Origin of the sequence: uncultured Pseudoxanthomonas sp., assembly GCF_947498795.1 — a bacterium.
Classification (GTDB): Bacteria; Pseudomonadota; Gammaproteobacteria; order Xanthomonadales; family Xanthomonadaceae; genus Pseudoxanthomonas_A.
In genome coordinates this window covers 1-57,671 of record NZ_CANMLQ010000012.1, presented here as the reverse complement: position 1 = coordinate 57,671, position 57,671 = coordinate 1, and the positions used below count along the sequence as shown (strand labels likewise).

The window sequence follows — 57,671 nt, the reverse complement described above, 5'->3', positions numbered from 1 at the left end:
GAGCGAAGTGGCGCGCCTGCAACAGCACTATGGCAGCCACGGCTCCTTTGGCTCCTACAGCCAGAAGTTCCTGGCGGTGGGGCGCTTCAAGTTGGGAGTGCCTGGTGACGTCACGGACAACGACTGGAGCCTGGCCCAGCACATCAAAGCAGCCCAGATGGTCATGCGCCATCAGGCGCTGAGTGCGGATCTGGCCTTCGCTTGGGCTCAGGCACTGACCGATGAGGCGCGCTCCACTACGTGGGATGTTGTTCGGCCGGAGATCAAAACCCGGTTTGGCCAACTTTACGCACAGCGCTTCGGTCAGGGCCTGATCATCAAGCCGGGACGCTCCAAGCTCACCCTAAGCTATCGCTGGGCGGGTCCCGAAGTAGGCACCGAGACAATCCAGACCGACCTGCCGGACATCACCCGCAGCCAAGCACCCATGCGGCCCCTGATCGCGCTGGTTCAGCAGGCGATGGGCGAGTTGGAAGCATTGCGACGGGTGCGACGCAGTAAGAACGGCACGCCGATGGCCGAGCTGGCGGCCATGCCCGAACCGTTACGTGGCAACCAGGTCCCGCCGACGTTCCGCGCCTTGGTATCGGACCTGGACGCGGCGTTGGCCCAGCAGACCGTGGCCGTGATGGCGACCTCTCGCCTGACCCAAGGATGCGGAATGGGCGCACCGGAACGGCTGGGCAAGCGCGAGGCGACCTCGCTGATCCAAGCGTTGGAAGCCTTGGGGTTTGCGATCGAGCCTGACGTCCGCTTCCATGGCCCTTCGCCTACGCCCGATGGCCACGTGGTGGTATTCCGATTACCTAACCAGGCCGCGCGCACGCCCAGCGCCGCGTATGCGGCCGCCTTGTTGATGCTGCAGGCCGCGCTTGCCGTGGCCGGCCAAGGCAGCGAGATCAACCAGTCGGAGCTGGATGTGGCCGTCGCCGCGATCGAGCGGCAGTTTGCCTTGCCAGAGAGTGAGCAGCGACGCATCGAGGCGCACCTACGGTGGTTGCAGCTCAACCCGGTCACCTTGGCGCGTCTGGAGAATCGGGTGCGTCTGTTGCCAGCCAGCGAGCGCGAGGCGTTCGCAGGCGTGTTGCTGGAGATCGCCGCGGCTGATGGCCATGTCAGTCCGGCCGAAATACGGGTGATCGAGCGATTCTACCGCGCTCTGGAACTGGATCCGGCCCGAGTACCGGCCGATCTGCACCACGCCAGCGTCGGCGGACGTCCCAAGACTGCCGCAGGCGGTGGACTCAACGCCGATGTGATTGCCCAGAAGCTTGCCGAAACCGGCAGGGTGCAATCGGTGCTGGCGCAGATCTTTAATGAAGCCGAGTCCGCTGCCACGGCCGAGATAAGCTCCCCTACTCCATCAGTCACTCCAGCGAGCGTATCCGCAGCACCAGTAGAAGGTCCAAGTGACTCAATACCTGGGCTGGATGATGAGCATATGGCCTTGCTGGAGCGGGTACTGGAGGTGGCCGGCGACCAATGGTCTCGTGCCGACTTCGAAGCCGCCTGCGATGCATTGGGCTTGCTGCCCGATGGTGCGGCCGAAATGCTCAATGAAGCGGCGTTCTCCCTCGCCGGCGAACCGCTGCTGGAAGGAGACGACCCGCTGTACATGAACGATTACGTGCGCGATCAGCTCGCGCAAACCCTGTCCGACCAGAAGAAGCTACGCCTATGACAAGCGCTGTTCGAATTCCGCCTCGTGATCGCGATGCCGTGCTCCAAGCCCTGCGGGCTGGCGTGGTGCCGCGTCGTGGCCTGCAGTACATCCAGGTGGGTCGCGCCCGTGAAGTCGAGGCCCTGATCAAGGATATTGATCGCATCAATCAGGCCGGCAGCGCGATTCGCTTTGTGATCGGGGACTTTGGCGCTGGCAAGACCTTCTTCCTAAGCCTGGTGCGTGCGGTGGCGCTGGAGAAGGGTCTGGTCACGATGACCGCCGATCTCAATCCGGATCGTCGCTTGTATGGCAGCGGTGGCCAGGCGCGCTCGTTGTACAGCGAGCTGACCCGCAACATCGCCACCCGGACCAAGCCCGAAGGCGGCGCGATGGCGAGCGTGGTGGAGCGCTTCATCACCACAGCGTTGCAACAGGCCAAGAGCACGGGCGAAGCGGTGGAATCGATCATCCAGCAGCGGTTGCAGTCGCTGACCGAGTTGGTGGGTGGCTACGACTTCGCTCAAGTCATCGAGTGTTATTGGCGTGGCCACGACCAGGGTAACGAGCAACTCAAAGCCGATGCGGTGCGCTGGCTGCGCGGTGAGTTCACCACCAAGACCGATGCGCGCCAAGCGCTGGGGGTACGCACCATCATCGAAGATGACCAGGTCTATGATGGGGTCAAACTACTGGCGCGGTTCATTCGCTTGGCTGGGTATGGCGGCCTATTGGTATGTCTGGACGAACTGGTGAACCTGTACAAGCTGCCGCACGCCACGGCACGCAATACCAACTACGAGCAGATCCTCCGCATCCTCAACGATACCTTGCAGGGCAGCAGCGAGGGCGTGGGCTTTGTGTTCGGTGGAACACCAGAAACGCTGATGGATGCCCGTCGCGGCTTGTACAGTTACCAGGCACTTCAATCGCGTCTATCCGAGAATGCATTTGCCGCCCAGCAAGGGCTGCAGGATTTCGGCGGTCCGGTAATCCGGCTGGCCAACCTCACCCCGGAAGATCTGTACGTCCTGCTCACCAAGCTGCGACACCTGCACTCCAGCGGCGATGCAGCTCAGTACGCGCTGCCCGATGAGGCCCTGCCCGCCTTCCTGAGCCACTGCAATCAGCGTATCGGCGCTGCGTACTTCCAGACGCCGCGCAATACCGTCAGGGCCTTTCTCGATTTGCTCAGTGTCCTGGAGCAGCATGCGGACCTGGATTGGAACCATCTAATCGAAGAGCTGGATGTCAGTCAGGAGCTCAATACCGATCGCGACATCGAAGAGGACGGTACGGCTCCTGCTCCGGCTGCACTGCAGGCGGGAGCGGCCGATCCGGACGATGAGCTCTCATCGTTCCGGCTCTGAGATGGCCATCGACCCGTTCGAGCAGCTGCATCCAGGGATCCAACGCTGGGTGTGGCAACAAGGATGGCCGTCCTTGCGGCAGATCCAGGCGCAGGCCATTCCGCTCGTGCTGGGGAGACAGAGTGATGTGGTGATCTCGGCGCCAACCGCCGGGGGCAAGACCGAAGCCGCTTTTCTGCCGATCATGAGTGATCTGGCGCAGTTCGAAGGCCCAGGACTGCGCTGTCTGTGCGTGTCGCCGCTGCGCGCCCTGATCAACGATCAGACCCGTCGCCTCACCTCGATGGCCGAGGCGGTGGATCTGCGTGTGCAGCCTTGGCATGGCGATGTGTCAGCTGGACGCGCGAGCTTCTGGAAGCGACCGGCCAATATCCTGATCACCACCCCGGAAAGCTTGGAGGCTCTGCTGATGCGTCGTGGCGCGCAATTCGGCGGCTTGCTGGGCGAGCTTCGCTATCTGGTTGTCGACGAGTTGCACGCGTTCTTCGGCAGCGAACGCGGGGCCCAACTGCGCTCGCTGCTCCAGCGCGTGGAACGCCTAGTGCCCCATCCCCTGCCCCGTATTGCCTTGTCGGCCACCTTGGGAGAGCCGGCACACGCCGGCCACTTCTTGCGCTCACGGGGAGGATTTCCATGCCAGGTGCTGGCTACGGCCTCCGACGGCGGCGAGCTGCGCTTGCAGGTGCGCGCCATCCAGCAGCGACGAGCGCATGACGATGGCCCAATGCCCACCATGGAGGCCGCTGGAGATGCGGTAGAGAAGCTACTAGCCCAGATCGCACGCCAGCCCATGGATGAGCGGGTGCCGCTGCCGGCCCCACCTGAGACCTTTGAGGAACTGGAGGACAACGAGCAAGCACCAGCCGATCGCTACACGACCGCGCTGGATGAGATTGCGGACCACCTGTTCGAACGCCTGCGGGGTCAGAGTCATCTGGTGTTCGCTAATGCGCGTGCGCAGGTGGAGATCGTGGCCGACCAGCTGCGCGAGCGCGCTGAAGGTCGTGCGCTGCCAAATGAGTTTTTCCCCCATCACGGCGCCCTATCGCGCGAGCTGCGCCTGAGCGTGGAAGAACGGCTGCGGGATGGGAAACTGCCCACGAGCGCCGTGTGCACGTCCACGCTGGAAATGGGCGTGGACCTGGGTGACGTCGTATCGGTGGCCCAGATCGGCCCGGCGCCCTCAGTGGCGGCCCTGAAACAGCGCATTGGACGCTCCGGACGCCGCCCGGGTCAGCCGCAGATCCTGCGCCAGTATGTTGTCCTACCGCCACTGACCTCACGCAGTCATCCCGTGGACTGGCTGCGCCTGAGCCTGCTGCAAGCTATCGCGGCGATCGAGCTGATGCTGGCTGGGCGCTTCGAGCCTCCGATGCAGGACGACCTGCATCTGTCGACCCTGGTCCAGCAGATTCTGTCATACATCGCGCAAATCGGTGGCGGCTGTACGGCTGCCGAGCTGTTCCGGGAACTGTGCCAGCGCGGCGCATTCTCCAGCATCGATCAAGCCACGTTTGCCGAGGTGCTGAGATCTTTAGGGAGCGCGCAGCTCATCGAGCAGGTCAGTGATGGCAGCCTGCTCCCGGGTGCGGTAGGTGAGCGGCTCATTGAGCACTTCAGCTTCTATGCCACCTTCTTCACCCCTGAGGAGTACCAGCTGCTGTGCAATGGCAAGCGACTGGGCACAGTGCCGATCATTGAGCCACTCGTGCCGGGGCGTTTGATGCTGTTTGCCGGTCGACGCTGGCGCATCCTGGAGGTCGACACCCAGGCTCGTGTCGTCCTGCTGGCGCCCTCCAAGGGGGGCAAACCTCCCAGCTTTGGCGGCGGTCCGCTGGGCGTACACCGCATCGTGCACCAGCGCATGCGGCAGCTCCTTGAAGAGGCCTCCATACCGGTCTATCTGGACGCAGCGGCTCAGCAGGGATTGATGGACGCTCGCGAGGCCTACAGCTTGTTCGCGTTTGACCAGAGTCCTCTGATCGCCTCTGGGGATGCCGTCCATCTCGCGCATTGGGCGGGCCACCGGGTTGGCCTGACCATCGCATTGTGGTTGCAGTGGCTGGAGGTTGAGGTGGAGGTCGTCAACGTGGGGCCGTTCGTAGAGGTGATTGGGGTGGCCGAACAAGATGTGTCCCAGCTGATCGAGGTGGCCCTACAGCGGATACCAGCAGATGCGACGATCTTGGCGGCGCGGAAGGAAGGTTTGGAGCGGAACAAGTTCGACCAATTCCTGCAGCCTGAGCTACTTATCCGTGGCTATGCGGCTGCCGAACTGGACTTAGAGGGTGCGATTGCAGTGATGAAACAGTGGCACGGGGCACTGATTAAGTGATCGCCGTACTCCGCCTTAACGCCTGGTTCAAGCGCACATCTCGTACAGGTCGGCCCAGGTAGCTCACTGGGGTTGGTCATTCTGGTCTTGGGTTCTTCAAGGGCGAAGGGTTGTTATCGATCAGTTTAAGGAAGTGGATCAGTGGCATGCCAGACCAGTTGACTACCGTCCCCGTTCCGTCAACAAGCTCTCCTGATACTGTCGTTACTGAGCTTGCGGGCCCGGGATAGAGATATTTGGGGTCAATGAAAGCGACGTACTCCTCGCCCTCAAAGGTAACAATTTCGATCGCGCGAAGAATCGCTTTTCCGGCATCGACACATTCATCTTCACTGTTAGTAGTGGGAAAGAAAACGTACTTTGCGCCTACCTTCATTGACTGCGATGTTCGTGCACAGCTTCTCTTAAGCTCTCCGCGGACGGTTTGCTCGGCTAGAATTCCAAAGTAGAGCGAGCCATCTTTCCCTGTACGCCCGGAGACAACCCTCGCTATCACAACGTCTTCAGACGCACGCGCGGTGTGAACGGAAGAAAGTGCTGCTGGTGGCCTAATTGCGTCCGCAGAGAAGGCCGGGGCTACTGCGAGATGGCTCGATCCCAATCCGAGAAGCACGCTTGTAAGCATTATGTTTCTCATAGAACCCTCGATCGTACGCTGCTGAAAAGCTCTCTCCAACGCCGTGCAGCCTCAAGTCCCGCGGCTTCGGCGTTTGGATGATACAGATGGCCGCCTATTCCGATATCGATGCCGCGTGCATGGGCGGCTTCATGTCCCAGAGTGAATCGCCCCGGGTTCAGTAGACATCTCCAAGCCGTACATTACGGCAATCATGGAGGTGTGTATGAGCGGCAAGCGGTATTCGGATGAGTTCAAGGCCGAGGCGGCCAAGCAGGTGATCGATCAGGGGCGTTCGGTGCGAGAGGTGTCCACCCGGCTGGGAGTCAGCATCGACTCGCTGTATGCGTGGGTCAGGGAGCAGCGCAAGGTGCCGGCCGCGCGGCATGCGGATGTTTCGTTGGCGGCGGAGAACCGTCGCCTGCAGGCCGAGCTCAAGCGGGTGACCGAGGAGCGCGACATCCTAAAAAGGGCCGCCGCGTACTTTGCCAAGGGGTAAGGGCGAAGTACGCGTTCATGCAGGCGCATCTGGACCAGTTCCGCGTGGTAAGCATGTGTCGTGTGCTGGGCGTGCAGCGCAGCGGGTTTTACGCGTGGCAGCGCCGGCCGCAGAGCGATCGCCATCGCGAGGATCAACGTCTTCTGGGCATGATCAAGCAGGCATGGCTGGAGAGCGGTACGGTCTACGGCTACCGCAAGGTCACCGACGACTTGCGCGACCTGGGCGAGGCTTGTGGCAAGCATCGCGTAGCGCGGCTGATGAAGAAGGAAGGCTTGCAGGCGCAGGTGGGTTACGGGCGTCGTCCGCGGCCTCGTGGTGGCCGGGTCTCGACGGTCGCGCCGAACCACTTGGATCGGCAGTTCGAGGTGGCTGCGCCCAACACGCACTGGGTCACCGATATCACCTACATCCGCACGCACGAGGGCTGGCTGTACCTGGCGGTGGTGCTGGATCTGTACTCACGCCAGGTCGTTGGTTGGGCGATGCAAGGCCAGATGCACGCCGATCTGGTGCTGCAGGCGCTGCTGGCAGCGGTGTGGCGTCGGAAACCGGCGCCCGGACTGATGCTGCACTCGGACCAGGGCAGTCAGTTCACCGGTGCCGAGTGGCAGGCGTTCCTGAAGGCCCACGGGATCGTCTGCAGCATGAGCCGGCGCGGCAACTGCCACGACAACGCCGTAGCCGAGAGCTTCTTCCAGTTGCTCAAGCGAGAGCGGATCAGGCGAAAGATCTACCTGACCCGGGATGCGGCGCGTAGCGATGTGTTCGACTACATCGAGATGTTCTACAACCCCAAACGCCGGCACGGCTCCAATGGAGGCGTCTCTCCGGTAGAGTTCGAACGGCAGGCGGAACTATCAGGCTTGTAGTTGTCTATGAAACCCGGGGCGATTCACCGCCTCGGCTATCCGCTGGTCAACGTCATTGTGAATTGTTTTAGGCATGCGTCCTCGAGGCTGCAAGAATTGGGCCGCCACCAGGCGTCAAATAGCCTACGCCGCTCGGCCAACGCGGTCGCGAGGTCCAGTCCGCTTCCGGCTGCTGTGCGAATCCCGATCGCGTGACAGTCTTGTTACGCGGATGACATGCGGCGCAACGCTGGATAAAGCTGATCTAGAAGGATCTTTCCATCCATTCAGGACAACCAGACAGGACCAGTTCGGCGACGTCTTGATCCATCAGTACGGCTCCGTTGTTGCGCATGTGGTCTTCGATGAAGTGACGCCCCGCCGCTTGCCTTGAAAGAAGGTGTAGATCTGGGCGTTGGTTCTTCAACTCGGAAGCATGCGGTTCGGGCAGCGGGACATCGCCTCGGCAGAGGAGGTATCCACCATCGACCCGATAGAGATGTAATCGCATGGGGTCGGGCCTTGGGTAGACGGTGTCTGCGCATTTCGCAGGCTCACCCTATCACGAGGCCGAGGCCGCAGGCGTCGTCTTATCGCCTTAGTCGAGTGCCCGCATTGATGATCACCCGGCGCGAGAATGTCGGAAAGATGTCAGGCTGGTGAGGTGGGGTCCAATCCATCGGATGCGCCGGTGCCGCCGCGGTCTGGACAGGGTACCGGCTCGACGTGGTCGCAAGTGGTACCCCCTCCCGGCTGGCGTTTGATGGCGTGGCTTCGCTGGCCCGTTGACGGTATCAGGCACTGGCGTGCTCGCGGCCACGCCAACTTGACGCTTTCTCGTCGATGAGCCAGAAGATTGCAGGCATGGCAACAAGCACCATGGGGACGGCGACCAGCAAGCCTGCGATGATGGTGATGGCCAGCGGGCGCTGCATCTCCGATCCAGATCCTATTCCCAAGGCGAGCGGCATGAGGGCCAGGATCGCAATGAGCGAGGTCATCAAGATGGGCCGCAGTCGTGCGGTCGCGGCCTGCTTAAGATCCTCGATGTTAATTGGTTCAGAAGTCTCGAGCTCGGCGAAGTAGAAGATAGCCACCTCAGTAACGATGCCAATGATCATCGTCAGCCCGATCATCGAGGACAGGTTCAACTCGGTTCCCGTGACCCATAGCCCGATGAAGACAGCAGGCAGCGTCAGCAGAATCGTCGCTAAGATCGACAGCACGATCGATGCCCGCTCGTACAGGAACATCAGCAACGTCGCCACGATAAGGAAGGCCGCTACGAAGACCAGGGAGAGGTCGCGAAAGCTTTGCTTCTGTTGGTCGTATAGACCGCCGTACTCCACCACAATGGGCGCAGGCAGGTTCAGAGCCTGCACTTCGGCCTGCACTGCCTGCATGGCCGAGCCCAGGTCGATCCCTTCCAGACGGCCGGTCACGGCCACCATCGGCCGCAAGTTCTCACGCGCCTGTTGCATCTGCCCTTGCTCGATGGTGACGGCCGCCACCCGTGAAAGGGGCAAGGTTTGCCCGTCGGGTCCTCGAATAGGCAACCGGGCGATCTGGTCCAGACGTTGACGCAGGGATTCAGGCGTCCAGACCCTCACCGCCAGCATCTGCTCGCCTGTTTGTATGCTGCTGGAAGGCACGCCATTGAGCAGCGCATCGACCTGCTGGGTCACCTCATCAGGCGTCAACTTCTCCAGCGAAGTTCTCACCCGGTCGACCTTGATTTGGATCGCATCACCGGCGATGGTCGAGCCGTCAAACACTTCCACGACGCCTTGGATCTTGCTGATGGCCTGCGCCACCCTGCCCGCCTGGGCACGCAGGACCGTATCGTCGGGCCCGAACAGCTTCACTTCAATCGGCTGCGGCGTCGAGGTCAGGTCCCCGATCAGATCTTCCATCAACTGGGCGGTTTCCACCTGTAGACCGGGTACGCTCGCCTCTACCCGCGCTCTCAGGTCCGTCATCACCTCCTCGATCCCTCGCCGTGGCATGGGTTTGAGTTTGATGAACATGTCGCCTTCGTTGGACTCGCTCAGGCTTCCTCCCAGTTGCATTCCGGTCCGGCGGGAGTAGCTCTCGACCTCGGGCAAACTACGCACGATCGCTTCAACTTGCTGCATCAAGCGGTCTGACTCGGTCAGCGACGTGCCCGGCGCTGCACGGTAATCGAAGATAAAGCCGCCCTCGTCCATGCGCGGCATGAAGCCACTTCCTACCAGACGATAGGCGAAGGCCCCCACGACGACCAACAGCATGATGGGCACCAACAGGAAGACCGGGCGCTTGAATCCCAGCTGTAGCCCGCGCTGCGCCTGCCGCTCGATGCTGCGCTGCCAGCGTCCGGATTTCTCCAGGGACTCGGCATCCTCAGGGCGCACCAGCATCTTGGTCAGGATCGGCACCACGAACAGGGCCACGCAGTAGGAGACCATCAGGGTAAAAGCCATGGTGATGGCCAGCGGACGGAAGAACCCACCGGCCACGCCACTGAGGAATGCCAACGGAAGAAACACCCCCACGGTGGCGGCCGAGGAGCCCGTCAAAGGTCGAAACATCTCCATGGCGAACTTCAGCACCGGGGGGGACTGCCCTGTCGGTCCCTCATGCGTGTGCTGCACCAGGCGACGCGCCATGTGCTCGATCATGACTACCGCATCGTCCACCACCAAACCCACTGCGGCCGCCATGCCACCTAAGGTCATGATGTTCAAGCTCTGTCCGGCCAAGTGCAGCGCCACGCCCGATATCAACAGCACCATGGGCAATACCAGGCTCACGATCAGGGTGATGCGCTTGTTGCGAAGGAATACCAGCAGGACCAGTCCGGCCAATACCGCCCCGATCACAATGGCATCGCGTACGCTGCCCGCCGAGGAGACGATCAGCTCGGACTGATCGTAGTAGGGTCGGATCGTGATGTCCGGAGGCAATGACGCTCGCAGTAGAGCCAGTTTGTCTTGCACGGCGGTGACCATGGCCACCGTATTGGCGCCGCGCTGCTGCATGATGTTCAGCAGTACCGCATCCTTGCCATCGGCATTGACGCGGGTCCACTCAGGGGCTTGACCAAGCGCGACCGTGCCCACGTCCTCCAGCTCGACGATGCCGTCCTTGCCGCTGCGAAGGATGGTCTTGCCGATGTCGTCCTGGTTCTGCAGGCGACTATCGGAAAGAATCAGGTAGAGGCGATAACGATCTTCGACGCGGCCTACGGCGGTCACGACATTGCTGGCACTCAGGGCCGTGCTGACATCGGCGGGCGTGAGGCCATAGGACTGCAGCTGCACCGGATCAAGCAGGACGTGATACTCCGCCTGTCTGCCCCCCATGAGATCGACTTTGGCCACGCCACCGATGGCCGTGAGCTCGGGCGCGATCTGGTACTGGGCGACATCGCGCAGCGAGGTCTGCGAACGGGTTGGTGAGGTCAGGCTCAACCCCAGCACCGGGAACACGGTCGGATCCATGCGCCGGATGCCAAAACTCGTACCTGCCGGCAAGGATGACAGTGCGGCGTTCACTTCGGCTTGGGTCTGCAACAGGGCGGTCACCATGTCGGTGCCCCAGCCGAAGGAAAGCGAGAACTCGGCCGATCCGCGACTGGTGTTGGATCGTATGGTCTTTACATCAGGCACGCTGCGCAGGGCCTGCTCCAACGGGCGGGTGACCTCGACCACCATCCGATCGACCGGGCGATCACCGGCATCCACGCTGACCACGATCCTGGGAAAGTCGATCAACGGAAACAGTCCGACCGGCAATGCCCGCAGACTCATGATGCCCGCGCAAGTCAACAGCAGAAAGGCTAGGAGCACCGAGCCGCGGTGCCGCTGGATCCATTGCGGCATCATGGCGTCTGGGCTCGCTGCGGCGGTGTGCTCGCCACCGACATCCCGTCCTCGAGCTCGTAATTGCCGGCCACGACCACCTCCTCACCGGCTTTGAGTCCTTTCTGCACTTCGACCCAGGTGCCATCGTCGATGCCAGGCGTGACGAGCACGCGCCGGGCTGTGCCGCGCTCAACGATGAACAGATAGGCTTGGTCGCCCTCATAGAGCAACGCTGAGCGCGCAACCCGCACTGCTTGGTTGCGTCGCTGGATGCCGATCGCGCCCCGGACGGTGGAGCCAGGAAGCAAACCATCGGCCGCAGGCAGCGTGATCGTGGCCTGGAGCAGGCGCGTTTGTGGATCGACCTGATCCATCACCTCGGCGACCACGCCCTCCAAGCGCTGGGTGCTGTCGTAGACCGGAGAAACCACGACCGGCATGCCCGGTTTGACCGCGCTTGCATCGGAAGGCTCGATGCCAAGGCGCACCATGACCCCGCCCTTGCGGGCCAAATGAATCAAGGGCGCATCGGCGGCGACGATGTCCCCGCGGGCTACCGGAATGCTGACCACGGTGGTGTCGCTCTCGGCATACAGCACGCGGGTTCCACCGGCACCGACGCGGGTATTGGCGCTGGTCAGCGCGCTGCGCGCATTGCCCATTGCTTGCCGCGCCTGAGTCAGGTCGGCGTTGGTGGCCAGATGTTGGCCGAACAAGCGGGTCACTCGTGCCAATTCCTGCGTAGCGGCTGTGGCATCGTTTCGCGCGTTGTGGAGCTCTTGCAGTGCCGCGGCACTGGGCTTGATCCGGATCAGCGGTTCGCCGCGTCGAACAGACTGACCATTGGCCACGAGGATCTGCTCGATCGTGGCCTCTGACTGGGAAGAAACAGTGCTTTGGGATTGGGGCGGATACTCGACCGTGCCATAGGCCTGCAAGACCTGCTCGATCGGTCCTGAGGCGGCGCGCTGGACCTGAACGGTGGCCGTGGGTCCGGTTGCTTCCGACGCGGCCGATGGTGTGCGATTGCACGCACAAAGCAAGGTGGCGATGGCCATCACGTAGGCAGTTTTTTTCATGGTCAGGGGCCTTGGCTCAAGATCTGCGCGCCTGCCGCGGCCTCCAAGGCCACTTCGGCTTCCGATTGCGCCTGCTCAAGAGCAAGCAGGGTCAGGTGCTTATCCAGCATGGACGCACGCACCGTTTCATACGTCGTCAAAGGCAAGCTGCCTTCGCGCGTGGCCTGTGCGATGACCTTGGTGGAGGTCTCCAACATCGGCAGCTGCTCTTCGATCGCCTGACGTTGGGCGACCAGCGCAGCAAGGTCCTGCAGGGCCGCTGCGATGTCGGCCCGCATTTGGTGAACGCGGGCGGCGTATTCGGTGGCCAGTTGTTCGCGGGTGGCCGTGGCTGTCTGGATCTCACCTCGGCCCCGATTCCATAGCGGCAGCGTCAGGCCAATGCCCACGCCGTTGGACCAGATTCCGCCGGTATCCCGGGCACGATTGAGGCTCAGCTGCGGAAGCGGCAAGGACTGCCTCGTCGCCAGCTTGAGGTTTTGTTCCTGGCCGGCATAGCGCTCGCGCAAGGCCATCAAGTCCAAACGGCGCTCGGCGGCCGAGAGGGCAAGCGTCTGCGCCGCGGTGTCAGGTGCGGGCTTCAGCGGGGCCGGTGGCGCCAAGACAACCACCGTCCCTGGCGCCAGTCCCAGCATCGCATTGAGCTCATCGCGGCTGGCCTGCGCTTGCTTCTCATAGCTCAGACGTCGGTCACGCGCATCGAGCACGCCCAGTTGGTAGATGGTGACGTCGTCGAGCCGAACATCACCCTGCTGCATGGCCGCGTGCGCGCTGCTGTAGAGCTCCTGTGCCGTTGCTTCGGCTTGCAGCGCAAGCTGGGACTGGAGCTCCAGGTAGCCGATCCGGCGCACGAGCAAGCGGGCATGGTTGAAGGCAAGCCACTCCGTCCAGCCGACGTCCAGGCGAATGCCTTCGGCATCATGGCGCGCCGCTTCGACCTTGGCGCCCCTGACGAACACAGAGGCGATATCGAAGCTGGCGCCCAGCCCCACTGCATTGATCAGTCCGATCCCGGCAGGATGGTCCAGCGAGAGAGAGAGCTGGGGATCGGGTAGCAAGCCTGCGGCAAACAACTGGGCTTGCCCGACCCCCACCTGCGCGCGGGCGGCGGCCAGGTCGGGGCTGCCTATCAAGGCCAACCGCCCTGCATCGCCGTCCGTCAGCGGTTGATCCAGGGCGATTGAACCGGCGGACACCAGGGGGTGATCGGGTGAGGTTTGGGCCGTCAGGGTCGTCAGGTCCGGGGTCGCACCCAGAATCTCGGCCGTCGGGGGCAAGGGGGCGGACTGATAGCTGGCGCAGCCGCCCAGTACAACGCACCCCAGCAGGATGATGATTCTGACGGTGCGGGGCGATCGCACGAGGAGATCGAGGTCGGAGGAGCGTGGCATTCGCGCGGTCTTGCGATGGAATAGTCGGGCAACGAGGGCAAGCGGCAGGATCGGTGCCTGCAGCCTGATGCCCATGGTCTGGCGCACCGTGTCCGAAAACGGTCCTAGCGCTGTTCGGTTCTGGTTAAAGACATAAGCCGGCCCTGCGCCGCTGCGATACGGTCACTCGCCGGCAAGCCAACCTGCGGCCTAACGCCGTCCTGTATCAGTGCGCCCTGCTCCGCTCTCCTGGTGCCGGGGTCAGGTGGCCTCACAGTGACTAGGAGAACGTGGCCCGACGCGCTGGACTGTTAGTCTGGTCGCACTGCCTCTATCAGCAGCGGATGGCCCACCGCTTCGCTACCGATCGCATCGGTGGTGGGTCATCCCTGCTGACCCCGCGTGCTCGCCGATCACGACCCTCTCGCCCGCCTGGTGAGAGGTGCGGCCTCGGGGCGACGACCCTGACAGGGATCTGACAGGGCGTGCCAACAATGGGCGGGCCCACCTTCTTTCTGAGCCGCATGAGCGAGTCCCCCACACGGCCGTGGGCGTCCCATGAGACCTTCGATGGGACGAGCGCACGGTGCGCATTTGGTACTACGTAGTCGAGCGCGAGGGCCGCTGGTGGGTCAGCCGCGGTATGTCGCATGAGCTGATAAACCTACCGAGCGTGGAGACGGCCCTGGCTTACGCCGATGCCCTGGCTCGGTTGCTGCATGAGACTTACCAGCAGCCAGCCGGGGTGCGCGTTGCCGATCATGGGCGATGGCGCGATGCAGCCACCTACGGTTGAGTCGACCTGCGCACGATCAACCCTTCTTGATGACCAACAACAGCAGTCCAGCGGCCATGAGCGTAATGCCCAACCAATCTTTTGGCGCGGGTCGCTCTCCCAGGATGAAGAAGGCAAAGACCGCCACGAGCACCACACTGAGCTTGTCCACCGGCGCTACTCGAAAGGCTTCCCCGACCTGCAGGGCACGGAAGTAGCACAACCAGGATGCACCTGTGGCCACCGCTGAGAGAATCAGATATCCCAAGGTGCGTGCGGGCAGCTGCAAGGGGTTGCTCCACTTGCCCGTGATCCACACCAGCGGCAGAACCAAAGCGCATACCACCACCGTGCGCAGGGCCATTGCCAGATCCGCGTCCACGTCCTTGACGCCCAGCTTGGCCAACACCGCGGTCAGGGCCGCAAACACGGCCGATAGCAGCGCCCAGATCACCCAGTGTTCGGGCATCGGCATGGGGAGTCCTCCTTCGTGTGAGTGCTAGCGAAAGGCGTTTTTCGGTGGCGGGCCTGGCACCCCGGGTGGATGGGTCACTTCGAAGATCACGCGCCCCTGATATCGCTCGCCCAGCGGTCGGGCCACAAAACCATGCTCGCGCACCACCCGTTCCACTTCTGGCCAGAGGTCTTGCTTGGTGACATAAACCAGGCCGTCCTCCAGTCCGGTCTCTTTGATTTCATCCCACAGACTCTCGTCGTAGCTGGGATTGAAGCGTGCCTGGGGCGCCAGCTCGCGGGCTACGCGCTCGATCTCCACATCCAGGTGCAGGTGCAGGCCGTAGCGGGCCATGTCCTCCACGAAGATGACTTCGCGCACCGGGGCGTGGCTGCGCTGCTCCAGCATGCTGGCCCACGCTGAAGCATCCTTGTGGGTTGGGAAGTAGGCCGCTGCAAAGCGAAGCGCAAGGATGAAACCGATCCAGACCCAGAGCCAGGACAGCGAGGGCCAACGCCGGGCCGACCAACTGGACACGATCGCGATGGCGATCGGGGCAAACAGGGGCAACACATACAGCGGCAGGCGGGAGCGGGATAGGCAGAAGATCAGCAACGGCACCAGGATCCACAAGGCCAGCAATAGTGCGCCCGGCTCCACCGGCGCTTTGGCCGGGTCGGTCCGGAAAGCGGCCCGCAGCATGGCCGGTACCCCCTTGCCCCATCGCAGCAAACCGATCGTCCAGGGGGCCGTGCCCAGCAGCAGCGTCGGCCCGTAGACGGCCAACCAGCCATACCATTGCCCGTTCCTGCCGAAACGGTCGCTGGCGACGCGATCAACCAGTTCGGCGCCGAGGAAGTACTCCCACAGCCCTGCATGGCGGGTCCCCACCACGGCGTACCAGGGCAGCGCGATTCCCAGGAAAAGGACCACGCCGGCCAGATGCCAGAGCGGCGAGGCCGGCACCGGGTGCGGGCAACGCCAACGCAGCAGCAACAGCGCAAGCACGGGCAGCAAGGCCGGCGGACCCTTGGTCAGAAACGCCAGGCCAAACCCGATGTACATCACCAGCAGTCCCCAGGGCTGGGTCCGCTCCTGCGTGTTGGGGAAGCGATGGACGATAAAGCCGGCCATGGCCAGCAGTTGGAAGGCGCTGAGCAAAAAATCCGTGGTAATCAGCTGGGCGGCGCACACCGGCAGGAACATCGTGGCGTAGACCAAGGGCACCCAGCCGGCGGCCGGTCTTACCAAGCGCCTGGCGCATACCCACGCCAGTGCGATGCACGCCAGGTAAGCCAGCGCCACCGGCAGGCGTGCGGCCCACGGGGTTTGCCCGAACGTGGCCACGCTGGCGGCGATAAGCCAGTACGTCAGCGGGGGCTTGGTCCAGTGCCCGGTGTCTTCATTGCGCATCGGGTCCAGCCAGTTGCCGGTATCCAGCATGGTCAAGGCCACGTTGGTGTACCGGCCCTCATCGGGATCCCAGATCCCGCGCAAGCCGAGGAAGGCAAACGCCAGGATCAGACTGACGGTGAGCAAGGTGTACAGCGGCACCCCCGGCGGCGCGAGCGGGGTGACCATGCGTGGAGTTGGGGTGCGAACGTTGAGCACATCCCGCCCTTCGCCTTGGATGTGCTCATGGTCCGGATACGCAGGTCGGACTTTCGTCAGATTTGGTGTGACCGTTATGCGACAGCGGCGCCCTGCCCTGCGTGATCGTGCTGGCCCGCCTCAGCGTGCGCGCATGGCCGGCTCGGGGTAAGGCGCGTATCGCTGCAGGTGCTTGGGTACCTTCACCCGACGGGAAAGCACATAGCCATCCCGACGATCCAGCAACAGCTCCACCTTCATGCCTTGGGCGTCGTAGCCCTTGGCCTTGAGCAGCAGATCGCGCACCTCCAGTTCGGTCACTTGCGCCATCTCGCGCGCGGCGATGCGCTCGAGTTGCTCAAAGGGCAGTACGGCCGCGGTGGGGCGCGCCGTCTCGGTGTAGTGAGGGGGTGCTGGCGTCTGGGCGATGGCGATGTGAATGAACAGGCCCGTCAGTGCCGCCAATGCGACGGCGAATGTCAGCTTGGTGCGTGCAGTCATGGGTTACTCCTATGGCGTGTGCCGCTATCCGGCGCCTTATGTGTACGTCCGCGTCGCTGACATGCGCGCCATCGCCGTTGTCAGGTCCATGTCAGCGCAAGATCACCGCCGCTCAATGCTTGTACTCAAGCACCAGCTTGTAGGACGTTTGGGCAGCGCCTCGCTGGTTGCTTAGGCTGCGGCCCACCAGCGCCTGTACTTCAACGGCTTCGGTGGGGCGCCATTTGGCGGCCACGTTGGAGCGCAGGTGATAGCTGCTGGCATCGCCACGGGGCGTATCGGCAAAGACGTCGATGCCCAGCACCCATGCCGGTGATGGCACGTACTCCACCAAGCCTCCCATGCCCCACAGCTGCTGGGCACGGGGCGTGCCGAAGACGTGGGTGTAGCGCGCTTCGGCGGTATAGGTCAGCGCGCCGCTCGTCCGGCTGGTTCGCAACGGCACCTCCAAGGCGTAGCGGCCTCGACCGATGCCGGCACGCTCATCCCCGATCGGCACACTGAGCTTGGGCTCGACCAGCCAGGCCAACCGGGTCGGCGTTTGACTGGCCAGCTGATACTTGAGCTTCAGATCCAGATCGCGGGCGCCGCTGGTGCGGTGATCGCTCCGCTCGATCACGCCGTAGCCGTATGCCACCTCGACGGACATCGCCGCATTCAACGGCAGCGCATAGCCCAGCACCGGGCGCGACCAGACACGGCCGCCCGCATCCTGCTTGAGCGCGAGCTCGGCTTTGACCTTGCGTTTGCTATCAACGCCCGTGCCTCCGACCTCCCAGGGGCCAGCTTCGGCACCTGGCGTGGCCAACATGTAGGCGAAGGTGAGCAAGGGCGCAGCAGACGCGTGGCGCTTCCATCCCATGAGGCAGTCCTCTTTGATCCCGGCTGGTGCCTCTTTCTAGCGGCGCCAGCCTGATGCCGGGCTGATGCGCGCTGTCAGGATGACTCACCGCAGGCAAGCTGCTTTGGAAGCCTTATGCGACCTGATGCTCGAGGCGGGAGGCATTCATGAGCAACGCGGCCTGGGTTCTGGACCTGCATTCGAGTTTGCTCAAGATAGCCACTACATGGCACTTGACCGTGTTTTCTGCAGCGCCGAGCTCAGCACCGATCTGTCTGTTGGACAGGCCTTTGGCCACCAACTCAAGGACCCGCCTCTGCTTGGGGGTCAACTCCGCCATCTGCAGGGCCAGCGCGGCATCCTGCGATCCGGCCATGCGCTCCTGACTTCTGAACCAAGTGCCGCCGGACATGACCGTCGTCACCGCAGAGCGGAGCATGGATTCGGAACTTGTCTTCGACAGGCATCCGGAGGCGCCAATCTTCCTACATTGATCGATGATGTGAGGGTGACAATGGGTCGGCAAGACAATCGATGAGAGCTCGGGCACGGCCCTGTGAACCCTTGCCAGTTCATCCAGCCCGCTCGCGACCGGGCCGTTCAGGCTCAACAGCACCAGGCCGATGTCCTCGGCACGAAGCCTTCTTGCTTCCAGTTCATCCGCACTACCCAGTTCAAGCAGGCCGCGCGGGTGCTGAAACTCTGCCAGCACATGCGATAGCCCGAGCCGGAACACGGGCTGGTCATCCACGACAGCGAGCCTTAAATGCATGTGGCGAACCTCAGGCAGATCACATTGGGTCGGTCAATGCGAGCACGACACTACTTCTTGGCCCGCATCTTGTTCTCGAAGCGGTTCTGGTACTGACGAGCCGCCGCTTGTTTGAGCTGCTGGGTTTCCAGCGCGTCCCGTTTGCGGAGCTGCGCGTCCACCGCCGCAATAGCCGTCATGTTGACGATGCGGCGTGGGGTGGCGCTGGTGGTCAGGATGTGGACCGGTTTGGAGACACCCATCAGGATCGGACCGATGGCGGCCCCATCGGTCATCATGCGGACCATGTTGAAGGTGATGTTGGCCGCATCCAGCGTGGGAAACACGAACAGATTGGCGCGACCCTTCAACGTGCTGCCGGGCATGATGCGCGCGCGCAGGGCTTCATCCCATGCCGTGTCGCCCTGCATCTCGCCATCCACGTTGAGCTCGGGCTTGAGCTGGAACAACAGTTCACGGACCCGTCGCATTTTCAGCGCACCAGACGTTTCATGGCTGCCGAAGTTGGAGTGCGAGAGCAGCGCAATACGTGGTTCGATGCCGAACAGCTTCAGGCGGTAGGCCGCCTGGAGGGTGGCCTCGGCGATCTGTTCGGGCGTCGGGTCTTCTTGTACGTGCGTATCCAGGAAGAAATAGGCGCCCTGCTGATTGATCACTCCGGTCATGGCCGAGGTCGACTGCAGGCCCGGGTCCAGCGGGATCACGCTGCGCACGTAGCCCAACTTCTTGTGGAAGCGGCCAACCAGCCCGGTGATCATGGCATCAGCTTCCCCGCGTGCGACCATCACCGCCGCGATCAGCGTCGGACGTGAGCGCATCAGGTTCTTTGCCGCGGCTTCGGTGACCCCGCGCCGGCAGGTCAGGCCGTGGTAGTGCTGCCAATAGTCGTTGAAGCGCGGATCGTCGAGGATGTTGGTGAGCTCGAAATCCTCGCCCGCGCGCATGCGCAGGCCCAGGCGGCGGATGCGCGCGTCGATCACGTCCGGGCGGCCGATCAGGACCGGGAGCGCCAAGCCTTCGTCGATCACCGTCTGCACCGCACGCAGCACGGTTTCTTCCTCGCCTTCGGCATAGACCACGCGCTGGCGTTCGGACCGCGCACGTTCGTAGACCGGCTTCATCATCAAGCTGGTGCGGTAGACGAACTGGCCCAGCTTCTCGCGATAGGCCGCCATGTCGGCGATCGGGCGCAGGGCCACGCCTGAGTCCATTGCCGCCTGTGCCACGGCCGCGGCGACCTCGACCAGCAGACGCGGATCAAACGGACGCGGGATCAGGTAATCGGGGCCGAAACTGGGGATGTCCTCACCATAGGCCGCGCCCAGATCGGTCGCCTCGCGCCGGGCCAGGGCGGCGATGGCGTGCACGCAGGCGACCTTCATCTCTTCGTTGATCACTGTGGCGCCCACATCGAGCGCGCCACGGAAAATGTACGGGAAGCAGAGCGCGTTGTTGACCTGATTCGGGTAGTCGCTGCGACCCGTGCCGATGATCACATCAGGACGCGCCGTCTTGGCCGCCGCCGGGGATATCTCTGGGTTCGGATTGGCCAGGGCCAGGATGATCGGTTGGCGCGCCATCGTGGCGATCATCTCGGGGGTGAGGATGCCGCCGGTCGACAGGCCCAGGAAGATGTCCGCCCCTTCGACGATCTCGGCCAGCGAACGCTTGCCGGTAGGACGCGCGTAGCGCGCCTTGTCTGGCTCCAGGCCAGGGCGGCCGGCGTACAGCACGCCCTCGTGATCCACAGACAGGATGTTGTCCGGATTCAGGCCCAATGCGACGAGCATATCCAAGCAGGCGATGCCGGCCGCGCCGACTCCGCTGGTGGCCAGCACAACCTCTTCGATTCGCTTGCCGACCACTTCCAGCGCATTAACCACGGCGGCACCGACGATGATCGCGGTGCCGTGCTGGTCGTCGTGGAAGACCGGGACCTGCATCCGCTCGCGCAGCTTGCGCTCGACAATGAAGCATTCCGGCGCCTTGATGTCTTCCAGGTTGATGCCGCCGAAGGTCGGCTCGAGCGAGGCGATGATGTCGACCAGTTTGTCCGGGTCGGTCTCGTTGATCTCGATGTCGAACACGTCGATGCCGGCGAACTTCTGGAACAGCACGCCCTTGCCTTCCATCACCGGCTTGCCAGCGAGCGCCCCGATGTTGCCCAAGCCCAGCACGGCGGTGCCGTTGGTGACCACGGCCACCAGGTTGCCACGCGCAGTGAGCTCGCTGGCGGTGTTCGGGTCTTCGACGATCGCCTCGCAGGCGTAAGCCACACCTGGGGAATAGGCCAGCGCGAGATCGCGCTGGGTCAGCATTGGCTTGGTCGGGGTGACCTTGATCTTGCCCGGCGGTGATTGCTGGTGGTACTCCAGCGCGGCCTGGCGGAATTCCTCGGTCATCTGCTTCAGTACTTTAGGGGAGTCGATGAAGATGGCCGCCCACCGTGGGCGGCGCGAGAGATGGAACAGAACGGTAGTGCTGGTGCTACAGCATCAGAACGCATCCACCACAGGGATCCGATGGGGGATGCATCGGAGGCCTGGGTGGATGCGTGTGTGACACAGGGCCCCTGATTACGGCAGCGGAACGGGCTTGGAGATCACTTCCGAGTAGTCGCGACGCAGTTCCTTCTTGGTGCCATCGATGTGCTGCCACACCGGGTAGTCGCCGCCCAGCAGCAGCTTCTTGTAGTTGCCCTTCACCGAGTCCTTGCGCTTGAACTCATCCTGGCTGGCGTACTGGGTCACCAGGAACGCCTTGGGCTTAGCCACGCCACCGGTGGCTTCGCGCTCCAGATACATCGTGTAGCGGGTCATGATGCCGGACGAGTACTGGTTACCCATGTTCGGATCGATGTAGTCGTCGGTGAACTCCTGGTACTTGTCCTTGTCCACCAGCGACTCGTACACGCCGGTGACGAACACCGACTGGCTCGGATCGTTCTTGCGGCTGCGCTTGTCGAGCAGCACATCCACGCGGCTGACAATCACATCCGGGCCCAGCGCGCTCGCGCTGTTGGCCTTGAACGTCTCGAAGGCTGCCTCGCTGGGGAAGTCCAGCAGCGCGAAATCGGCGAAGGCCTGGCTGTAGCCTTCCTTGACCTCATGCTCGACGTACTGGGTCAGCACCACGTCCGAGAGCGTGCCATCGGCCTTCCAGCCGGCCAGCTTCTGCGCCAGATCGGCCGGCGCCTTCTTGTCGGGCAGGACGAACAGCAGGGCGTGGGCCGGCGTCTCGGTGGCACTGGCCACCGGTGCGCTTTCACTGGCTGCCGCGACTGGCTCTGGGGTGGCCGTGGCGGCCTCTTTCTTGCCGCAGGCCACCAGGGCCACGCAGGCCAGCATCAGGCCCAGCCATGTCGACGTCTTGGATTGAAGCGGGTATTTCATCGGTCTCTCCACTTTCCTAAGGGGTGCCCCGCATCGGTGACGCGGGGGAGGTGCTCGTCATGTCGTGATGCAAGGGATCAGCGAGCCGGCACGGCCAGCGTCCAGCTCTGGGTGGTCCGCAGGGATTCCTTCAGCTCGTACTGGCGCGTGTACTCAGCGTCCACGCGCGCAATGTCCTCGCTGAGCTTTTCCTTGATCGGCTCGGCTGCCTGTTCGGTCTTGGCATCGGTGTACTCCAGTACCAGCAGGGCGCGCCCTCCCTGCCCGTGTTCCAGGTACATGGCATACCGGGTCAGGATCTTGTGCTTGTGTTGGGCTTCCAGGTACTTGGTCAGGTAACCGTCCACCCAGGCCTGGAAGGCTTCCCGTGAGGACGTCAGGGTGTAATAGCTGATCTTGTAGACCGGCTGGCTGCCGGCCGCCGGCGCACTGCCGCCTTCGGTGAGCACATCGGCTGCTATGGCTTTGATGGGGGCCGCCAAGGTCGCGGCATTCTTGGCCTGCCACGCCGCCAGCTGCGCGGCATCGGCGAAGTTCAGCACCGCCATCGCGCCAAAGCCGGAGGGCTTCTCGCGCTTGACGCTGTCCACCCACACCACGTTCTGCGCACCGAGTTCGGCGCGCCACTGAGCGACGTGGCCCGACAGCGCGGCCGGTTTGGCGGCGCCTTCAGGCACCACCAGGATCAGATCATCCGCGGCCTTGGCGACCTGCAGGCCGGCCAGCAGCAGGCTGGTGGTCAAAGCACTGGCCGCGAGCCAGTGGATGGGACGAGAGAGCGAAGCCGTTTTCATAGGACGTTCCTGCAAGGAGATGACGCCACAAGCGATGGAGGGTGCGCGGCGCCGGACGACGAGGACCGACGCCGCGCGGGGGGAGGATCAAGGAGTGGGCGGGGTGAGCAGCCACTGCAGCGCGGCGCCATAGACGGCCTGCCCTTCTTCGGTCAGGTCGGGAAAGCGCGGGGCATCGAGCGGAAAGAGGAAGCGGCGCGCCGGTGCCTGGCTCTCATCGGCCATCGTGGCGCCCTTCTCGAAGGCGAACATGGTGGCGTGCTCGGGCTGGTTGGGAATGGTAGCGATCACCTGCGCGCCGGCCGGCGGACGCGACCAGGCCAACACGCCCGGCGTGCGGTAGAGCTTGAGCTGGCCTGGCGAGAGGCCGGCGGCCACCGGATGGTACGAGCGCACAAGGTGCACGTAGTTTTCCGGTGGATACAGGCTTTCCTTGTGGTCGTTGACGCCGTAGTCGGTGTTGCGACGACGGCTGACCATGCCCAGGGCATCCACGGCCTTGGCTTCCAGCAGCAGCACCGGGATGTTGGCATCGGCGTACTTCACACCGAGCTTGTACTTGTTGGTGCTGGCCGAAATGATGACCAGGTCCATGCCCTTGGCGCGGCTGTCCGGCTCCATGTGATCGGCCGTGCTCACCTCAAAGCCCAGCGACTTCAACCACGCCAGCTGCGCCTGATCGGAGGCCTCGTTTTCGGGCCACGGCAGATCGTAGCGACGAACGAACAGCACCTTCTTGCCACGCGCGGTGCGTTCCAGCGCAGCGCGTTGCTCGGCCAGCGAGGCGCTCACGCGCGCCTGCGGCGGGCTGACCGCCCACTTGAGCGCCGCATCGAACAGGCGCCGGCCACTGAACCAGGCGTACTCCTTCGGATCTTCGGCCGCCGGACCCTGCGCATCGGACAGGATCGACCAGCTGTTGTGGCCGAGGAACAGACCCACTCGCCGGGCCGGGGCCACTGCATCGCCCATCATGGCGGCGCCGCGCTCGTAGGAGAACACCGCGGCCTGGTCCACATCACCACCAAACACCACCGCGATGTCGGCGCCGCGGCTGGGCTTGCCCCAGCTTGGATCGGTCACGCCACCACTGAACAGCAGCGGGGCGAACATGCCCTGCGGAATCTTGGCCGCACGCAGGATCGGATTGGTCGAGCTGGTGGCGTGGGCGTAGTAGTCGGCATGGTTCTCGTTGTGGAACGGCTTCTCGCGCACCACCGAGAAGTCTTCGTGCAACTTGTCCCCGGTCATGCCCAACAGCGGGAAGCTGTAAGCACTCCAGGTCACCACCGGCACGTTGGCGTCGCGGTACTTGCTGCCCAGCTCGCGTGCATTGACGGTGGAGGAGATCAGCACCAGGTCCTTGCCACTGACCTTGGCCGCGTCCGAAGCGGCCGCCGTGGTAACCGTTGCTCCCAGCGTACCCAGGTAGTCGCGGATCAACGGATCATCGTTGGGCACGTCTTTGGCGGTGGCGCCGATGACGAACAGGATCTGCTTGCCCTTGAGGGCATCATCGCGCACGGCCTGCTGTGCGTGGGCGTGCGTGGCCAGCAGGGCCAGCGACAGCACGGCCAGATGTTTGAAGGTCTTGATCATGGGATTGTCTCGGCTCGTGCTCACTTGCCCACCACTTGGATGCCGTTGGCACCGGCCACAAAGGCCCTGCCCGTCTTCTCGTCAAACGCCACCGCGGTACCACCAGCGACCTTGGGCACGGTGGCCTCCAGGGACGGCGTCAGCTTGGCGTTCTGCACCACGTCCAAGCTGCCGTCGGCATTGGGCATGTACAGGCGCACCAGACGCGCCGGGGCGTACTGGATCGCGATGCCGGCCGCGCCGGTGCCTTCGGTGCTGACCACATTGAGCATCTGGCCCGGATCCGGATCCACGACGATCATCTTGCTGTTGCCGGTGGCCACGTAGATGCGGCGTTCCTTGACGTCATTGACCAGCGCCGTGGGCGCCTTGCCCGGCCACACCGAGATCGTGCCCAGCGACTTGAAGGAAGCGGTATCCACCACGTGCAGCAGATCGCGCGCTTCATCGGCCACGAACAGATGGCCGCGGCCGTCGGCCGAGGCCTGGCGCAGGCGTCCGCCCAAGGCGAGCGAGCCCTTACGCGCGCCGTTGCGTGCATCCAGGGCCACGAGCTGGCCGCCCTTGGCGTTGGAGACATAGACCACGCCGGCCTTGGCGTCGAACTCCAGCTCACGCGGCTCACTGCCACCGGAGCTGACGGTGTTCACCGCGGCCAGCGACTCCAGATCAAAGACCACCACCGTGGCGCGATCCACGGCGGTGGCGTAGCCCCGGCGCAGATCTGGTGCCAGCGCCAGGCCACCCACATTGCCTTCGATGGCCAGCGTGCCCACCTTCTGGCCGTTGTCGATGTCATAGACATCCACCCCGCCCTGCCGGCCGGCGTACAGGCGGCGCGCTTTGCTGTCTACGGCCAGCGCCTGGGCGCTGCCGGGGCTGTCGCTACCCAGCGTACTGAGCGCCTTGTAGCCCTGCGCCATGGCCGGCGCTGGCATCCAAGCCGCAGCCAGCAACAGCGAAGTCAATGCGAGCGAAATGGGTTTCATGAAAATTCCTGTAGGAAGTTCGACGTGCTTTTCAGCGCGTCAGGGTCTGACGTCCGGGTGCAGCCTGCACCTCGCGCAATGGCAGGAAGATGCCGTGGTCGCGCACGACCTGCTGGCCCTCCTGGCTGAGCACAAAGCGCAGGAATTCATTGAGTGCGGGCGGCAGAGGCTTGCCCGGCGCCTTGTTGAGATTGAAATAGACCAGTCGGGTGAGCGGGTACTTGGCCATGGCCACGTTCTCGTAGCTCGGCGCCACCGGGTCGCTGCCAGGCGTGGTGACCAGCGGCAGCATGCGCACCGGGGCATCAATGTAGGCCAGACCCGAGTACCCGAGTGCATAGCGGTCCTGAGCCACGTTGGCTGCCAGGGGGAACACCACCTTCTCGAAGTGGATGTCTTCGCGCCACTCACCGCGCTTGCCGTCGCGATCCAGGATCTTCTGCCGGATGAACTCTTCGAAGCCGTTCCAGGGCTTGATGCCGTGCACGTTGATCTTCTTGTCGGCCCACTCCCCGGTCAGGCCCAGCTGGCCCCACGTGGTGATCGCCGGTTGACCGCTGTGACGAGTACTGGAGTAGATCGCATCGATCTGGTCGTAGCTCAGCTGCCGGATCGGATTGTCCGGATGGACGAAAAACCCCATCGCATCCAGGAAGCCGTAGTGGCGATAGCTGCCGCCGGAGATCGGAATGCTGGTCGGGCCGTACCCGAAGCGCGCGTTGAACTCGGTCAGATCCTCAGGCTTGAGCTCCCGGGAGACGAACACGAAGTCCACCGACTCCTTGATCAGTTCCTTGGTGCCCAGGCTGCCGGCGAACGGCGGCTCGATGCTCAGCTTCACGTCCGGGTGATAGGTCGCGAAGCGCTCGAACCACATGCCGACCAGGCCGACCAATACATCGGAAGAGGCGCCATTGAAGCTGCCACTGAGTTTCACGCCCGGGGTGGGCACGTACTTGGGCAGCTGCAGATCCACGCTGGGCTGCATCAGCTCCGGCGCAGGCGTACGACGCCCGCGCTGGCGTCCTGCTTCCTTCTCTTCTTCGGTTTGCGGTGCGTTGACCGGCAGCGGTGCTTCCAGCCACTCCACCGGACCGCTCAGCTGCGGACGTGGCTTGGCCGGACCGGCCTCAGCGGCCAGCGCCGCATTGGCCAAGGTCAACGCACAGGTCATCATCAGCAATGCCATGGCAAGGATGAGGACGGCAGCACTGCGACGGCTCACCATAGGGGGATTCTCACGGACAGGGTGATGTTGCGCGGCACGCCCGGCACGACGCCGTTCTCGTTGGTCGTGGAGTTCACGCCTTCGAAGTACAGCTTGTCGAACACGTTGCCGATCTTGAGGGTGAAGTCGTAGCGATCGGCCACGCGGTAGTAGAAGGCCAGATCGGCCACGGTGTAGGACGGCAGGATCAGGATGCGCTGATCGTTGGCGCTGGGCAGGCTGCCGGCGATCTCGCTGCTGTAAGACAGACCCGCACCGATGCCCAGGTTGCGCAGGGGACCTTCACTGAAGTCGTAGCGTGTCCACAGGTTGGCCGACTTCAGCGCCGAGTTGGTCAGGCGTGCACCGACCAGCGGCGCAGCACCGGCGGCGTAGGTCTCCGATACGTAGGCGTCGGTGTAGGCAATGCCGCCGATCAGCTGCAGGTTCTCGCTGACCTGGTAGTTCAGTTCGAACTCAGTGCCCTTGGAGCGCTCTGCCCCCACCTGCTGCGAGCAGGTACCGCCGACGCCGGCGTTACAGGCAATCGGGGCGACGGTGTTGGACTTTTCGATATCGAAGAAGGCCAGCGTGGCGGTCAGGCGGTTATCCAGCAGTTCGGTCTTGGCGCCGATCTCGTACTGGCGGCCCTCCTGGGGGTCGAACGGATTGGGGTTGCCGGCCGCATCCTGCACGCCGGCCGCTTGCGGGACGTAGGAGGTGGCGTAACTGGCGTACAGGGTCCAGTTGGGCTTGGGGTGGAACAGCAGGCCAGCGCTGGGGAGCACGGTCGAGGACGAGGTGGAGTTGCGCGTCAACGGCGGGGTCTTGCGCTCCTCGGCATCCTGCTTCTCATCGGCATAGCGCAGGCCCAGGCTGACCTTCCAGCGCTCAGACAGGGTCATCAGGTCCGACACGTAGACACCCAGCGAGGTGTTCTCGGTGTAGCGGCGGTTGACCGGGCCGGTAGGAAAGCTACTCAGCGGCGGGGTCTGGCCCAGGATCGGGTTGTAGACACTGACGTTGATGCGGCCCGGGCCGGGCAGCGAAGCCGCACCGCTGGCAGGACCATCGAAGAACTGGATGCGCTCAAAGTCGGTGGTATCCACGCCGTAGGTAGCGCCGACCAGGAACTTGTGCTCGACCGGACCGGTGGCGAACGGAATGGAGAAGTTGCCATCGAAGTAGTCGTAGTCGCGCTGGTTGAACTGCTGGCGCGCGCGTCGGCGCAAGGTCACCCCATCGGCCAGCACGCCAACGTTGTCAAAGCCCTGGGCGTAGTCTTCCCCGCGCACACTGCGCGCGGCCAAGTTCAACGTGCTTCCATTCTGGAAATAGTGCGAGACGGTTACCGTGCCCGAGTAGGCCTTCTCATCGGCGGTATCACCTTTCTCCTGGTAGCGCGTGCGGATGTCGGCGATCCGGTTGGCGTCCTTGTTCGGCGCCACCAGCTGGTTGTTCTCGTAGGAGTTCTCGCGCTTGCGGTACTCGAAGGCGGCGGTGATCTGGGTGGCATCGGTGGCGTGCCAGGTCAGGCTCGGCGCGATGTACTGCGATTCGTCCCAGCTGTTGTAACGGAAGCCATCCTTATCGGCGTACTCGGCCACCAGGCGATACAGGAAGCGCTGCTCGCTGTCGATCGGGCCGGTGAAATCCACACCCAGGTTGTAGCCGTTGGCATCGCCGGCGGACAGGCCCGCACCGCTGTAGGTGCTGCCGCGCAGGTCGATCAGCGCAGCAGACTTGGCCTTGGGTTTCTTGGTGATGATGTTGACGAAGCCACCGGGCTGGGCGCCGCCGTACAGGATCGAGGCCGGGCCCTTGACCACTTCCACGCCTTCGGCGGCGAAGGTGGGCGGGGAGCCGAAACGGCCGGCCACGCCGGGCATGCCATCGACCATGATGGCGTTCTTGTCGGCCTGCGTGCTCTTGAAGCCACGAATCGAGATGTCGTAGCCGGTGTTGCCACCACGGCGCACGCCGGTCATGTAGCTGTAGAGATCGGCCACGCTGGTGGTCTCGATCGACTTCATGAACGAGTCGCTATAGGCGGCCACGGAGAACGGCGTCTCCATCACCGTGATGTCCTGTTTCATGGCGCTCTTGGCGCCCTGGGCGACGAACTTGCCCTGCACCTGGACCGCATCCAGGGTGGTGGCATCCTGGCTGGATGCAGCCGCTTCCGTGCTCTGGGGCTCCTCCGTCGGGGTTTCCTGCGCATACGCACCTTGCGCCAGTCCCATCACAACAGCGACAGCAAGTAGATTCTTACGAGCCATGATCTCCCCTCCCAAGGCGACCAAACACACATGGATTGTTGAGTTACGGAACTACCACAGATCAATTGCAACGTTGGCGCCGGATCCTCAGCGCACTACGAACGGGAACACCGCACAGGCCATGGCGGTGAACATCATCAGCAGGCAGATCAGCACCGCCCACTTCAAGGTGAACTTCTGGTGATCGCCAAACTCCACACCGGCCAGGCCCACCAGCAAGTAGGTCGAGGGCACCAGCGGGCTGAGCAGATGCACCGGCTGGCCGATCAGTGAGGCGCGGGCCATCTCCACCGGTGTGATCCCGTAGGTCTGCGCGGCCTGCGAGACGATCGGCAGCACGCCGTAGTAGAAGGCGTCGTTGGAGATGAAGAAGGTGAACGGCATGCTGGCCAGGGCCGTGATCGTGGCCAAGTACGGGCCCCACGCATCGGGGATGATGGCCAGGAAGCTGCCGGACATGGCCTCGACCATGCCGGTACCGGACAGGATGCCGGTGAACACGCCGGCGGCGAAGATCACCGCCACCACCGGCAGCGCGTTCTTGGCATGCTCGGAAATGCGCTCACGCTGCAGCTTCACGCACGGGTAGTTGACCACCACCGCGATCGAGAAGCCGACCATGAACAGCACCGACAGCGGCAGTACGCCCAGCACCAGGCACACCATCAGGGCAACCGTCAGGGTTGCGTTGAACCACAGCAGGCGCGGCCGCTTGAGCTGCAGGGCACCCTCCTCGGCCGGCAGCAGCGCGCTGTCCAGGATCTCCGGCGAACCATGCAGATCGATCGTGCCCAGGCGCTGGCGCTCGCGCTTGCCCAGCACATAGGCCAGGCCGAACACCCCGACGATGCCCACGATCATCGAAGGGATCATCGGCACGAACACGTCCGAAGGGTCCACGTGCAGCGCACTGGCCGCGCGAGCCAGCGGCCCGCCCCACGGCGTCAGGTTCATGACCCCGCCGGCCAGGATCGTCACGCAGGTCAGGCTCAATGCATCCATGCCCAGGCGACGGTACAGCGGCAGCATCGCGGCCACGGTGATCATGTAGGTGGTTGAACCATCGCCGTCGAGCGAGACGAAGGCGGCCAGTAGCGCGGTGCCTACAACAACTTTCAGCGGATCGCCGCCCACGGCCTTGAGGATGCGGCGGATGACCGGGTCAAACATGCCCGCATCGATCATCACGCCGAAGTAGAGGATGGCGAACATCAGCATCACGCCGGTCGGCGCCAGCGTCTTGATGCCTTCGAGCATCATCTTGCCCAACTCCGGTCCGCCGAAGCCGCCGATCAGGGCGAACAGGATCGGAATCGTAATCAGCGCCACCAGCGGCGAGAGCCGCTTGGTCATGATCAGCGCCATGAACGCGATCACCATTCCAAATCCCAGCAAGGTCAGCACTGCCTGCTCCTTATCCCCTTCCCCAGGGACCGTCGGGTCACGACAGGCGTCTGCCTTGCCGTCCACCCGGCGCCAGATTCAAGGCGGCGCTGAGCGTGGAGGGATACTAAGCAGACCTTACTGTCGAACACCTGACATTGCAGCGCAGCATTTTCAAGGGCGATTCCGTGCAAGGAACATGCAGGAAAGGCCTAGAAAATAGGGATATTTCGCACTAAAGCCGACGCGTGATAGGTCGGACATTTGTCAGGGTTTGCTGGCGCCGTGACGCCGTCTTCCCGTATTCAGCGCGGCGGCTTGGCAAGAATGGCGCGCCAGGCCTCGAGCATCTGACGGCGCTTTTGTTGATCCAGATAAACCAGCAATCCGGGCCCGAGTGCGATGGGACGCAGCACACCAATCTGCGACTCGTTCACGCCAAGACGCTCGTAGATGCCGTCGAGCTCCTTGCGGATCGGTGGCAGTCCGCACTCGGCCGCCATGACACGTTGGCCGCGCACCGAAAGCAGGTAATCCAGGAAGCGATGGGCGAGCCCGGGATTGGGCGCGTTCTTGGAAATGACCACTGTTCTGGCCAGTACCAAGGTGTGGTCGCGGGGGTACACCAACAGGAAATTGCGCTCACTTCCCTTTCGGGCGCGCGCATAGGATCCCAACAAGTTGTAGCCAGCCACCAGCTCGCCGCTTTCAATACGTTCGAGCAAGGTGGCCGTGTGCTCTTCCACCTGCAGATCCACATCGCCGAAGGCCTCGACCAGGGCACCAAACTCATTGCTGTGGCGCACATCTTGCGAGGCCAACAGATAGCCCACGCTGCTCTTGGAAATATCGTAGGTGCCGATGCGTCCGCGCCAGAAACCGGGGTCCTTGCGGATCTGATCGATGAGTTCGGCGCGTGACTGAGGGATCGGGCGCCCCTGCATGGCCTGGCGGTTGAACACCATGACCGCCGGCTCGAACGTGAACCCGAACGCCTCGTCGCGCCAACGCGCCCAGTTGGGTAGCGCGCCGGCGCTCAAGGACAGGTGGCGGGCCGCGTAGCCATCGTTGACCAACTTGACCTGCAGGTCCATGGACGTGCTGATCAACAGGTCCGCCCGATGGGTGCCAGCTTTCTCTTCGCGTACGAACCGTTCGTATTGCGGGGTGGCATCCAGATTCTCGTAGCGCACGCCGATGCCCGGATGCAGGCGTTGGAAGTCCACCAGCAGGGGCTCAAAGACAGCCGTATCCAGGGTGCTGTACAGCGTCAGCGTGCCCTCCGGCGTGCCTTTCGCCGGGTACTCCTTGCCCCAGGCCGATCCCATCATCAGGCACAGCAGCACTGTCCATGCGCAGCGCGTCATGGGGTCCCCTTCAGGCACAGGCGAACGATGAGTCCCCCGCCCTCGCGATCGATGAGCTCGATCGTGCCGCCGTGACTGCTGACCACGCGTGAGACGATTGCCATGCCCAGGCCCGCACCAGAGGACTGGGTATCACCGCGCTCGAACCGTTCAAAGATGCGTTCCCGGTTCACTATGTCGATGCCAGGCCCCCTGTCGGCCACGGTGAGCGCGTAGAGATCGTTGTGCTCATGCAGTGCCACTTCCACTTCCGCGTCCGGTCCCAACGCCTCCGGCGTGCCGTGGCGAATGGCGTTATCGATGAGGTTCTTGATTGCCTCGCCCAGTAGGACCGCATCCCCACGCATAGGGGCGGGGGCCATGCTGCTGATGAAGCCCACCTGCACATCGCCGGACATGGGCACGGCATCGCGCATCGCGCGCTTGATCACATCCACCAGATCAAACTCCTCAAAGCGTCGGACATCGGCGCGATGCATCACCATCGCATCGCTGAGCAACTGGTTGACCAGACGGGTCAGGCGCGATGCATTGCGCTCCACCTTGAGCAAACCGCGCCGCATCTCGCGGGGATCATCTTCGTCCAGGGCCAACTGGGCCTGGGCGCGCAATGCCGCCAAGGGCGTGCGGATCTGGTGGGCCGCATCGCCGATGAAGGCGCGCAGGCCGGCCACGTTGCCTTCCAGACGACGCATGAAGCCATTCAAGGCAGTGACCAGGGGCTGGACCTCCGCCGGCACCGGGGCCTTCAACGCGCGTAGATCGGAAGGTTCGCGTCCGGCCAAGTCCTGGCTGAGCGATTCCAGGGGCCGCAGCGCCCGGCCCACGCCGAACCAGGCCAAGGTCAGTGCCAGCAACGTCAGGGCGGCGATAGGCACCAGCGCGCCCAACACCAGCTCGCCTGCCAGTTCCTCGCGCGCTTGTCGCGTCTGTCCAACTTGCACCCAGACCCAGCCGCGCAACTCGGGCTGGGCAATCTGCCGCCCCAAGACGACAAAGCGCACCACATCACCTCGATAGGTCGCATCGAAAAAGCGTGGCGCCGGCACTTCAGAGGGTCCTTCTCCGCGCGAACGCGCCAGCGGAATCGTGGGTAGGTCCTCATAGCCGGTCACGGTCTGCGCACTGGGGCCATACACCCGATAGAAGACCTTGTCCTCCGGCGCTGCCGACAGCATGTCCAGCGCCGCATACGGAATATCCACCCGCACCTGGCCCCCGTCCACGGACAACGTCTCGGCAATGGACAGCGCCGAGCCCGCCAGCAGGCGATCGTAGGAAAGATCAGCTGCGCGCAAGCCGTACGCGCGCGCAGCCAAGTACATCACCACCGTCCCGGCCAGGAACAGCAGCGCCATCGTGGTGACCAGTCGCGCCTTGAGTGAGCGCACGCGCTCAGGCATCAGCATCTACCCGAGGCTCAGCCACGTAGCCCAGCCCACGCATCGTGCGGATGTTCAAGTGATCGCCCAACTTCCGGCGCAGACGCCCGACGTAGACCTCGATGGCATTGGCACCGGCCTCATCATCGAAGTCGAACAACTGCGAGGAGATGTCCTCCTTGCTGAGCACACGCCCCAGGTTGCCAATCAGGATCTCCAGTAGCCGGTACTCCCGGCGCGGCAGATCGATCAGGGTGTTGCCGATCATCACCGTCTTGGAAGTGCGATCAAACACCAACTCGCCGATGCTCGTGCTGCCTGAAGCGATGCCTTGTGCGCGTCGCAGCAACGCCCGGCAGCGCGCATCGAACTCGCGAAAATCAAATGGCTTGGACAAATAGTCATCCGCGCCGACATCCAGCGCGCCTACCCGGTCTTCGACTTCCGAACGCGCCGTCAACATCAGCACCGGGGTGCGTTCGCCACGCGCGCGCATGCCCCGCAGGATCGAAAAACCATCCCGTCGCGGCAGCCCAATATCGAGGATGACCAGTTCATAGCTTTGATAGCGCAGAACTTCGTCCGCCGACTGGCCATCGCGTTGCCAGTCCGCGGCATAGCCTTCTCGTTTTAGCCGGCGCTGGATTGCATCGCCCAGATCCGCATCATCTTCAACCACCAAAATTCGCATGCTGGGACCCCTCCCCGCAGTGCCACGACTGACACAACCCATAGCTAACTTGTCAGCTTCACGACAGCTTCCGCATTTAGCTTTCCTGCATCGTACACGCAGGTGCAATGACGTGTGCAAGGGCTAAGGAATTCGCAGAGCGAAGCGTAAAAATCCTTGGTTTTCGCTGCTGCGATGCAGCACGTGATTTCCGTTCGCGCCGATGCGGCGCCCGTATACGCAAGAGGAGTTCGTTGAAGATGATCCGTTCTCACACCCTCGTCGCCAGGCCAGGACGGCTGCATAAGTTGGGCTTGAGCGTGGCCATCGCCATGAGCCTGAGCACAGGTTCGGCATTGGCGCAGAGCGCGAACGATAGCGAGGCTATTCGTCAGGAACTGCAGGCGTTGCGCCAGCAGCAAACGCAGATTTCCCAGTTGCAGCAACAGAATGAAGCGGCCATCGCCGCGCTGGAAGCGCGGATGGGGATTGAGACCCCAGCGGTCGCTGCTGCGCCGTCAGCACCGGCACCGCCCAGTACGCCGGCCGTGCCTGCGGCGCCCACACCGACCGATCGACTCAAAGTCAGCGGCGATTTTCGCCTGCGTAGCCAGTACGACCGCTCTGACGACGACGCGCGCGATCGCACCAGTGGCCAGGTGCGCGCGCGGTTAGGCGCGACCTATGCTGTCAACGAGCGGGTAAGCGTGGGCGCGCGCCTGGTCACCGGTGATTCGGATGACCCGAACAGCACCGATGTGCAGTTGTCCAACTGGAAGGACGATCTCACCATCAGCCTGGACTTGGCTTACGCGCAACTCAACTTCGGCGATCTCAAGCTCTATGGCGGCAAGTTCCCGCAGCCGTTCGCTCGCACGGACCTAGTGTGGGACGGCGATGTGAATCCACAAGGTCTGGGCGCGACCTACAAGCATGCGCTGGGCAACGGTGGCGCGCTGCGCACCAACGGTGTGTTCTTCGTGGTCGACGAGCAGGCCGGCGGCGTGGACAGCACCATGGGCGGCGTGCAGGTGGGCTACGACTCCCCTGATCTGAGTGGATTCAAGTACGACCTCTCCGGCGCCTACTACCGCTACAGCTTGGGCAGCCTGGCTGGGGCCGATGCCGGCGACTGGCGCACCAACCGCCTCAATCCCGATGGCACCTTCCTGTCCGACTTCGAACTGGCGAACCTGCTGGTCGGGGCGACATGGCAGGGTTCCAACGAGAAATGGCCGCTGCGCGTGGTGGGTGACTACGTCAAGAATCTGGGCGCGGTGGATGATCAGGATACAGGTTACGGCATCGACGTGAGCCTAGGCCGGGCCAGCAAGCCGGGCGACTGGCGCTTCACCTACGGCTACTCGCAGACCGACGTAGACGCGGTGCTCTCGGCCTTCTCGCACGACAATATCGGCATCGCGACCAACTACAAGTTGCATGCATTGACGGTGGATTACATGCCCATGCCCAAGACGCTGATCAGCGCCATCTGGTACCACTACAAACCCAACGATCCGGCTTACGCGGGCAGCAATGCGCCCAATGACTGGCTTGACCGCGTCCGGCTGTTCTTCCTGGTGAACTTCTGATGCGTTGGCCCGGGCGCGTATGAGATCCAAGTGGCGATGGCTGCTCGCGGTAGTGGCCAGTATTGCCGCCGGGGCGTGCCTGCATCTTGTGGGCGCGCCTTTGCCGTGGATGATCGGGCCGCTACTGGCCTTTGCGGCGAGCAACATCATGCACGCCAACGTGCAGGTGCCGCGCCAGGTGCGCTTTGCAGGGCAGTGGATCGTCGGCGCGGCGCTGGGCCTGTATTTCAGCGCGCCGGTGGTGGAGCGGCTGATCGACCTGTCCGGCTGGATCGTGCTGGCTACCGTGCTTTCCCTGGGCGCGGGCTTGGTGGCCTCCCAATTGTTGATCCGTATCGGTGGTGTGGATCCGGTCACGGCCTTCTTCGCCGGTACCGTGGGCGGGGCGGCGGAGATGGCCAATCAAGCCGAACGCTACGACGCGCGAGTCGATCAGGTCGCCGCCTCGCAAGTCACGCGCGTGCTGCTGGTCGTGCTCCTACTCCCACTGGGCTTCAAGCTCAGCGGACTACATGGCGATGATCTCTACCATGCCGTATCCGTACCCCTTCACCCGCAGGGGCTGCTCGGCCTTCTGGGCGCCGGTCTGGCCATGGGCGCGCTGGCGGCGCGAGTGGGTATTCCCAATGGCTGGCTGTTCGGGCCCTTGGTGCTCAGTGCCGCCCTTACTGCCAGTGGTTATGCGCCCTCCTCCGTGCCGGGCTGGTTGGTCAATCTCGGGCAGTGGTTGATCGGCTGTTCGCTGGGGGCACGCTTCACGCCTGCGTTCTTCCGCGGCTCGCCCCGCTTTTTGCTCGGCGTGCTGGTCAGTGGCGGCGCGTTGATCGCGCTTTGCATGGCCACCGGCGTATTGATTGCGCTGCTATCGGGCATCCCCTGGACGACCATGGTGCTGGCTACCGCGCCGGGCGGCATCGCCGAGATGGGCCTGACGGCCAAGCTGCTGCAATTGGGGGTGCCGGTGGTGACCGCCTTCCACATCATTCGCCTGGCCGTGGTGGTCAGTACCGTGGGCCCAGGCTTTCGCTTGCTGCGTCACCTGCAGCGCCGGCGCTGACTGGTACATGAAGCGCCCCGTTGGCTTTACGGGTTCCCTACAAAGCTCGCACGGCACTCCGACATTGCGCTACCTACCCTGCGCGCACCTCCCCCCGCGCTCATTTCCCTATGGCAGGACACTATGGCCACATGCCCCGCGGCATGCTGGGCACCTTCAAAGCCTTGCGTTGGTCGCTACAAGGCCTGCGGGCGGCGTGGCTACATGAGGCCTCATTCCGGCTGGAGGTCGTGCTGGCGGTCGCCTTGGTTCCGCTTGCAGCCCTGTTGGGCGACACGGGCGTGGAGAAAGCCCTGCTGATCGGCGCGGTGATGGCCGTGCTGGCATTGGAACTGCTGAACTCCGCCATCGAGGCGGTCATCGAGCGTTACGGCGATGAGCACCATGAACTGGCCGGCCGCGCCAAGGACATGGGCTCGGCCGCTGTCTTTATCGGCATCGCGTCGGCCTTGGCCACCTGGGCTCTGGTGCTGTTGAGCTGAGGTGATCTAGGTCGGTGCCCGCTCTACAAACTGCGCCACGATGAAGGCGCCCACCGAGAACACCGCGAGCAGGAGGTAGAAGCTGAGAATATGCCAGCGCTTGCGATTACCCAGGATCGCAAACACGTGCCGTGCGGAGGGATACTGCAGCTTGCGTCCGAAGCTATGGGCGTAACCTTGCATGACAGCCGCGCTGTTCGCCCCACCAAGGTGCAGATCTATCCGTTGCGAGATGTCTGTGGTGTGCTCGATCGCGCTGTCCTGGAAAGACTTGTAGATCAGCTCCAGATAGATGAAGGCCACCAGCAGGGCCAGATTGGCCAGCGCGATGGGGTCAAAGTCTTGAGAGATGGAGAAGGCAATGACCGCCGAGGTCGTCAGTAGCGCCCAGTTCCTGACCTTGAAGATGTGGTCATCGCACTTGTCGATGAACCCAAGTGTCTGAGCGAAGTCGGTCTGCAATGTATCGATGGGCTGCATCGGGCCACCTCTCAGCTCTGCGCTACTGAATCACGTCCATAGCTCTCCCGTGTCATGTTCCCCTCCTTCTCACCGCTAGCAACTCCTCGGCATGACCGACCATAGCGTAGATGCGCTCGGCAATCCTTCGTCCGGACGTGTTGCGCATGCGATCGAGCGTATGCTCCAGCGCGTGCTTCTGGATATCGCCTGAACTCGAGCGTTGCGGACCCCGTGCGGTCAAGGCGTTGAGAATGGATCGCCATTCCGCGCGCAGTGGGGCCGGTACTTCATCCTCACGCAGTCTGCGCAGCTGTGTGTAGGCATGGCGTAGGCGGGCGCGCACGTCGCCCTCGCCCACGGCTAGGTAATACAGGGCGGCATTGAACTTTTCCCGGTGACGAAGGCTAGCCATCCCTGCTCTTACCCCATAGGCGGTGAGTCGACTTGCCCCCCGCCGCGCTTCGACGACGGGCCAGACGTGATGGTCCTGATCCGCACCAGCGCCAGTAAGCCATCATCAGAAGGTAAAGCCTAGCCCGAGCAGGAGGCTATCGATCTCATCCAGCGTTTGTATCTTGTAGCCTTTGCGGAAGATGGCGGTGAGGGCCACATTGGAGGCAATGTCATAGGTGTAGGAGAGCTCTCCGTAGGATCTGGACTGCCCGGTATCGATATCGCGGACATGGGCCAAGTCCAGGCCGAAGGCGGCCCGACGATCCCAGCCATAGAGCCTCAGGCCCAAGGTGGGAACCACCCGCACATAGCTGCCTGCCAAGCGCTGTTTGTCCAATGTCGTGTTGCCGCTGGCATCACGCACGTCGCCGGCTTGTACGGACACCGAGGGCAGCCAGACCAGCTCCCAGCTGTTGGGGCCGCACACCTCGGACGACAAGCAGTGGTAGTAGCCCGGCCCTCCGAAGCGCGGCGTCGACACGGCATAGGTAGCGGTGGCCAACACGACATCGCGACCAAAATCGCCATCGGTCAGGTAGGACGGCGTCAACGAGAATCGGTGTATGGCATCGTTGTGCGCATCCCGGGTCTTGATCCACTCGATATTGAAGCCCAACGAGACATCGCTGTTGTTCTTGCCCTTGCTGGAGGTGAAGGAGTCCACATCCAGCCCGAGAACAGGGCCACACTGGACGATGGTGTCGCCCGGCATGGGTTGATCGGCTCGGGAGCAGAACGGCGGTCCTACGATGGTCCCCATCAACTGCACGCCCTTCTCGCCTTTGACATCATCTTCCCGGTAGCTGACCACGAAGGGCCGCGGCTTCAGGTCGCTTCCACCGCGTGGATCCAAGGGATCGGTGGCTTTCCTGTTGACCTTTACTGGCAGTGCCAGCTTGGCCTGCGGTCGCCAGTCGACGTTCCGTTCCTGAGCGTGTTCTACGAACTCGGTCGTTCGCCACTGGCTGGCGCAGGGCTGCCCGGAGTTCGGGGCGCAGCTGCCCGGACCAATTCCATTGAATGTTTCATCGAGCAGTCCACGATGCAAGCGCTCCACCAAGGCAACGTCGGATTGCATGCCCGCCGCGCCGAGGGCGGCTTTGATTACATCGGCGGACTGGTTGTAATAGAAGTCACCTTCAGTGACATATGCCCGAATCTCCTCCTCCTCCATGAGACCATTCCCGTCGGCATCGGCCGCCAAGACGCGCGTCTGGGTGCAGACCGGTCCAAAGTTCTTCTCGTCCCTGCACTGCTGCAAGGCATCTGCCTCCGCCAGCGCGATGGTGGGAAAGCACAGGACGATCAGCATGAGAATGCGGTTCATAGCGCTGCTCAGAAGCACTTGGCCGAGGACAAGAGGTAGACGTCCCTGATCTGGGACGTGAGTGAAATGGCGCCCCACTCTTCCTCCGTGAGGCCGCGCTTAAAGCCGTCCAAGCTGCTCAGCGCGTGATTCACCTCCGGTAGCAACGTCACCACCGGACCTGGCGCGTGGCGCCCCACCTTGGATACGAAAGTGGCCGTTTTGTAAGGCTTGTTCCACCAGTGCGCAACGGCGCCGCGAACGGCAGCCACACGGGCTTGCGGGGTTGCCATGGGTGTTCTCCTTCAGTGACCTACCTGCATGTGATCGCGTGACCATCCAGTCCGCTGTGCTGCGTACTGACCCGGTAACCGCCATCCTTGAAGCCGTAGACGACGTAGTGGCCATCCCAGCCTGTCCCGAACAAGGCTCGATTGGTGGTCATGGCTTCGTATTCGGCATCGCCGGCGTTGGCAGCCGGGATACTGACGCGCGGGCGCCGCCCGCTGACACCAAGCTGATCGGAGGTCAGTAGCTTCAGGGTGTCCATGCGGGGGTGGCCATGATCGTGAGCCGTCCCCGTCCCCTGCCCGCTCGAATCCCCCACGCCCATCATCGCGATGCAGGGGCTGACGGCCTCCAGCCATGTTTGCTCGGTGCCGTTGGTGGCGCCGTGATGGGCGACCTTCAGGACATCCACATCAAAGGCCGTGAGGTCTCGCTCGTAGTCCTCAAGCAAATAATCCACGCCCCCGCGCTTTTTCTTGGTTTCGCCCACTTGCAGATCGCCAGTGAACAGGAACGAGGCTTGGCCGAAATCAATGCGCACCACGACTGAGTGATGATTTGGGTTGGGGTCGGCATCGCCCTGCTCGTCCCAGCCTCCCCACAGCACCCGGATCAGCGGGTCGGTGGCTTCCTGCGGGCAAGCGCCGATGGGATCGATCACGGGCGAGGTTCCGCCCTCGTACCACTTGATTTGCTCGACCCGAATCGGGTGGTAGCCCTGGGTAGCGGCCTCGCGGAGCAACACCTGCTTGTCGGCGCCGCCGGTGACGTCGTAGGCGTTATCCACGACGTTCTCTACAGTCAGGGCCACCTCAGCAGGGGCTTTTCCCAGCACGAACGGAAAGCCCAAGGCATGATCGTTGTGGCTGTGCGAGGACACGACCAGGTTGAGGGTGTTATCCAGGTCCGGTCTGCGCTCCTGGAAGAACCACGTCAGGTAGTCGATCAGCGATTGCTTGTACACGATGCGGTTCTGATAACCGGCATCGATGAGCGCCACGCCGCAGGCAAACTCCACCAGAAAGGCATCGCCTTGACCGACGTTGATCGCATGTACGGCCATCGACCCACGCGGTAGCGCATCGGGTCGAAAGGCATCATCCCCCGCAACGGCACGGGTCAGGGCGAAGCGACGGAGGTCTTCGCCTCCGCGCTGCTTCAGCGTTGGATGCGGCGTGGCCGGCTGCAGCACGGGCTCGGCGCTGACGGCGGCCAGGGTGTCGGCCGCCAGGGTGACCGCAGCAGCCGGTGCCGGGGGAAGTGCGTCGGCCGCCGGCGGTGGAGCGCTCGTGGTGGGGGCGTGCGCCTTGCGCACGGGGCCACTGGCGCAGGCACTCAACCAGCATGCGGCCAGCAGCAATACCGTCCTTGCCCGTCGTCCTCGGCACATAGCGCCTTCCCCGTGGGACTTTTCCCTTCATACGCGGGACTCTTCAGCGGGCGGCCACTGGTAAATACGATTACTTGCGACAGGTGCACATCCCGGCATCGCACGCGCATCGCGGCGAGCTCTGATCGAGCACGGTCACTGCAAAAGCCACTGAACCTGTCGTATCAGGGCGCTCAGGCGCCGAGCGCGGGCGAGGTATGCTCCAGGCTAGGGCGTGCGCGCTTCGCATAGCCGGTCAGTCGCTCAAACGTCAGGAACAACACCGGGGTGATCAGCAGCGTGATCACCTGCGATACCAGCAATCCACCGACCACGGCCACGCCCATGGGCTGACGCAGCTCGGCGCCTGCGCCAAGCCCCAAGGCCAACGGCAGCGCGCCGACCAAGGCACAGATGGTGGTCATCATGATTGGGCGGAAGCGTTGCCGGCAGGCTTCGGTGATCGCCTGCTCGGCCGACCAGCCGCGGGTGCGCTGCGCCTCAAGGGCGAAGTCGATCATCATGATCGCGTTCTTCTTGACGATGCCGATCAGCAGCAAGATGCCGATCATGGCCACGAAGGTCAGCTCCAGGCCGGTCAGGCGCAGCGCCAGGAGTGCGCCGACGGCCGCGGAGGGAATACCCAACAGGATCGTGATCGGGTGGATCCAGCTTTCATACAACACGCCCAGGATCAGATAGATCACCGCCACAGCGGCGACCAGCAACAGGATCTGCGTGGTCTGAGATTTTTCGTACAGCGCGGCCTGACCATCGAAGCTGCCGAAGATCGTATCGGGCATGCCGATGGCGGTGGTGGCCTCGGCAATGGCTTGCTGCGCATCGGAGAGCGATTTGCCCGGCGCCAACTCGAATGACAGCGTGTAGGAAGGCAGCTGCGCCTTGTGCGCCACCATGGTCTTGCCGGTAGCACGGGATACGGTGGCGATGGCGCCAAGCGGCACCATGGCACCATCGGCCGCGCGGACGTACACCCGGCTCAGCGCCTGCTCGTCCTGCCGTTGGATGTCGGCCAGTTCCATGATGACCTTGTAGCTGGCCTCGGGCGCGTAGATGGTGGAGACCTCGCGCGCACCAAAGGCGGCATACAGCGTGCTGCGAAAGGTGGCCATGTCCACCCCCAGCATCGCCAGCTTGTTGCGATCGACCTGGACGGAGGCTTCCAACCCCAGATCCTCAGCGTCGGACTCCAGGTCGGCGAACACCTCGGTGCGCTTGAGCTGGGCCAACAGACGATTGGCCCACACGTCCAACTCGTTTGAGCCGATCGATTGCAGGGTGTATTGGTAGGCGCTGGCACTGGTGCTGGCGCCCACTTTGAGGTTCTGGACCGGACTGAAAGAGACCGAGATACCCGGCAAGATGTTGGTGTCTTTGCGCATCTTGGCCAGTACCTGCTCCATCGATGCGCGCTCGGCGGGGGGCTTGAGGTCGATGTCGAACTTGGTGCTGTCGTGATCGACCTTGGAGGCCATCGTGGCCACGGCCGGATCGGCCAGCAGGATCTGCTGGACCTGGCGCAGCGCCTTGAGCCGGGCCGTGTAGGACATGTCCGGCGGGGTCTTGAGCTTGACCGATAGCTGGCCGGTGTCTTCCTGTGGAAAGAAGCCCTTGGGCGAGAGTTGGTAGAGCACAGCCGTCAGCACCAAGGTGGCCACACCGATGCCCAGCACCGTGTGCCGATGGACCAGCGCCCACTGCAGGGCGCGCGCATAGAGAGCCGCGCTCCAGCCCGGCGGTGCATCCTCGTGAGCGGGTGCGTGGGCACGGCTGGCGCCCAGGATGGTCGGGGCGATGGCCGGGATCAGCGTCAGGGACACCAGGGCCGAGACCAGGATCGCGGTGGAGACCACGATGGCGAACTCATGGAACAGCAGGCCCATCGTGCCGGGCATGAAGAAGATCGGGATGAACACGGCCACCAGCGAGATGGAGATGGACACCACGGTAAAGGCGACCTCACGACTGCCCTGCTCCACCGCCTGCCGGATCGGCATGCCCTGCTCGCGGTGACGCATGATGTTTTCCAGCACCACGATGGCATCGTCAACGACCAGCCCAACGGCAATGGTCAGGCCCATCAGCGAGATGTTGTTCAAGCTCAGGCCCAGCACCCACATCACGGCAAACGTGCCCAACAGGGAGACCGGCACGGTGATGGCCGGAATCACCGTGGCCGAGAACCGGCGCAGGAACAGGAAGATCACCAGCACCACCAGCGCCACGGTCAGGCCCAAGGTTAGATTGACGTCATGGATGGCATGGCGGATGGACAGCGAGCGATCGCCCAGCACGCGCACCTGGATCGAGGCCGGCATCTGGCTCTGCAGCCGCTCGAGCGTGGACTTGATGCCATCGATGGCGGCGACCGTGTTTGCGCCGGGCTGACGGCGAACATCCAGCACGATGGCATAGCGCCCATTGACCTCGCTGGTGTTCTGCGCATCTTCCACGCTGTCGATGACCTGGGCCACATCGCGCAGCTGGATCGTGCGCCCGTTGCGCGTGGCCACGATGACGCTGGAAAAGTCGGCCGCCCGCAACAAGCCGGTGTCCATCTGTACCATCAACATCTGCCGATCGCCGTCCAATTGGCCCAGCGGCGTGTTGACGTTGGCAGCCTTGAGCGCGGTGCCCACTTCCAGCAGCGTCAGGTCCAGCGCAGCCAGCTTCTGAGGATCCACCTGCACGCGTACGGCATAGCGCTTGCGGCCCTTGACGGTGATCTGCGCCACCCCCGGCACGGTGGACAACGCCGGCACCACCACCTCGTCGATGTAGGTGTTCAGGCGAGCCATGGGCATGGTCGGCGAATCCAGCGCCACCGAGATGATCGGCGCATCGCCGGGGTTGATCTTCTTGTAGCTGGGCGGCGCCGGCAGTTCGGAGGGCAACGAGCGGCTGATGCGGAACAAGGCGGCCTGCACATCGGCCGCGGCGGCATCGATGTTGCGCGAGGCTTCGAACTCCAACTGGATCTTGGTCTCGCCCTGGATGCTGGAGGAGGTGGTGCCGACCAGCCCTGGCAAGGCGGAGAACTCCTTCTCCAGCGGCGTGGCAATGGAGGTGGCCATGTTTTCCGGGCTGGCCCCGGGCAACTTCGCTTCCACCTCGATGGTGGGTGTTTCATAGCGCGGCAAGGCCGCGATGGGCAGTTGCAACCAGCACACGACGCCCACGATGACCACCGCCAGCCACAGCATCAGCGTGGCCACCGGCCGCTGCAGACACAGCGAGGACAGGCTCATGGCTGACGCGCCGCGGCCAGCGGGGCGCGTGTGCGAACGCGCGTGCCCGGGCTCAGGGTTTGGTTACCCTCGGCCACCACCGACTGGCCCGCAGGCAACCCGGTGACCACGGCCTGGCCATCCTGCAGGCCGGCAAAGGTAACCGGATGCATGCTGACCGCACCATCGGCATCGACCTGGTATACGAAATGCCCTTCCGGGCCTTCGAGCACGGCTTGCGGTGGCAGCACCACGGCGTTGTGCTTGATCCCGGCTTGCACGCGCAAGCTCACGAAGGCACCAGGCCACAGGCGCTCATCGGCATTGTCGAATTCGGCCTTGAGCCGGATGGTGCCGGTGGCCTGGTCGATCGCGTTGTCGGTAAAGATGATTCTGCCGGCCACCTGCCCCTGCTCGGTCTGCGCCTGCACCTGCGCCTCGCCTTGCCGGAGCGCCTGGGTCAGCCCGGCCAGTTCGCGTTCGGGCAGGCTGAACTCCACCGCGATCGGATGGATCTGCACGATGCGCACCAGGCTAATGGCATCGGAGGGACCGACCAGCGCACCCCGTCGCACGGCGATCGCGCCGGCGCGTCCGGAGATCGGCGCGGTGATGCGGGCATAGCCGGCCATGACCTGGTTACTTTCGATCTCGGCGCGCGCGGCCTGTTGTTGGGCCTGCAGCATGTCGACCTTGCTGGCGGCCGCATCCAGGCTGCTGGAAGAGATGTACTTGGAGGCCACCAGTTCCTGCGAGCGGGTGTAGTTGCGCCGGGCATCGGTCAACTCAGCCGTGATCTGGGCGTACTTGGCCTTGGCCTGCCGCACCAGCGCGCCGGTCTGGCCAGGATCCAGCACGAACAGCAGTTGTCCGGCCGTCACATCCTGGCCCTCTTCCAAGTGCAACGAGGCCACGGCCCCGTCCATTTGCGCGCGGACCTCGACCTCGTTGAGCGGGACCACATGGCCCTGGGCTTCGACGATGTGCGGCAGGTCTACGACCTTGCTGTTAACCAGTTCCACCAGCGGGGCAGCCTTGGCGGCGGGCGCCTTGGCGTTGGCGCCCTTGCCCAGCATGAGGTAACTGGCGATCGCACCAATGCCAAGCAACAGCAAGGCGGCAATCAACCAGCGCGGGCGAACAGCGGCAACAGCAACGGGCATCTTCAGGACCTGACAGTGAGGTCCGGGACGACGCATGGGGATGGTGTGCGAGACATGACGAGAACCCGCACGTGAGGGGGCGCTCCCATCCCCATGGTCGCCCCGGTGGGAGGCGATGGTGATGTTGTACCCGCCCACAGCTGACATCGACCCGCATGGGCACGTCAGTTTCGTGTCAGCTAGGGGGTGGAATCCTAGCCGGCATGCATTCTCGTCTGCCTTTCCTATTCCTGGCCTGCTGCGTGGCACTGGCCGGCATGTGCGTGCCCGCCTTGGGCAAAGACAAGGACCGCAAGGCCGAAGAGCGCGCGGCCAAACAACAAGCCCAACAGGCCGCCTTGGCCGCCTTGCAGCGCGGTGAGATCCTGCCCCTGGCGCGTATCATGCAGATCGCCACTACCCGGGTGCCGGGCGACATCATCGAGATCGAGTACAAGGCGGGCCCCAAGTACGAGGTCAAGATCCTCACGCCCGATGGACGCATCAGGGAAGTTAATCTGGATGCCAAGACCGGCGAGATCATCAAGATCGAGGACAAATGAGTGCGCGCCCTGCTGGTGGAAGATGATCCGGATGTGCGCGCGGACGTGGCCTCGGCGCTGAGCGCCAACGGCTTCGTGGTCGAGTGCGCCGAGGACGGCAAGCAGGCGTGGTTCCTGGGCGATACCGAGGACTACGATGTCTGCATCCTGGATCTGGGCCTGCCCAGCATGGATGGCCTGTCGGTGCTGCGGCGCTGGCGCTCGGCCGAACGCCGCTTCCCCATTCTCATCCTGTCGGCACGCGGGGACTGGACCGAGAAGGTCGAGGGCATCGAAGCCGGCGCTGATGACTACCTGTCCAAACCTTTCAAGATCGGTGAGCTGGTCACCCGTGCCCGTGCGTTGGTGCGGCGCGCCGCCGGACACACCAGCGCGCAGCTGGAGTGTGGGCGCCTGATCCTGGACACCCGGCGCATGAGTGCCACGCTGGACGATAAGCCCATCCAACTGTCGGCCCTGGAGTACCGCTTCTTCGACTACCTGGCCCATCAGGCCGATCGCGCGGTGTCGGCCGGCGAGTTGGCCGAGCACCTGTACGGGGCCAGCGAGTCGGGCGATACCAACGCCATCGAGGCGCTGGTGCTGCGCCTGCGCCGCAAGCATGGCAGCGACATCATCGTGACCCGACGCGGATTCGGGTACCAGATCGGGCGCGGCCCAGGCTCTGCGGATCCATGAGTTCGGGTTCGCTGCGATGGCGCTTGATGCTCGGCGCGGCGATCACGATGCTGGCCACGCTCACGTTGGCACTGTTTGCCATGAGCTTGCTGTTCTCCCGTCACATCGAGCGGCGTGTGGCCGAAGACCTGGAGCGCGAAGCCCTGCGCCTGGTCGCCGAGATCAGCGTCGATTCCGCCGGTAAGCCGCAGTTGGCCGCGCCACCGGCAGACCCGCGCTACGACAGTCCGGTGGGGGGGCGCTACTGGCAGCTCACCACTGCGGGCGGAACCGCACGCTCGCTGTCGCTGTGGGATGAAGAACTGCCCTCCCCCAGCACGCCGCCCACGGATCAGTGGCGCGTGGGCGAAGCCACCGGTCCGTTCAACCAACGGGTGATGGTGCTGGAGCGTGCGGTCAGCGTGCAGGGCGCGCGCGGTCCGGTCACCGTGCAGCTGGCGCAGAACATTGCCGACCTGCGGGTGGCACGCAACCAGTTCCGGCGCGAGTTGGGGCTGTTCCTGACCGGGCTGTGGCTGATGTTGATGGTCGCGGCCTGGCTGCAGATCTACCTGGGACTGCGCCCGTTGGGGCGCCTGCGCAAGGAGCTTGAGCGTCTGCAACGCAGCCCCAGCGAACGCCTGGATAGCCGCTATCCCAGCGAGGTGACACCGCTAACGATGGCCATCAACCGACTGGCCGAAGCCCGCGAGCGCGATGTAGTCCGCGCCCGCCGTCGCGCAGCGGATCTGGCCCACTCGCTGAAGACGCCGCTGGCGGCGATGGCGGCGCTAAGCCGGCGCGTGCGGGCTAAGGAGCAATCGGCTCTGGCCGACGACCTGGATCGCGTGATCGCCACAGCCGGCGCGGCGTTGGAGGCCGAGCTTGCGCGTTCGCGCGCAGCGGCCATCCGCGATGGCATCACTACCGCCCACGCCCACCCCAACGAGGTGGCCGATCGCATCGTCGATGTGCTCCAGCGAACTGAGCGCGGCAGTGCGCTGGTTTACGACATCGACCTGGCCGCGGACCTGCAGGTGCCGATCGCAGCGGACGACCTGATGGAAGTGCTCGGCGCCCTGATGGAGAACGCCACCCGGTTTGCCCGACGGCAGGTGCGCGTGGCCGGGCACGCCGACGGCCAGGTCCTGGAACTGTCGGTGGAAGATGACGGGCCGGGCTTGAACATCAGCACCGAGGAAGCGCTCTCCCGCGGCGGTCGCTTGGATGAAACCGGCAGCGGCAACCACGGACTTGGGCTATCCATTGCCCGCGACATCATCGAGGCCACCCAAGGCCAACTCACGCTGGGTACTTCTACTCTGGGTGGCCTGCAGGTGACATTGCGCTGGTCGGTGCTGGCACCGACCACCTAGTGTCCGAGAGGGCGATCCTGCGCGATCGGGGCAAAGGTGACGCTGGCCACTGTGCCGCCCTGTACCTGCGAATCCAGTTGCAGTTTCCAACCAAAGTGCTGGCAGATACGCGCGATCAATCCCAGCCCGATTCCGCCCGAGCGCACAATGCCGCCTCGGGTCAGGCGGGTGTACAGCGCGCTCATTTCCTCGCCGGACATCCCATGCCCGGGATCCTGGATCGAAAGCGTAGCCAGTCCGCTGGCCTGGATCAGGATCCTGCCGCGATCGCTGTTCTCGATGGCATTGCGTAGCAGGTTGCTGATCACCGCACGCACCACCTGTGGGGGCGCATCGACGCGGAACGGCGCCAGCAACTGCGACTCGATGGACAACTCCTTGTTGTCGGCCACCAGGGTGTGGTCTTCGATGATGCTGGGCAGTTCTTCGGCCAGGTCGACTTCACGCGCTTCTTTCTGAATACGCGTCGGCTCGCGCGCCAGGGCCAACAGCATGTTGGACAGCTCGTTCATCTCCACCGAGGTGCGATGGGCGCGCTCCAAGTAGGGCCGCACGGTATCGGCGGTGTCCTCATGATCCAGCGCCACCTGCATGGCATTGGTGATCACGGCAATGGGCGTGCGCAGCTCATGGCTGGCCAGGTTGATGAACTCCTTCTCGCGCTCGATGTGATCGCGGATCCGCAGGCCGTAGCCATTGAGCGCGTCCGTCATCAGCGCGATCTCGCTCGGCGCCGAGGGTGCCACTTCCAGCGCAGGACCACGCCCATCAGGCTTGAGCGTGGGAATGGTCTTGACCAGCTGCGTCAACGGCTTGATCAGCCTGTCCACGCCAAAGTAGATCAACGCCGACAACAGCAGCGCCACCAACAGCACCGAGGCGCCTAGCCGGGTGGCCAGCACCACTTCGTCCTGTTCCTGATCGGTGATGTCCAGCGCCAGCACCCGTTTGCCCGGCTGGCCCGGGACCTGTTCCACCAGCACTACATACTGGCGATGGCCGATGGCCAGTTCATCGTGGACGCCCGGGGCAAGCCGTTCGAAGGCTGCGGGCGCGGGTGTCTTGCCATCAAAGAACTGCAGCAAATCGGTATTGGGGGCGAAGTGATCCGGATCCTGCGCGCGACGTGTGGTGAAGAACTCCATCTCGCTACGCAGCAGCGACTCCCACACCGCCTGCTCGGTCCGTTCGTTCACCCAATAGCCATGGGTGACAAACACCGCCGAAAGGATGGCGAGGTAAGCCATCAAACCCACGATCAGGCGACGACGAAGGCTCGGCCGGCTCATGGGGTGTCACCCGCGCTGTAAAGGCGATAGCCGACCCGACTGATCGTGTGCAACAACGGGGGCTCGCCCGGCAAGTCCAAACGACGCCTGAGTTCGTACACGTGGGTGCGCAACATGTCGCTGTCTGGTCGCTCCTCGCCCCAGATCGCCGCTTCCAGCCGCGCCTTGGGTACGACATTGGGGCTTTCGCGCATCAGGATTTCCAGAATCGCGCGACTGCCACTGTAGAGCTGCAGCGTGCGGTCGCCGCGACTGATCTCGTGGGTGGACAGGTTGTAGGTCAGGTCAGCGACTCTGAGCACGCGCTGGCGGCCTGAGCGCCGCGCCGACAGGGCCTGCAAGCGCGCCTGCAGTTCAGTGATGTCGAAGGGTTTGGCCAAGTAATCGTCGGCGCCGGATTCGAAGCCGGCCAGCTTGCTCTCGATCTGATCGCGCGCGGTCAGCATCAACACCGGCACATCCGAGCCTGCGCTGCGCAGACGGCGCAGGACTTCGATGCCATCCATGCGCGGCAGCATCCAATCCAGCACGACCACGTCGTACTGCCCCTCCAAGGCCAACTGCAATCCAGAAGGCCCATCGGGTGCGGCATCAAGGACAAAACCGCGCTTTTCCAGGAAGTCGAACACGTTGGCCAACAGGCCCTGGTTGTCCTCCACGAACAGCACCCGGATGGACGGCCCGCTCTGGCGCTGGGCGGCCGCGGCCCGCCGGGCCGCCACAGTCTGACGAGGATCTGACATATCTAAATCTACCCTAATGCGAATCGTTCGCGTTTCTGTTTGCAACAACCCTTTCCCACTTGGAGTCCCTCCCCGATGTCCGGTCCTCGAACCACCCGAAAGACCCCCGTCAATCCGTTGTCCCAGTTGATCAGTCGCGCTCTGTACGGTGCGCCGCTGGCGCTGGTGCTCAGCACCAACGCGCTGGCCCAGCAGGCCACGGCGCAGGACGCGACTACTTTAGACGGCATTGAAGTTGTCGGTGACAAGGATGAGTATCAGGTCCTTCGCATCAGTTCAGCGACCAAGACCGATACCCCGCTGCGCGATGTGCCGCAGTCGGTGACGGTGATCTCGCAAGGCCTGATCCGCGATCAGGCCATGCAGAACATGGGCGATGTGGTGCGCTACGTACCGGGCGTGCAGATGGCTCAGGGCGAAGGCCACCGCGATGCGCCGATCCTGCGCGGCAATACCTCCACGGCCGACTTCTTCATCGATGGCCTGCGCGATGACGTGCAGTACTACCGTGACCTGTACAACGTCGAGCGCGTGGAAGTGCTCAAGGGCCCGGGCGGCATGATCTTCGGCCGCGGCGCTTCCGGCGGCCTGATCAATCGCGTCACCAAGCAGGCTGACTGGTCCAATGCGCGCAACCTGGGCCTGACGGTGGGTAGCTGGGACAGTTATCGCGTGACCGGCGACGTGGATCAGGCGCTCAACGACAGTTTGGCCGTGCGCGTGACGGGCTTCTACGAAGACTCGGACAGTTTCCGTGACGAGGTCACCCTGGAGCGGTGGGCGATCAACCCGACCCTGACCTGGCGCCTCAGCGATGACACCCAAGTGGAAGTGGGCTATGAGCATTTCGAGGACGACCGCGTGACCGACCGTGGCGTGCCGTCCTACTTGGGCCGTCCCCTGCGCATCGACGAGGCGACCTTCTTTGGCAGCGCCGAGCTGAGCCCCACCTGGGCCGAGATCGATGCCCTGACCGCGCGCGTTCGCCACGAGTTCAGCCCGCAGGTCACGTTGGTCAATCAGACGCGCGTGGCCAACTACGACAAGTTCTACCAGAACGTGTTCCCCGGCGCGTATACGGCGGCCACCAACCGCGTGGCGATCAGCGCCTATAACAATCTGACCGAGCGCAAAAACATCCTCAATCAGACCGATCTGACCGCGAAGTTTGCGACCGGCGCGGTCCAGCACACGCTGCTGGCCGGTCTGGAGCTGGGCCGCCAGGAAACCGACAACTACCGTCAGACCGGCTACTTCACCGCGGTCAGTCCCACGGCCACGTCCGATTTCGTGACCCTGCCCAACACGCACTACACCGGTCCGGTGCAGTTCCGCCAGAGCGCCACCGATGCGGACAACAACAGTGTGGCCAAGACCGCCGCGCTCTATGTCCAGGACCAGATCGAATTCTCCCCGCACTGGCAGGCCCTGTTGGGCGTGCGCTTTGATCGCTTCGAGGCCGATCTGTACAACCGTCGCACCGCCACCAGTCTGTCCAGCAGCGATGACCTGGTGTCCCCGCGTGCGGGACTGATCTACAAGCCCACCGAGGCGACCTCCATCTATGCCAGCTACGCGATTTCCTACGTGCCGCGTGCCGGTGAGCAGCTCGCCTCGCTGACGGCCAGCAACCGCGCCCTGGATCCGGAAAAGTTCACCAACAAGGAAGTGGGCTTCAAGTGGGATATCCATGATGCCCTGTCCTTCACCGCCGCGGTGTATCAGCTTGATCGCACCAACGTGGCCATCACGGACCCCAACAACCCCACCCAGTCGCTGTTGGTCGACGGTCAGCGGGTGAAGGGTCTGGAATTGGGCCTGGCGGGCAACCTGACCGAGCAGTGGCAGGTCATGGCCGGCTATGCCTATCAGGACAGCCAGGTGCAGACCCCGGGGGCCCAGAATGGTAATCAGCTGGGTCAGGTGCCGGAGAACTCGTTCTCGCTGTGGAACCGCTACGACTTCACGCCGCGCTTCGGCGCCGGCCTGGGCGTGATCTACCGCGACGACGTCTTCGTCTCCTCGGATCAGGCGGTGGTGCTGCCCAGCTTCACCCGCGTGGATGCCGCGGTCTATTACGCCATCACCCCCTCGTTGCGTCTGCAGGCCAACATCGAGAACCTGCTCGATGAGGAGTACTACGCCTCGGCCCATAGCAACACCAACATCATGCCCGGCACGCCGCGTGCGCTGCGCGTGGGCATTGATTGGCGCTTCTGAGTGCGCAAGGTGCAGGCCAGCGGGTCAACCGCTGGCCTGCACGCACGTTACCTCCTGGACATGAGATCGTCGTTGCACGTGCCCCGTTCTGAACGCCCGCACCGCCGCCCTGCCGGCCTGCCAGCCCCAGAAGCAGCCCCCGACATCCGGGATCCGAGCGTCCTGGCGGACTTGCGTCGAGCCCGGTTGCCGGCCAACCCCACCCGCGTGCGCATCCTCATGCACATGCGAGCACTCGATCGGCCGGTCACGCCCAATGCGCTCTATCAACAGTTGGATGGTCGCCTGAGCCGTGTCTCGGTGTACCGGGCTTTGGCCGAGTTGGCGCGCGCGGACCTGGTCAACAGCTTTCGCCTGCCCGGTGGCAAGATCGTCTACAGCGCAGGGCAAGCACAGCCTGCCCTGCGTCTGGCCTGCCCCCAGTGTGGCCAATCGGCCACGGCACCGGAGGCAATGCTGGGTCCGGCCTTGATGCAGACCATGAGCAACCTGGGCTACAGCGACCAAGAAGTCTTGATCCTGGCGCTGTGTCATCGCTGCACGGGCCTGTAGCGCCACGCACGCGCGATCCACACGCGCGATCCAGATGAATGCCGGCGCAATGCGGGCAGTTCCAAGCTGGCCCCGGAGATGAATTAACACGATGGCGACAGCAGTCCGACCGCAATCGGACACCGTGTGCCTGAGCATGCGCCCCATCGTTTCCCACCCCCTGTGTGCTCATGTTGGTTGTCTCCAGCTCGCGCGCGATGGCTTTGCCCGCACGTCGCTCCCTGCTGGCCTTGCTGGCCGGTTCCTCCTTCGTCCTGATCGCGCTGTACCTGCTAGCCCAGCGGGCCGACTTCCCGCTCGCGCACGCGCTGTTGGAGCTGCAGGGCGGCCACTGGTCGCTCAAGCAGCATTGGCTGCTGGAATCGCTCCTGCATCGCGGCGGCCGCATGCTCAGCATGCTGGCATGGCTGACCGGCCTGGTGCTGCTGCTGGTGCGCTGGCCGCAACGAGCGCGCTTGCGTTGGCACGCGCCGTTGGCTCGCCTGCTGCTGACCACGCTGCTGTGCACGATCGTGGTCGGAGTGCTCAAGGCCACGACCCACATGGACTGTCCGTGGGACCTCAGTGCCTTTGATGGCACCCGACCGTTCATTTCCCTGCTTACACCGCGCCCGGAAATCCTCGGCTCGCCCAAGTGCTTCCCTGCCGCCCATGCCGCCACGGGCTTTGCATGGATCGGCTTGTACTTCTTCTTTGCCGCGGTACGGCCGTCATGGCGCTGGGCCGGTCTGGCCATCGGGTTGCTGCTGGGACTGAGCTTTGGCCTGGCCCAGCAACTACGCGGGGCCCACTTCCTATCCCACGACATCGCCAGTCTGACGCTGTGCTGGTGGGTGGCCTGCGCGGTTGAATTGCTGGCGCGCTCCGAAAGGAGCGCGGCATGAGCACGGCGCTCAAGACCTTGGCCCCGGCTGCTTGGGGCGATCATCTGCGGGCAGCGTGGGCCTGGCGCCTGCGCTTGAGCAGCGAAGCGATGATCCTGTGGGCCAGTGTGTACTTCACCCTTGCCAGCAACGCGATGTTCTGGAAGGCAGCGGTGCCCTCCCCGATCCAGATCCGCTGGGTCTTCTCCCTGGTGGTTCTGATCACGGCGGTCAACGGGTTCTTGCTGGCCTTGCTGCTGTGGCCTCGCCTGTGGCGCGCCACGCTGATGGTGTTGATCGTGCTGGCCGCCATGGCGGGCCACTACATGAGCGCCTACGGCATCTACATTGATGCCGATATGGTCCGCAACGTGATCAAGACCGATTGGCGCGAGGCGCACGACCTGCTGGGCTGGGATCTACTCATTCCGCTGGTGACGGCGGTGCCAGCGGTACTACTGGTCACCCGCATCGAGCTGACCCGCCGTCCGTGGGCCCGCGCGCTTCTGGCCCGCGTGGGACTGCTGGTGGCCATGGCCCTGCTGGGAGCCCTAGGCGCGGCCACTTCGCTGCAGGCCTTGAGCTCGTTCCTGCGCAACCAGCGTGAAGTGCGCTACCTGGTGACTCCGGCCAACGTGGTGGTGTCCCTGGCCAAGGTCATCAGCGAGGAGCCTCCGGGCAAGGCCCGGGTGCAGCTACCGATCGGCGAGGATGCGGTCCAGCGTCCGGCCGCCGGCACGCGCAAGCCACGCCTGCTGGTACTGGTGGTGGGCGAAACCGCGCGGGCCGCCAATTGGGGACTCAGTGGCTACGCCCGGCAGACGACCCCTGCCCTGGCCAAGCGCAATGTCGTGAACTATCCCCACGTGAGCGCCTGCGGCAGCAGCACCGAAGTCTCCCTGCCGTGCATGTTCTCTCCCTATGGGCGCAAGGACTACAACGAGAAGGCGATCCGCGGCCACCAGTCCGTGCTGCACGTCCTGCAACGGGCCGGGGTGCGGGTGCTCTGGCGCGACAACCAGTCCGGATGCAAAGGCGTGTGCAGTGGTCTGGAGATCCAGGATCTGCACGCCCGCACCGATGCCGATGTCTGCGAGGGCAATCGCTGCTACGACCAGATCCTGATCAAGGACCTGGCCCAGCAAGCGCGGACCCACCGCGGCGACCAGGTGATCGTGCTGCATATGCTGGGCAATCACGGCCCCACCTATGCCGAGCGCTACCCCCGCCAGTTCGCGCGGTTCACGCCCGAATGCACGACCTCGGACCTGGGACGTTGCGAGCGCGAGCAGATCGTCAATGCCTACGACAATGCCCTGCTCTACACCGACCACGTCCTGGGCAACACGATCGACGCCTTGGCCCAGATGTCGGACTACGACACAGCGATGATCTACGTTTCCGATCACGGCGAATCGCTCGGCGAGAATGGACTCTTCCTGCATGGCATGCCCTATGCCATTGCGCCGAAGGAACAACTGCAGGTGCCGATGGTGGCCTGGTTCTCACATGGCTGGCAGCAGCACACGCGCCTGGACCTACATTGCGTCCGCCAGAACGCCAGTGCCGCCTACAGCCACGACAACCTGTTCCATACCTTGCTGGGCCTGACTGATGTGCGTACGGCCCTGTACCAACCGGACCAGGACCTGTACCGGTCCTGCCGGGCGCCAGGGTCCTAAGGACAGCGCACTGGCCCAGCCGTCCTTGGCTACTTCTCCGGGACGGCTTCGATCAGCTTCACCAACTCGCGCTTCTGCTGCTTGGTCAATGAGGCCCACCGCAGGAGCACTTTGGCCAGCAGGTCGTCGTTGGTGTACAGGAAGGCGGCCGGAACGCCCAAGGCCTGGGCCAGCCGCTCGGCGGTCTCCAGCTTGGGTTCGTGCGTGCCACGCTCGTACTGGTTGATGCGGGGGCTGGCCACGTGAGGATCCAGACCGGCCCGGATGCCCACGTCCTTCTGCGACAGGCCCGTGTACATGCGGGCTTGTTTCAGGCGTCGGGCAAAGGTCGGTAGTGAGTCGACGGACACAGGTACGCGCGCACCCTATGGAAACCCCATAAGGATGGCGGATGTACCCTGCCTTGCATACTAAGATATCCTTAGTTTTTGGGCAACCGCCACTGCCAGAGTTTTTGGTGTCATGACCCGCGCAACAGGCCGTCCCGCCGGCACCGGCACCGCTGGCTCGGCCAGCCACACCGCCAGGCCCGGCGGTATCGCCACGCTCGACGAGCTGGGGCTTCGCGGAACGCTGTTCCTGGCCGCATTGCTCAAAGCCCAGGCCCAGCGCATCCCCTTGGCCCCCACGCGCAGTGCCGCCGTGCGTGTGCTCGATGCCCTGCAGAGCCGGGCGCTGATCCAGGTGCCCTGGCCGGCCGATCGCTGGCAGATCCGTCCGGACGCCGAGGTAACCCCAGGCACCGGCTGTACGGCACCTGCTCGCGCGTAGTCGGCGAGCTGCGGTCAAGCAAGGCGTACGACCACGCAAGAAGACTGCCTTGGCGCGACCGGAGCTCGAGGCGCTGCTGGCCACCTGCGACGATTCCCTCGAAGGACTGCGCGATCGCGCCCTGCTCTGCTTCGGGTTTGCATCTGGCGGGCGCCGGCGCAGCGAGATCGCGGCCGCTGACCTCGCAGACCTGCGGGCGCTGCCCGACGGCGGCTACGTGTACTGGCTGGGGCACAGCAAGACCCAGCAGGCCGGTCCTACGGCCGGCTCCATGCCGGACAAGCCAGTGCTGGGGACGGCCGCCCACGCCCTCGCCGCGTGGCTGGAGGCTGCAGCGATCACCGAAGGGCCGATCTTTCGCCGCCTTTGGGGCCAGCGCGTGGGGCCCGGGCTCAGCGACAAGGCCGTGGCCTCCATCATCCAGCGTCGTGCCGACCTGGCCGGTTTGGAGGGCGACTTTGGCGGGCACAGTCTGCGCTCGGGTTTCGTGACCGAAGGTGCTCGCCAAGGCATTGCCCTGCCCGCCTTGATGGCGATGACCGAGCACCGGGCGGTGGCCAGCGTGATGGGCTATTTCCAAGCCGGGAGTGCCGCCCAAAACCCGGCGGCCTGCCTGCTGGACGACGACCTCTCCGTGGCGCCACCGTAAGCCGTCTCAGCTGGTGAGCCTGGAGGTCGTTACGGTGGAGCTTGTCTGAAGCTAAGCAGACATTCCCGCCGTTACCGGTACAACCAGCAGATCGCTCCCGCATGGCAACGTCCAGAGACAAGGTGCAGCAAATTGGTTTCTGGGACGCCGAGGTCAAGAGCCCGGATCACGATACCGTCTGCCTGTGGGCTTACCAAAATGCCGACGCGATCTTCCGCGCTGCATACCCGGAGCAGTTTGGTCGCGACTGGACATCGCATGATCTGGATACGCCTGCTTACAATGATGCCCAGCGCGAAACCATAGTGCAGGCCAGTCTGGATTTCGCCAACAGCACGCCGCGCCCCAGTCCGCGGGTCGCCAAGCGATCGTTGGAATGTGTCTTGCGCTCTTATACCGGCGTGCGCGGTGACATCGAGCGCATCGTGGGGTACGCCGACGTGCTCATCGAAACCGAGCTTCCTCGAGTAGGGTTCACCTACACCGAGCAATCCAACGGCCACGGCCATCGAAACCAAGTGTTTTCCGGCTGTGAACTCGCCTGGACTTCTGATCGAGCACCTCGCATCTTGGTGGAGGCCAAGGCCACATTGCCCACGGTGGGGGAACTGATGCGCCAGCTACAGCTTTACCGCACGGCCTTCAGCGGCAAGATCATGGTGGTCTGTCCCAATGATCGCTATGCGTCAATCCTCAATGAGCAGGGCGTGCATTTCATGAAGTACCCGGGCGCCAGCCTGTAGTTCGCTTTAATCCGAAGATTCCTATTTCGCAGACTTTCAGGAGCACACCATGAGCACGTCACGCATTGATGGTGAATTCAATGGCTGGGATGGCAACACCATTGTCCAGCTTTCAAATGGGCAAATTTGGCAGCAGCGGGAGTATTACTATCACTATCGCTATGCGTACCGCCCCAGTGTCACGATCACGAACGACGGCGGTTACAGAATGTTGGTGGAGGGTGTTCCTCGTGCGGTTCGAGTTGAGCGCATTAAATAGTCAGTTCGGTAGCCCGAGCGATATCTCTTCCGGCGCGAACCACTCATTGGCAAGCAGGTGGGCTCTAATGCGTTCTGGTTCGCGCGCATAAGCGACCAGGGCTAGTGAACGCTCTGCGCGACTGCACGTGACATAGAACAAGCGGCGAGTCGAGGCTGTCTGGCCATCTTCAGCGGCACCGCCAAACAGCTTTTCGTACTTGAACAGGCGACGTCCCCCCAATTTTGAGTAGCACCGCGATCTGGAGTCCAATCCCCAACCCCAAGGAGATTGGACGTGAAGAAG

Annotated in this window: 47 protein-coding genes and 2 pseudogenes (1 of these 49 running past the window's edge); 18 read left to right on the top strand and 31 right to left on the bottom strand. The window is 63.8% G+C overall.

Annotation, left to right across the window (positions count from 1 at the left end; all coding sequences use genetic code 11):
- The 3 genes in view from Q0907_RS18090 to Q0907_RS18080 are tightly spaced (at most 1 nt apart) and all read left to right on the top strand, a layout consistent with a single transcriptional unit that may run on beyond the window.
- Positions 1 to 1,681 carry the 3' portion of a TerB N-terminal domain-containing protein gene (locus Q0907_RS18090; RefSeq protein ID WP_187572639.1) on the top strand. It extends 392 nt beyond the left edge of the window, so only the last 1,681 of its 2,073 coding nucleotides appear in the window; its start codon lies beyond the left edge, outside the window; it ends in the stop codon at positions 1,679 to 1,681.
- Positions 1,678 to 3,030 carry an ATP-binding protein gene (locus tag Q0907_RS18085; RefSeq protein WP_187572638.1) on the top strand — a complete coding sequence of 451 codons (1,353 nt, stop codon included), beginning with the start codon at positions 1,678 to 1,680 and terminating at the stop codon, positions 3,028 to 3,030. The genes Q0907_RS18090 and Q0907_RS18085 overlap by 4 nt, the downstream gene beginning before the upstream one ends.
- 1 nt (position 3,031) lies before the next feature.
- On the top strand, positions 3,032 to 5,365 hold the full coding sequence (locus Q0907_RS18080) for a DEAD/DEAH box helicase (protein ID WP_187572637.1): 2,334 nt from the start codon (positions 3,032 to 3,034) through the stop codon (positions 5,363 to 5,365).
- A gap of 76 nt (positions 5,366 to 5,441) precedes the next feature.
- Here the strand turns inward: Q0907_RS18080 and Q0907_RS18075 are convergent, their stop codons facing one another.
- The gene (locus Q0907_RS18075) at positions 5,442 to 5,990 is read right to left on the bottom strand and encodes a hypothetical protein (RefSeq protein WP_299347316.1); all 549 of its coding nucleotides are present in this window, start codon (positions 5,988 to 5,990) and stop codon (positions 5,442 to 5,444) included.
- A gap of 217 nt (positions 5,991 to 6,207) precedes the next feature.
- Between Q0907_RS18075 and Q0907_RS18070 the strand changes: the two genes are divergently transcribed.
- Positions 6,208 to 7,352 (top strand): IS3 family transposase gene (locus Q0907_RS18070; protein WP_299347314.1). Its coding sequence is split into 2 segments (ribosomal slippage): positions 6,208 to 6,442 and positions 6,442 to 7,352, totalling 1,146 coding nucleotides; the frame shifts between segments, so codons are not numbered across the junction.
- Positions 7,353 to 8,125: 773 nt separating this feature from the next.
- Here Q0907_RS18070 and Q0907_RS18065 read toward each other — a convergent pair.
- The 19 genes from Q0907_RS18065 to Q0907_RS17975 all read right to left on the bottom strand — a co-directional run bounded on the left by Q0907_RS18065 (position 8,126) and on the right by Q0907_RS17975 (position 33,641).
- The gene (locus Q0907_RS18065) at positions 8,126 to 11,197 is read right to left on the bottom strand and encodes an efflux RND transporter permease subunit (protein WP_299347312.1); all 3,072 of its coding nucleotides are present in this window, start codon (positions 11,195 to 11,197) and stop codon (positions 8,126 to 8,128) included.
- Positions 11,194 to 12,255, bottom strand: coding sequence for an efflux RND transporter periplasmic adaptor subunit (locus Q0907_RS18060; protein WP_299347310.1), 1,062 nt, complete (start codon positions 12,253 to 12,255; stop codon positions 11,194 to 11,196). Before Q0907_RS18060 ends, Q0907_RS18065 begins: the two co-directional genes overlap by 4 nt.
- A gap of 2 nt (positions 12,256 to 12,257) precedes the next feature.
- A complete protein-coding gene (locus Q0907_RS18055; RefSeq protein ID WP_187572623.1) occupies positions 12,258 to 13,721 on the bottom strand; it encodes a TolC family protein in 1,464 nt (487 codons plus the stop codon).
- A gap of 716 nt (positions 13,722 to 14,437) precedes the next feature.
- The gene (locus tag Q0907_RS18050; RefSeq protein WP_299347306.1) at positions 14,438 to 14,875 is read right to left on the bottom strand and encodes an EamA family transporter; all 438 of its coding nucleotides are present in this window, start codon (positions 14,873 to 14,875) and stop codon (positions 14,438 to 14,440) included.
- 24 nt (positions 14,876 to 14,899) lie between these two features.
- Positions 14,900 to 16,435 carry a glycosyltransferase family 39 protein gene (locus Q0907_RS18045; RefSeq protein ID WP_187572622.1) on the bottom strand — a complete coding sequence of 512 codons (1,536 nt, stop codon included), beginning with the start codon at positions 16,433 to 16,435 and terminating at the stop codon, positions 14,900 to 14,902.
- A 150-nt stretch (positions 16,436 to 16,585) separates the two neighbouring features.
- Positions 16,586 to 16,945, bottom strand: coding sequence for a hypothetical protein (locus tag Q0907_RS18040; RefSeq protein ID WP_299347303.1), 360 nt, complete (start codon positions 16,943 to 16,945; stop codon positions 16,586 to 16,588).
- A gap of 112 nt (positions 16,946 to 17,057) precedes the next feature.
- On the bottom strand, positions 17,058 to 17,774 hold the full coding sequence (locus tag Q0907_RS18035; protein WP_222937130.1) for a hypothetical protein: 717 nt from the start codon (positions 17,772 to 17,774) through the stop codon (positions 17,058 to 17,060).
- A gap of 145 nt (positions 17,775 to 17,919) precedes the next feature.
- Entirely contained in the window at positions 17,920 to 18,537 is a 618-nt protein-coding gene (locus Q0907_RS18030; RefSeq protein WP_187572619.1) for a response regulator transcription factor, read from the bottom strand.
- Between the two features lie 71 nt (positions 18,538 to 18,608).
- Positions 18,609 to 20,960 (bottom strand): NADP-dependent malic enzyme, encoded by a 2,352-nt coding sequence (locus Q0907_RS18025; protein ID WP_187572618.1) that lies wholly within the window; start codon positions 20,958 to 20,960, stop codon positions 18,609 to 18,611.
- A 174-nt stretch (positions 20,961 to 21,134) separates the two neighbouring features.
- Positions 21,135 to 21,950 carry a hypothetical protein gene (locus Q0907_RS18020; RefSeq protein WP_187572617.1) on the bottom strand — a complete coding sequence of 272 codons (816 nt, stop codon included), beginning with the start codon at positions 21,948 to 21,950 and terminating at the stop codon, positions 21,135 to 21,137.
- A gap of 77 nt (positions 21,951 to 22,027) precedes the next feature.
- Positions 22,028 to 22,744, bottom strand: coding sequence for a hypothetical protein (locus tag Q0907_RS18015; RefSeq protein ID WP_187572616.1), 717 nt, complete (start codon positions 22,742 to 22,744; stop codon positions 22,028 to 22,030).
- A gap of 87 nt (positions 22,745 to 22,831) precedes the next feature.
- Positions 22,832 to 24,343, bottom strand: a complete 1,512-nt coding sequence (locus Q0907_RS18010; RefSeq protein WP_187572615.1) for a hypothetical protein — start codon at positions 24,341 to 24,343, stop codon at positions 22,832 to 22,834.
- 20 nt (positions 24,344 to 24,363) lie between these two features.
- Positions 24,364 to 25,332, bottom strand: a complete 969-nt coding sequence (locus Q0907_RS18005; RefSeq protein ID WP_187572614.1) for a hypothetical protein — start codon at positions 25,330 to 25,332, stop codon at positions 24,364 to 24,366.
- Positions 25,333 to 25,363: 31 nt separating this feature from the next.
- Positions 25,364 to 26,557, bottom strand: a complete 1,194-nt coding sequence (locus Q0907_RS18000) for a substrate-binding domain-containing protein (protein WP_299347296.1) — start codon at positions 26,555 to 26,557, stop codon at positions 25,364 to 25,366.
- Positions 26,554 to 28,818, bottom strand: a complete 2,265-nt coding sequence (locus tag Q0907_RS17995) for a TonB-dependent siderophore receptor (RefSeq protein ID WP_299347294.1) — start codon at positions 28,816 to 28,818, stop codon at positions 26,554 to 26,556. The genes Q0907_RS18000 and Q0907_RS17995 overlap by 4 nt, the downstream gene beginning before the upstream one ends.
- Before the next feature lie 87 nt (positions 28,819 to 28,905).
- Complete coding sequence (locus Q0907_RS17990; RefSeq protein ID WP_299347292.1) at positions 28,906 to 30,222, bottom strand: CitMHS family transporter; 1,317 nt, start codon at positions 30,220 to 30,222, stop codon at positions 28,906 to 28,908.
- A 284-nt stretch (positions 30,223 to 30,506) separates the two neighbouring features.
- Positions 30,507 to 31,568 carry an ABC transporter substrate-binding protein gene (locus Q0907_RS17985; protein ID WP_187572611.1) on the bottom strand — a complete coding sequence of 354 codons (1,062 nt, stop codon included), beginning with the start codon at positions 31,566 to 31,568 and terminating at the stop codon, positions 30,507 to 30,509.
- Positions 31,565 to 32,977: a sensor histidine kinase gene (locus Q0907_RS17980; RefSeq protein WP_299347290.1), complete on the bottom strand. Its 1,413-nt coding sequence runs from the start codon at positions 32,975 to 32,977 to the stop codon at positions 31,565 to 31,567. The genes Q0907_RS17985 and Q0907_RS17980 overlap by 4 nt, the downstream gene beginning before the upstream one ends.
- Positions 32,964 to 33,641, bottom strand: coding sequence for a response regulator transcription factor (locus Q0907_RS17975; protein WP_299347288.1), 678 nt, complete (start codon positions 33,639 to 33,641; stop codon positions 32,964 to 32,966). Before Q0907_RS17975 ends, Q0907_RS17980 begins: the two co-directional genes overlap by 14 nt.
- Before the next feature lie 239 nt (positions 33,642 to 33,880).
- On the opposite strand from Q0907_RS17975, the gene Q0907_RS17970 reads away from it, so the two are divergent.
- The 3 genes from Q0907_RS17970 (at position 33,881) to Q0907_RS17960 (ending at position 36,751) form a co-directional block, all read left to right on the top strand.
- Positions 33,881 to 35,212 carry a putative porin gene (locus Q0907_RS17970; protein WP_299347324.1) on the top strand — a complete coding sequence of 444 codons (1,332 nt, stop codon included), beginning with the start codon at positions 33,881 to 33,883 and terminating at the stop codon, positions 35,210 to 35,212.
- 19 nt (positions 35,213 to 35,231) lie between these two features.
- Positions 35,232 to 36,269, top strand: a complete 1,038-nt coding sequence (locus Q0907_RS17965) for an AbrB family transcriptional regulator (RefSeq protein ID WP_299347286.1) — start codon at positions 35,232 to 35,234, stop codon at positions 36,267 to 36,269.
- 110 nt (positions 36,270 to 36,379) lie between these two features.
- Positions 36,380 to 36,751: a diacylglycerol kinase gene (locus Q0907_RS17960; RefSeq protein ID WP_187572606.1), complete on the top strand. Its 372-nt coding sequence runs from the start codon at positions 36,380 to 36,382 to the stop codon at positions 36,749 to 36,751.
- A gap of 6 nt (positions 36,752 to 36,757) precedes the next feature.
- Here Q0907_RS17960 and Q0907_RS17955 read toward each other — a convergent pair whose 3' ends face one another.
- From Q0907_RS17955 to Q0907_RS17925, 7 genes are all read right to left on the bottom strand, one after another.
- Positions 36,758 to 37,231 (bottom strand): hypothetical protein, encoded by a 474-nt coding sequence (locus tag Q0907_RS17955; protein ID WP_187572605.1) that lies wholly within the window; start codon positions 37,229 to 37,231, stop codon positions 36,758 to 36,760.
- A 52-nt stretch (positions 37,232 to 37,283) separates the two neighbouring features.
- Positions 37,284 to 37,625, bottom strand: coding sequence for a hypothetical protein (locus Q0907_RS17950; protein WP_299347282.1), 342 nt, complete (start codon positions 37,623 to 37,625; stop codon positions 37,284 to 37,286).
- Between the two features lie 105 nt (positions 37,626 to 37,730).
- Positions 37,731 to 38,993 (bottom strand): hypothetical protein, encoded by a 1,263-nt coding sequence (locus tag Q0907_RS17945; protein WP_299347280.1) that lies wholly within the window; start codon positions 38,991 to 38,993, stop codon positions 37,731 to 37,733.
- 8 nt (positions 38,994 to 39,001) lie between these two features.
- A complete protein-coding gene (locus Q0907_RS17940) occupies positions 39,002 to 39,265 on the bottom strand; it encodes a hypothetical protein (protein WP_299347278.1) in 264 nt (87 codons plus the stop codon).
- 20 nt (positions 39,266 to 39,285) lie between these two features.
- Positions 39,286 to 40,575 (bottom strand): MBL fold metallo-hydrolase, encoded by a 1,290-nt coding sequence (locus tag Q0907_RS17935; protein ID WP_299347277.1) that lies wholly within the window; start codon positions 40,573 to 40,575, stop codon positions 39,286 to 39,288.
- Between the two features lie 248 nt (positions 40,576 to 40,823).
- Entirely contained in the window at positions 40,824 to 43,898 is a 3,075-nt protein-coding gene (locus tag Q0907_RS17930) for an efflux RND transporter permease subunit (RefSeq protein ID WP_299347275.1), read from the bottom strand.
- On the bottom strand, positions 43,895 to 45,040 hold the full coding sequence (locus Q0907_RS17925; RefSeq protein ID WP_299347273.1) for an efflux RND transporter periplasmic adaptor subunit: 1,146 nt from the start codon (positions 45,038 to 45,040) through the stop codon (positions 43,895 to 43,897). Before Q0907_RS17925 ends, Q0907_RS17930 begins: the two co-directional genes overlap by 4 nt.
- Before the next feature lie 203 nt (positions 45,041 to 45,243).
- Here Q0907_RS17925 and Q0907_RS17920 point away from each other — a divergent pair, with 203 nt between their 5' ends.
- The 3 genes from Q0907_RS17920 to Q0907_RS17910 are packed head-to-tail and all read left to right on the top strand — an operon-like array spanning position 45,244 to position 47,615.
- Entirely contained in the window at positions 45,244 to 45,582 is a 339-nt protein-coding gene (locus tag Q0907_RS17920; protein WP_299347271.1) for a PepSY domain-containing protein, read from the top strand.
- Positions 45,583 to 46,260, top strand: coding sequence for a response regulator transcription factor (locus tag Q0907_RS17915; RefSeq protein ID WP_299347269.1), 678 nt, complete (start codon positions 45,583 to 45,585; stop codon positions 46,258 to 46,260).
- A complete protein-coding gene (locus Q0907_RS17910) occupies positions 46,257 to 47,615 on the top strand; it encodes a sensor histidine kinase (protein ID WP_299347268.1) in 1,359 nt (452 codons plus the stop codon). The genes Q0907_RS17915 and Q0907_RS17910 overlap by 4 nt, the downstream gene beginning before the upstream one ends.
- Here the strand turns inward: Q0907_RS17910 and Q0907_RS17905 are convergent.
- Both Q0907_RS17905 and Q0907_RS17900 read right to left on the bottom strand, forming a co-directional pair.
- On the bottom strand, positions 47,612 to 48,904 hold the full coding sequence (locus Q0907_RS17905; RefSeq protein ID WP_299347266.1) for a HAMP domain-containing sensor histidine kinase: 1,293 nt from the start codon (positions 48,902 to 48,904) through the stop codon (positions 47,612 to 47,614). The two genes, Q0907_RS17910 and Q0907_RS17905, sit on opposite strands and share 4 nt — an antisense overlap.
- On the bottom strand, positions 48,901 to 49,578 hold the full coding sequence (locus Q0907_RS17900) for a response regulator transcription factor (RefSeq protein WP_299347322.1): 678 nt from the start codon (positions 49,576 to 49,578) through the stop codon (positions 48,901 to 48,903). The genes Q0907_RS17905 and Q0907_RS17900 overlap by 4 nt, the downstream gene beginning before the upstream one ends.
- Before the next feature lie 144 nt (positions 49,579 to 49,722).
- Between Q0907_RS17900 and Q0907_RS17895 the strand changes: the two genes are divergently transcribed.
- The 4 genes from Q0907_RS17895 to Q0907_RS17880 all read left to right on the top strand — a co-directional run bounded on the left by Q0907_RS17895 (position 49,723) and on the right by Q0907_RS17880 (position 54,964).
- Positions 49,723 to 51,867, top strand: coding sequence for a TonB-dependent siderophore receptor (locus Q0907_RS17895; RefSeq protein ID WP_299347264.1), 2,145 nt, complete (start codon positions 49,723 to 49,725; stop codon positions 51,865 to 51,867).
- A 60-nt stretch (positions 51,868 to 51,927) separates the two neighbouring features.
- On the top strand, positions 51,928 to 52,419 hold the full coding sequence (locus Q0907_RS17890; RefSeq protein WP_299347320.1) for a transcriptional repressor: 492 nt from the start codon (positions 51,928 to 51,930) through the stop codon (positions 52,417 to 52,419).
- Between the two features lie 170 nt (positions 52,420 to 52,589).
- Entirely contained in the window at positions 52,590 to 53,303 is a 714-nt protein-coding gene (locus Q0907_RS17885) for a phosphatase PAP2 family protein (RefSeq protein WP_299347262.1), read from the top strand.
- Complete coding sequence (locus Q0907_RS17880; protein ID WP_299347261.1) at positions 53,300 to 54,964, top strand: phosphoethanolamine--lipid A transferase; 1,665 nt, start codon at positions 53,300 to 53,302, stop codon at positions 54,962 to 54,964. Before Q0907_RS17885 ends, Q0907_RS17880 begins: the two co-directional genes overlap by 4 nt.
- Before the next feature lie 29 nt (positions 54,965 to 54,993).
- On the opposite strand, the gene Q0907_RS17875 is transcribed toward Q0907_RS17880, so the two are convergent.
- Positions 54,994 to 55,314, bottom strand: coding sequence for a helix-turn-helix transcriptional regulator (locus tag Q0907_RS17875; RefSeq protein ID WP_299347259.1), 321 nt, complete (start codon positions 55,312 to 55,314; stop codon positions 54,994 to 54,996).
- Positions 55,315 to 55,426: 112 nt separating this feature from the next.
- On the opposite strand from Q0907_RS17875, the gene Q0907_RS17870 reads away from it, so the two are divergent.
- From Q0907_RS17870 to Q0907_RS17855, 4 genes and pseudogenes are all read left to right on the top strand, one after another.
- Complete coding sequence (locus tag Q0907_RS17870; RefSeq protein ID WP_299347257.1) at positions 55,427 to 55,735, top strand: hypothetical protein; 309 nt, start codon at positions 55,427 to 55,429, stop codon at positions 55,733 to 55,735.
- Positions 55,701 to 56,384: pseudogene (locus Q0907_RS17865) on the top strand (tyrosine-type recombinase/integrase); the annotation flags it as partial. The gene Q0907_RS17870 and the pseudogene Q0907_RS17865, both read left to right, overlap by 35 nt.
- A 101-nt stretch (positions 56,385 to 56,485) precedes the next feature.
- Positions 56,486 to 57,127, top strand: coding sequence for a hypothetical protein (locus Q0907_RS17860; RefSeq protein WP_299347255.1), 642 nt, complete (start codon positions 56,486 to 56,488; stop codon positions 57,125 to 57,127).
- Positions 57,128 to 57,176: 49 nt separating this feature from the next.
- Positions 57,177 to 57,386, top strand: coding sequence for a hypothetical protein (locus Q0907_RS17855; protein WP_299347253.1), 210 nt, complete (start codon positions 57,177 to 57,179; stop codon positions 57,384 to 57,386).
- Here the strand turns inward: Q0907_RS17855 and Q0907_RS17850 are convergent.
- Positions 57,387 to 57,671: pseudogene (locus Q0907_RS17850) on the bottom strand (hypothetical protein); the annotation flags it as partial.

Bases quoted from the DNA above. Each gene is read 5' to 3' on its own strand.
- Q0907_RS17950 (WP_299347282.1), bottom strand. From the start codon at position 37,625: ATGGCTAGCCTTCGTCACCGGGAAAAGTTCAATGCCGCCCTGTATTAC.
- Q0907_RS18015 (WP_187572616.1), bottom strand. From the start codon at position 22,744: ATGAAAACGGCTTCGCTCTCTCGTCCCATCCACTGGCTCGCGGCCAGT.
- Q0907_RS18065 (WP_299347312.1), bottom strand. From the start codon at position 11,197: ATGATGCCGCAATGGATCCAGCGGCACCGCGGCTCGGTGCTCCTAGCC.
- Q0907_RS18085 (WP_187572638.1), top strand. From the start codon at position 1,678: ATGACAAGCGCTGTTCGAATTCCGCCTCGTGATCGCGATGCCGTGCTC.
- Q0907_RS17940 (WP_299347278.1), bottom strand. From the start codon at position 39,265: ATGGCAACCCCGCAAGCCCGTGTGGCTGCCGTTCGCGGCGCCGTTGCG.
- Q0907_RS18040 (WP_299347303.1), bottom strand. From the start codon at position 16,945: ATGACTGCACGCACCAAGCTGACATTCGCCGTCGCATTGGCGGCACTG.
- Q0907_RS17930 (WP_299347275.1), bottom strand. From the start codon at position 43,898: ATGAGCCTGTCCTCGCTGTGTCTGCAGCGGCCGGTGGCCACGCTGATG.
- Q0907_RS18005 (WP_187572614.1), bottom strand. From the start codon at position 25,332: ATGAAACCCATTTCGCTCGCATTGACTTCGCTGTTGCTGGCTGCGGCT.
- Q0907_RS17985 (WP_187572611.1), bottom strand. From the start codon at position 31,568: ATGACGCGCTGCGCATGGACAGTGCTGCTGTGCCTGATGATGGGATCG.
- Q0907_RS18055 (WP_187572623.1), bottom strand. From the start codon at position 13,721: ATGGGCATCAGGCTGCAGGCACCGATCCTGCCGCTTGCCCTCGTTGCC.
- Q0907_RS17995 (WP_299347294.1), bottom strand. From the start codon at position 28,818: ATGGCTCGTAAGAATCTACTTGCTGTCGCTGTTGTGATGGGACTGGCG.
- Q0907_RS18060 (WP_299347310.1), bottom strand. From the start codon at position 12,255: ATGAAAAAAACTGCCTACGTGATGGCCATCGCCACCTTGCTTTGTGCG.
- Q0907_RS17955 (WP_187572605.1), bottom strand. From the start codon at position 37,231: ATGCAGCCCATCGATACATTGCAGACCGACTTCGCTCAGACACTTGGG.
- Q0907_RS17885 (WP_299347262.1), top strand. From the start codon at position 52,590: ATGTTGGTTGTCTCCAGCTCGCGCGCGATGGCTTTGCCCGCACGTCGC.
- Q0907_RS17980 (WP_299347290.1), bottom strand. From the start codon at position 32,977: ATGCTGATGCCTGAGCGCGTGCGCTCACTCAAGGCGCGACTGGTCACC.
- Q0907_RS18075 (WP_299347316.1), bottom strand. From the start codon at position 5,990: ATGCTTACAAGCGTGCTTCTCGGATTGGGATCGAGCCATCTCGCAGTA.
- Q0907_RS17925 (WP_299347273.1), bottom strand. From the start codon at position 45,040: ATGCCCGTTGCTGTTGCCGCTGTTCGCCCGCGCTGGTTGATTGCCGCC.
- Q0907_RS17905 (WP_299347266.1), bottom strand. From the start codon at position 48,904: ATGAGCCGGCCGAGCCTTCGTCGTCGCCTGATCGTGGGTTTGATGGCT.
- Q0907_RS17975 (WP_299347288.1), bottom strand. From the start codon at position 33,641: ATGCGAATTTTGGTGGTTGAAGATGATGCGGATCTGGGCGATGCAATC.
- Q0907_RS17920 (WP_299347271.1), top strand. From the start codon at position 45,244: ATGCATTCTCGTCTGCCTTTCCTATTCCTGGCCTGCTGCGTGGCACTG.
- Q0907_RS18080 (WP_187572637.1), top strand. From the start codon at position 3,032: ATGGCCATCGACCCGTTCGAGCAGCTGCATCCAGGGATCCAACGCTGG.
- Q0907_RS17910 (WP_299347268.1), top strand. From the start codon at position 46,257: ATGAGTTCGGGTTCGCTGCGATGGCGCTTGATGCTCGGCGCGGCGATC.
- Q0907_RS17960 (WP_187572606.1), top strand. From the start codon at position 36,380: ATGGCAGGACACTATGGCCACATGCCCCGCGGCATGCTGGGCACCTTC.
- Q0907_RS17965 (WP_299347286.1), top strand. From the start codon at position 35,232: ATGAGATCCAAGTGGCGATGGCTGCTCGCGGTAGTGGCCAGTATTGCC.
- Q0907_RS18045 (WP_187572622.1), bottom strand. From the start codon at position 16,435: ATGGTCACCCCGCTCGCGCCGCCGGGGGTGCCGCTGTACACCTTGCTC.
- Q0907_RS17895 (WP_299347264.1), top strand. From the start codon at position 49,723: ATGTCCGGTCCTCGAACCACCCGAAAGACCCCCGTCAATCCGTTGTCC.
- Q0907_RS17860 (WP_299347255.1), top strand. From the start codon at position 56,486: ATGGCAACGTCCAGAGACAAGGTGCAGCAAATTGGTTTCTGGGACGCC.
- Q0907_RS18020 (WP_187572617.1), bottom strand. From the start codon at position 21,950: ATGAAATACCCGCTTCAATCCAAGACGTCGACATGGCTGGGCCTGATG.
- Q0907_RS18050 (WP_299347306.1), bottom strand. From the start codon at position 14,875: ATGCCGATGCCCGAACACTGGGTGATCTGGGCGCTGCTATCGGCCGTG.
- Q0907_RS17855 (WP_299347253.1), top strand. From the start codon at position 57,177: ATGAGCACGTCACGCATTGATGGTGAATTCAATGGCTGGGATGGCAAC.
- Q0907_RS17945 (WP_299347280.1), bottom strand. From the start codon at position 38,993: ATGAACCGCATTCTCATGCTGATCGTCCTGTGCTTTCCCACCATCGCG.
- Q0907_RS18010 (WP_187572615.1), bottom strand. From the start codon at position 24,343: ATGATCAAGACCTTCAAACATCTGGCCGTGCTGTCGCTGGCCCTGCTG.
- Q0907_RS17870 (WP_299347257.1), top strand. From the start codon at position 55,427: ATGACCCGCGCAACAGGCCGTCCCGCCGGCACCGGCACCGCTGGCTCG.
- Q0907_RS17890 (WP_299347320.1), top strand. From the start codon at position 51,928: ATGAGATCGTCGTTGCACGTGCCCCGTTCTGAACGCCCGCACCGCCGC.
- Q0907_RS17970 (WP_299347324.1), top strand. From the start codon at position 33,881: ATGATCCGTTCTCACACCCTCGTCGCCAGGCCAGGACGGCTGCATAAG.
- Q0907_RS17880 (WP_299347261.1), top strand. From the start codon at position 53,300: ATGAGCACGGCGCTCAAGACCTTGGCCCCGGCTGCTTGGGGCGATCAT.
- Q0907_RS18025 (WP_187572618.1), bottom strand. From the start codon at position 20,960: ATGACCGAGGAATTCCGCCAGGCCGCGCTGGAGTACCACCAGCAATCA.